Consider the following 56898-nt stretch of genomic DNA (forward strand, 5'->3'; position numbering starts at 1 on the left):
GGCGCTGCTCGGCGCGGTCGCCTTCACCACGGCACTGCTCGTGGCGCTGGACCGGATCGACATGACGACCCTGCTGGTGCTGGCCGCCGTGACCGGCGTCATCGCCACCGTCGACGGGCCGGCCTGTGCGCTGCTCGGCAACGATCTCGTGCCCGTGCCGGACGTGCCGTCGGCGATCGGGGTGGGCGCGCTGGTGCACAGCGCGGGGCGGCTGGCCGGCACCGCGCTGGCCGCAGTGGCCGTCGGCTTCCTCGGCACGGCCTCCGCGTACGCCGCCAACGGGCTGTCGTTCCTGTTCGTGGCCTCGGTGGTGCCGTTCCTGCGCCCGGCTCCCGGGGCCGCCGGGGAACGGGCGGCCGGGCCGCGGGCGACGCCGGAGGGCGCCGGGATGTCCGTGCGGGAGGGTGTGGCCTTCTTCGTGCGCAGGCCCCGGCTGGTCGCTCTCGCGGGCATCACGGGTCTCAGCTCCGTCTTCGGCCGCAACTACGGCCTGACCCTCGCCGTCCTCGTCACCGGTCCGCTCGCCGGCGGCGCCGGGGCGTTCGGCACGGTCTCCACGGTGCTGGCCGTCGGCGGCATCATCGGCGCGGTGCTCGGCGCCCGGCTGCGCAGTCCGTCCGTGCGCACCGTGGGCCTGCTCGCGGCGGCGGGCGGCCTGCTCCAGGTGGTGGCCGGTCTGTCGCCGTCGCTGGTGGTGCTGCTGGTGCTGGTGCTGCCGATGGCGGTCGTGGAGTCCGTCTCCGACACCGCCGGTACGGCGGTGCTCCAGACCGATCCGCCGCCGCATCTGCGCGGCCGGGTGCTCGGGGTGTGGAGCAGCGTCGGCACGGTGTGGAGCCTCGGCGGCCCCCCGCTGCTGGGTCTGCTGATGGAGTGGGCCGGGGCGCGCGGCGCCCTGGTGGCGGGCGGGCTGCTGATCGCCGGCTCGGTCGGCGCGGGCCTGCTGGCGCGCCGCCTCGGCGGCCCGGTGCCGGTGCCGGTGGTTGCCAGGGACGGCGAGGTGACCGGCCGCGAGGCCCTGGGCACGGCCGCCTGACGGGCCCCGCCCGGGGTCAGGCCGCCGTACCGGGCAGGTGGTACACGTGGAAGGCCTGTCCGATCACCGGCTGGGCGACATTGCGCACGCGGACCCCGCCGGTGGTCATGCCGTGCTCGGTGCCGGCGTGGGCATGACCGTGTACGGCGAGATCGGCGCCCGCGGTGTCGATCGCCTCGGCGAGCAGATAGCTGCCGAGGAACGGATAGATCTCCAGCGGCTCCCCGGCCAGCGTGTCGGGCACCGGCGAGAAGTGGGTCAGCGCGATGCGGACGTCGCAGTCCTGCTCCTCCAGCTCCTTCAGGGCGCTGTGCAGGCCGTCGGCGCACCGGCGGGTGTAGCGGACGAACTCCTTCATCAGGGGTTCGCCGAACTCTCCGGCGCAGCGGCCGACGAAACCGCCGCCGAAGCCCTTGGTGCCGGCCACTCCGATCCGGGCGCCGTCGGCGGTGACGACGGCGGCCTGTCCTTCGAGGACGTGGGCGCCGGCGTCCCGGAGGATCGCGGTGACCTCCTCGGGCCGTTCGTCGTGGTGGTCGTGGTTGCCGAGTACGGCGACGACGGGCACCCCGAGGTCCTTGATCTCGCGGGCGACGACCGCGGCCTCCTCCGGTGTGCCGTGCCGGGTGAGGTCGCCGGCGAGCAGCAGCACGTCGGCGCACGCGGGCAGGGTTTCGAAGGAGGAGCGCAGCGTGCCCTGGCTCTCGGGGCCCATGTGAATGTCCCCGACGGCCGCGACGCGGATCATGTCAGGTCCTCTCCGTGGTCGGGCGAGGCCGTCCCGGCGATGAGCAGGTCGCTGTGGACCGGGTGCCCCGCCAGTTCCTCGCGGGCCATGCGCAGGATGTCGTCCCGGCACTGGGTGGACGGCACGGTGCCGGTGAGCAGGACGACGTCGCCGCGCAGTTCGAGTCGTACGCCGAGTTCGCCGAGCTGCCCGGAGGCGAGGTGGTCGGCGAGATGGGCGACGCGGTAGTCGAGGTTCCCGGCCGCCGGCGGGGGCGGCGGGCTCGTGTCGGTCATGGCTGCCCCTCCTGGGCGTCGATCACGTTCAGCCGTTCGAGGAGGAAGAGGAAGGCGGCGGGCATCGGCTCGGTGCCGCAGGCCGTGCGGACCGTGTCCCAGTCGACCTTCTCGCGGACGGCGCGGGCCACCGGCAGCACGGAGCCGAAGTCGCAGTAGTGCTCGGAGAAGGCGCTGATCAGGCTCCGGATCAGGTCGGTCGGGCTGAGCACGGGCATGAGCACCGAGTCGACGGGCAGGACGTGGGCCCGGTCGAGCATCTCCCGGGTGACGGGCTGGTGGGCCAGGGAGAAGATGATGTCGACGTTCTGCCCGTGGCAGGTGGTCTTGATCAGCCAGTCCTCCGGCGGGACCCGTACGTCGAGTCCGGCCTGCCGCAGGCTGGCGGCCACCGCCTCGGCGTCGTCGGGGAGGATGGCGAAGTCGGCGTCGTGCTGGAGGTAGCGGCTGCCGCCGTGGGCGTAGACGGCGACGCTTCCGGCGAGCGCGAAGGGGTGTCCCGCGCGTTTGAGGAGGGCGCCGATCTGCTTGGCGGCCTCCAGGATCGCCTGGCTCCGGTCGTGCGGCAGTTCCGCCGGCTCCGGGCCGGAGGCGACCGCCGGCTCGATCGGCTCCGGGCCGTTCGCGGGCCCGTCCTCGGCGGCCTGGGAAGCGGCAGCGGGCCGGGGCCCGGGCGGCTCGGAAGCGGAAGCGGGCCGTGGCTCGGGCGGCTTGGAAGCGGGGCGTGGCCCGGCCGGACCGGAAGCGGATGCGGGTCGCGGCTCAAGCGAACCGGAAGCGGACGTGAGTGGTGGCTCGGTGGGGGTGGGCGCGTGGCCCGGCTCCTCGGGGGCGAGGCGGAGTTCGGTGAACTCCGGTCGCCGGAGGTGCGTGGTGTCCTCCCCGTCGTGCGTCATGACCTCTCCATTCGGCACCCTTGCGACCCGGGCCGCCTGATCGGCCCGGGGGTCGTACGGGTACCCGGGGCGCCGCCCGCGACACGGCGCCCGGCAAGGGTTCACTCCTCCACGACGAGCGCCGGCGTGCCGGCGGTGAGGATCTCCCCGCGGAAGAAGGCCGGATGGCGGCGTCGCATCACCAGCATGATCACCGCGCCGAGGAGCAGCAGGCCGACCCCGATGACGAAGACGGAGCCGATGCCGAGGACGGCGGAGCCGCTGCCGTAGGCCGGGTCCCACATGTCGTACAGCGTCTTGCCGAACACGGCGGTGAGCAGCAGTCCGCCGAGCACCGGGAAGACGCCCTTGAAGAGGGCGTCGCGGGCGGAGCGGGTGAGGTCGCGGCGGAAGAACCAGGCGCAGGCGAACGCGGTCAGCGCGTAGTAGAAGCAGATCATCAGGCCGAGGGCGTAGATGGTGTCGACCAGGACGTGCTCGCTGAGCAGCGACATCACCGCGTAGAAGACGCCGGTGGCGATGCCGGCGGTGACGGTGGCCCGGCCGGGGGTGCGGAACCGTTCGTGGACGCGGGCGTAGGAGGCGGGCAGGGCCTGGTACGTCGACATGGCGAGCACCGTGCGGGCGACCGGGATGAAGGTGGTCTGGAGGCTGGCGGCGGCCGAGGCGAGGACGGCGGCGAAGAGCAGGATGCCGCAGAGGTGGCCCATGACCGGGCCGGCCAGGGCGGCGAAGACGTTGTCGGAGGTGTCCGGGTTGGCCAGGCCCAGGCCGTGGGTGCCGGAGCCGACGGCCATCTGGGCGGCGACACCGGTGACGAGGTAGGAGCCGACCAGGACGACCATGGCGATCAGGGCGGCCCGGCCCGGGGTCTTCTCGCTGCCGACCGTCTCCTCGTTGGCGGTCAGACAGGTGTCCCAGCCCCAGTACATGAAGATCGACAGGGACAGTCCGGCGCTGAAGGAGGCGAAGGAGTCCACCGCGAAGGGGTTGAGCCAGGACCAGGAGAAGCCGGTGTGTCCGGGGAAGGCGCCGGTGCGGGCCTTGTCCAGGGCCAGGGCGACGAAGAGGACGAGCACCACGAGCTGGAGACCCACCAGCGCGTACTGCACGCCCTTCGTCGTGGTCATGCCCCGGTAGCTGATCGCGGTGGCGGCGGCGATCAGGGCCAGGCAGGTGAGGATGTGCACGGCCTTGTCGCCGTCGAGGCCGGAGACGGCGTCGCTGCCGGTGATCTCTCCGGCGAGCAGCCAGAAGTAGGTGGTGGCGACGCCGGCGAGGTTGGACAGCACGATCACGGTGGCGATGACCAGGCCCCAGCCGCACATCCAGCCGACGTGCGGGCCGAACGCCTTGACCGTCCAGGTGAAGGAGGTGCCGCAGTCGGGCACGGCCTTGTTCAGTTCACGGTAGGCGAAGGCGACCAGCAGCATCGGGAGGAAGCCGGCGAGGAAGACGGCCGGCATGTGCAGGCCGACCTCGCCCGCGGTGGAGCCGAGCGTGGAGGTGAGGCAGTAGACCGGGGCCACGGTGGACAGACCGATGACCGCGCTGCCCAGCAGGCCGATGGAATCGCCGCCGAGGCCCTTGCTCCGTACTCCGTCGCCAGGTGCCGTGTCAGGGGGGTCCGGCGTCATTGCCGTCTGTGTCATGACACAGCACGCTAAATGCTGCGATTTCGGTTGAAGGTGGTTCAGAACACCCGCGAAGTGCCTTTGTTTCGTAGGCCGAATTGGCAAACCAGCCGGTATTTGAATGGAGAATGACGCTAGTCGATCCGCTTGATGAAGGCAAGGCGATCACCGTCCGGTATTCGGGAACCGAAGAGCCACCCGGAATGTCCGATTCCAATTCTTCCGGTGTGACGTGCGTCGCTTCCACCCCGGGCGCACGCTGGGGTCATGGCATCCCGGCCCGGACGCGCACGACCGCGGCAGCCGTGGCAGTCGGCGCGCGCGCTGCCGGCCCTCCCCGTCGCGCTCATCGCGGTGATCACCGTGGTGGACATGCGGGCGCCCTACGACGTCCACCTCGGCCCGGCCCTGGTGATCGCCCCCGCGCTCACTCCTTCCTTCGCCGGCCCCCGCACCACCGCCGGCATCGGTGCCCTCGCGGTCGCCGCGCAGCTGCTCATCGGCGTCACCCACGGCGGGCTCGGCACCACGAACCACATCGTGCAGATCGTCACCCTCGCCGTCCTCGTGGTGCTCACCGTCGTCTACAGCGCCCTGCGCGAGCGGCGGCAGGCGCAGCTGGCCCGGGTCCGCACGGTCGCCGAGGCCGCGCAGCACGTCCTGATGTGGCCGCTGCCCGAGCGCATCGGCACGCTGCGGATCGCCTCGCTGTACCTGGCCGCCGAGGACGAGGCCCAGATCGGCGGCGACCTGTACGCGGCGGCGGCGTGCGACGGCACGGTACGGATGCTGATCGGGGACGTCCGGGGCAAGGGGCTGCCCGCCATCGGGGAGGCGGCGCTGCTGCTCGGCGCCTTCCGGGAGAGCGCGCACCGGCACATCCCGCTGACGGAACTGGCCACCGCCCTGGACCAGAGCATCACCCGCTACGCCGCCGAGCTGGACCCGCCGGAGGAGGAGGGCGAGCGGTTCGCCACCGCGCTGCTCGTGGAGATCCCGGACCGCGACCCGGTGACCCGGATGACCAGCTGCGGCCATCCGCCGCCGCTGCTGCTGGGCCCCGGCCACGTCGTCACGGCCCCGGCCCTGCATCCGTCGCCGCCGCTCGGGGTGCAGTACGGCATCGGGCACACGCTGGACGTGTTCTCCTTCGAGCCGGGCGACACGCTGCTGCTGTACACCGACGGGGTCGTGGAGGCCCGGGACGCGCACGGCCGGTTCTATCCGCTCGCCGACCGGGTCGCGCGGTGGACCGGGGACAGCCCTCAGGCGCTGTTGCACCACCTGCGGCGCGACCTGCTCGCCCACGCCGGCGGCCGGCTCGGCGACGACGCCGCTCTCGTCGCCCTGCACCGCGCTCCCGCCGAGCGCCGCCGCCACCACGGGTGAGGGGCCGCCGGCGGGGCGGCGGGGGCGTTCACCCGTCCGTGTGGCGATGTTCAGCCCGGAGGGTGGCCCGGCACGGCGCGGCATTGCGAGAATCTGCGGCGCCCGACGCCGGACTTCCCCGCCCGCCCGGACCCGAGTGAGGTTCCCGATGTCCGTACGACCCCTGCCCGCGCGACGCCTCCTCGCGCCGCTGCTCGCCGGCCTGGCCCTGCTGCCCGCGCTGCTGTCCCCGGGAGCCGCGCACGCGGCGCCGGACGCACACGCGCCGGTCCGTTTCGACCTCCAGGCGCACCGCGGCGGCCTCGGCATGACCACCGAGGAGTCACTGGAGGGCTTCGGCAAGGCGCTGCGGCTCGGGGTGTCCACACTGGAGCTGGACACCCAGGTCACCCGGGACCTGAAGGTGGTCGTCAACCACGACCGGCAGATCAGCGGCGTGAAGTGCCGGGACACCGGCCCGGTCACGCCCGGCGACCCGGTGTACCCGTACGTCGGCAAGTACATCAAGGATCTGACGCTGGCTCAGATCAGGACACTGGACTGCGGCTACCGGCAACTGCCCGGCTTCCCCGAGCAGGAGGTCGTCGTGGGCTTCCGGATGGTGGAGCTGAGGGACGTCCTGAACCTGGTCGAGCGCTACCGCGCACGGAGCGTGAAGCTCAACATCGAGACCAAGGTGGAGGCGGGCGCGCCCGAACAGACCGCGCCGCGCGAGGTGTTCGTCCGCCGGGTGTACGAGGAGATCCACCGCTCGGGCGTCGAGCGGCAGGTCACCATCCAGTCGTTCGACTGGGGCGCGCTGAAGGTGATGCACCGGCTCGCGCCGGCCTGGCCGCTGGTGGCGCTGACGAACCACGACTTCCTCCAGGTCGGCCGGCCGGGCGCGTCCCCGTGGCTCGGCGGGATCGACGCCGACGACTACGGCGGCGACTTCGTCCGGGCGGCGGCGACCCTGCCCGGCGTGACGACCCTCTCCCCCAACTACGGCTTCCCGCAGAGCGGCAAGGTCGGCGATGCGGGTTTCCGGTTCTACTCCGACGCGGCGATGGTCGCCGAGGCGCACGCCCGGGGACTGAAGGTGGTGCCGTGGACCTGTGACGACCCGGCGACCGTCGAGGCGCTGATGGACCTCGGCGTCGACGGGATCATCACCGACTACCCCGACCGGGTACGGCGGATCATGGCCGACCGGGGTATGCGGCTGCCGCGTTCCTACCACCCGCACGGCCGCGCCTGACCGGTGTCCCGGGGGCACGGGTGCGGGTCCCGCCCCGAATGGGGCGGAGCGGGACCCGCACCCGGGTCAGCGGGCCGGCTTCAGGCCGGTGATCTTCCGGGTCTTCAGGTCGGACTGCACGTCGATCCGGCTGACCTGCGGGTGCCGGCCGTCGCTCCAGGTGAGCGTGACCCTGCATGTGGCGTGCCCGGCGCCGGAACCGGTGTAGGCCACCTTCCACTTCACCGGCACGTTCTGCGCGAACAGGATGCCGTCGGCGTGCTCGCGCCGCTCGTAGGCGGCGACCGTCTTGCGGGCGCCGGCGGAGAGGTAGAAGCCGCGCAGGGCCTTGGCGCTCGCCGCGGCCGAGGGGTCCTCGGCGGCCCAGACGGCGTCGATGTAGGCGCCGTAGAAGTCGGCCACGTGCTGGGTGACGTCCCGCGGATCGCCCTGGGCGGACGAGGACACGGCGGCGGCGCGGGGGGTGTGGCTCGTGGTGCCGCCCGCGAGGGCCGGGGTGACGGCGGCCAGGGTGAGGCCGGCCGCGAGGGCCGTGGCGGTGAGGAGGGTCTTGCGGGTGCGGTCGGACATGCGTCTCATTCCCCCGGATTCTCCGCGACCGGGCCATCCCGGCCGTCGACGGTCCTTAAGACCGCTTTCCGGGCCCTCCGGTTCCGTGTTCCGGGAGGCGGTTTCCTCGGTCCCGCCGGGGCGGGCGCTTCCGGTCGTTGCAGGGGCTGTCTTCCGGCCGCCGCGGGTGCGGCGACCGCCCGGCCCGTCGTACGGCTCGTCGTACGCGTCGTACGACGAGGGACGGGGCCGGGGTCCGGGAGGTGGGTCGGACCCCGGCCCCGGGTCTGTCAGGGCTTGCGGGCCACCGCGCCGTACATCGCGATGTCCTCGTCCCGGATGCCCTGCTCGCCGCTGCCGTCGGGATGCCACTTGTGGACCTGGACGATGCCGGGTCCGACCAGGTCGAGGCCGTCGAAGAACTCGTGGGCCTCGGCCAGGGTGCGCAGCCGCATCGGCATGTCGCGGGCCGCGTACTCGCCGGCGACCCGGCCCACCTGCTCGGGGGCGAAGTCGGCGGTGCCGATGGACATCGCGAGGTGGCTGCCGGAGGGCAGCGGCTCCAGCAGCCGGCGCACCACGCCGACCGCGTCGTCCGCGTCCAGCATGAAGTGCACGATCGCGATGACGGTGAGGGCGACGGGCCTGCTCAGATCCAGCGTCTCGCGCAGCTCGGGCGCGCTCAGGATGGCCGCCGGATCACGGAAGTCGGCCTCCAGGTACCCGGTCCGGCCCTCGGGCGCGCTGGTCAGCAGGCCCTGGGAGAGGGTGAGCACGATCGGGTCGTTGTCGACGTAGACGACCCGCGACTCGGGAGCCACGGCCTGGGCGATCTCGTGCAGGTTGGGAGAGGTCGGGATGCCGGTGCCGATGTCCAGGAACTGCCGTATGCCCGCCTCCTCGGCGAGCCTGCGCACCACACGGTTCATGAAGTCGCGGTTGGCGCGCATGTGCACCGGCAGCGCGGGCCACTCCCGCACCATCGCCTCGCCCGCCTCCTTGTCGGCGGGGTAGTAGTCCTTGCCGCCGAGTATGTAGTCGTAGATGCGGGCGGAGTGGGCGTTCTCGGTGTCGATCCGGTCGGCCGGCCATCCGTTCTCGGGCAACGCCGTGTCTCCCATTCGGGTCGTGGTCGGGCCCTCGCGTCGACGTGCGGGGGCGGATGCGCGGGGTGGTGCGAGAAGGCGGACGGGATCGGCGGCTCACCACTCCTTGCGCAGCGCGGCGAGCAGGGTCTCGGTCGTGCGGGCGGACGGCGCCTGGGCGCTCAGCCGGTCCAGGGCCTCGCGGTAGACCACCACCTCGTCGGGCTTGTCCAGGTACTGCGCACTGGCCAGTCCGCTGAGGTAGGCGATATCGGGCAGTTCACGGGCCCGGAACCGGAAGAGGTGGAAGGCGCCGGCCCACAGCGCGGGATGCGGTCCGTTGGCGAACGGCATGATCTGCACGGTGACATGGGGCAGCCGGCCCACCTCGATGAGGTGGTCGATCTGCGCACGCATCACCTCCGCGCCGCCGAGCGGCCGGCGCAGCACGGTCTCGTCCATCACCACCCACAGCCGCGGCGGTTCCGCTCCGGTCAGCAGCTGCTGGCGGCGGGTGCGCAGCGCGACCCGGCGTTCGGTGATGTCGGCGGGCGCGTGCGGGTAGGACGCGGCCAGCAGGGCGCGGGCGTAGTCCTCGGTCTGGAGCAGGCCGTGCACGAACTGGTTCTCGTAGCCGCGCAGTTGCAGGGCCGCCTGCTCCAGGCTGAGGTAGGCGGGCAGCCAGTGGGGCAGGATGTCGCGGTAGGTGTGCCACCAGCCGCGTTTGTTGGCCTCGCGCACGGACTGCAGGAAGGTGTCGATCTCCTCCCGGTCCACGACGCCGTAGACTTGGAGGAGTTTCTCGGCGTCCGCGAGCCGCAGCCGGGCCACCTTGGCGGCCTCCATGCGGCGGATCGTGGAGTGGCTGACCCCGATGGCCGCGCCCGCCTCGGCATAGCTGAGCCCGGCCCGGGTGCGCAGTTCCTCCAGGCGTCTGCCGAGGATCATGCGCAGCACGGAGGGCGCGCCGCCCCACGTGGTCTCCACGGTCACGCCCACCCCCCTCGTCAGCCTCCGGTCGTCCGCGCAGGCGGACCGGTCCGGCCCATTCGATCACGTTCCGTCGGATGCAGCATGCACTTCGCCACTTGCAAATTTCAACTTGCCGGTTGCGTGGCTCGGTTGGCAGGTGCCAGAGTGGACCCGCCGCCCGGCCCGGCCCACGGGGCAGGCGGCGGGTCCGGCTCGGCGGGCGAACAGGCCGCCACCAAAGCTTTCGGGCAGGTGGCAAAGGCGTCCGCCACCCGAGCGGCCGGTCCCGCCGACCGCGCTCACGAGGCCGGACGAAAGACGCACGGCGACGACTCCGTCCCGTCCCCGACGGCTCCCCCGCCCGGCCGCCGGCCACCGACCGCAGCGGACCGCTCCCGCGCGGCGGGGGTCGCGGCGCCGCCGGGCGGGGCGAGCGTCACGCCGCTGCGTGCGCACATCGCGGCGCCGCCGGGACTCCTGCGGCACCGGCCGCCGGGCTGCGAGCAGTCTCCGCACCGGCCGCCGGTCCCGATCCGCGCCGCTGAACCATCCGGAGGCGAGCGTCCCGGCCGGCTCGCCTTGGGCGATCACCCGTGATCACCCCTTGGGCCGCCTTCTCCTACGGCGTCCGGCCCGGCCGGGGACGGAGGAGCGGGCGGTATCGGCCGTGCTCGACCGCCATAGCGGACATATGCTGCGAAATGCCGCACCGAAGGGAGTGCTCATGGCCGACACGCCCACCGACCCCGCCGCCGCGCCGGTCCCGCAGGATCCGCCCGTCCCGCAGGACCCCTCCGCGTCGACGGCGCCGCCCGGCCCTCCCGCCGGCGAGCTGACGCTGCGCCCGCTCGGCTTCGAGCACCTCGCCGCCGTACTCGACCTCGGCCACCGGGTCTACGACACCGACGCGATGCCCTACACCGGCTGGTCGCTGTCGGCCGTCGCCGGCCACCTGGACGCACCGGACCCGGCCTGCTTCGTGCTGCTCGACGGGGACCGGGTCGCCGGGTTCGTGCTCGGTTCGCTGTCCTTCGAGCAGCGCGCCGACTGGGGGTACCTGGAGTGGATCGCCGTCGACCCCGGCTACCAGGGGCGCGGGGCGGCCTCCCGGCTGGTGCGGGAGTGCTGCGCGCGGCTGGCGGAGGCCGGCGCGGTGTGCGTGGTCACGGACGTGGAGCGGCGCAACACCGCCTCCGCCGAGCTGATGCGCCGCAACGACTTCGTGGAGGAGGCCAGCGTCAGCCTGTTCGTCCGGCCGCTCACCGACGCGCCCGCGCCGGGCACGGGCCGGGCCCGGGGCACCGCGGGGCCGCGCCGCCACCTCACCCGCGCGGCGGCCGAACGGGTCCGCTGACCCCGGCCGGGCTGTCGCCGTCCGGTTTGCGCCGGGCGATGCGGCGTCGGTCCGGCCAGCGCACGTCGTAGGCCCAGCCGAGGCGTTCGAACCAGCGGATCAGCCGGGCACCGGCGTCGAGCTGGCCGGTGAGCACGCCGTGCCGGGCGCTGGTGGGGTCGGCGTGGTGCAGGTTGTGCCAGGACTCGCCGAAGGACAGCGGGGCCAGCCACCACACGTTGCCCGAGCGGTCCCGGCTGCGGAAGGGGCGGGAACCGGTCACGTGGCAGATGGAGTTGATGGACCAGGTGACGTGGTGGACCAGGCAGATCCGGACCAGTCCGGCCCAGAACAGGGCGGTGAGCGCGCCCTGCCAGGACCGGGTGAGCGCCCCGCCGAGCAGGGCGGGCAGGGCGAGGGAGACGAGCACCAGCAGGCCGAAGCGGCGGGAGATCAGCATCAGGGCGCGGTCGCGGACGAGGTCGGGCGCGTAGGCGCAGGGCGAGGCGTGCTCGGTCTCGAACAGCCAGCCGAGGTGGGCGTAGAGCATGCCCTTGGCGAGGGCGCGGGGCGAGCGGCCGTACCGCCAGGGCGAGTGCGGGTCGCCGTCCCGGTCGGAGTACCTGTGGTGCTTGCGGTGATCGGCCACCCAGATGATCAGCGGGCCCTGTACGGCGAGGCTGCCGGCCAGCGCCAGGGCGATCCGCAGCGGACGGCGGGCCTTGAACGAGCCGTGCGTGAAGTGCCGGTGGAAGCCGACCGTGATGCCGAGCCCGCTGACCAGGTAGAAGGCGACGGCGAGCGCGAGGTCGACGGGGCTGAGCCCGTGCCGCCAGGCCAGCGGCACGGCGGCGAGCAGGGCGAGGAACGGTACGGCGACGAAGACGCCGATCATCAGCTGCTCACCGGTGGGCCAGGACCGGCCGCCGGCCGCCGGCGGGACGGTGTCGGAGATCTCCGCGGACATGCAGGTCCTTTCTCGGCCCCGGTGGACTAGTCGACGGCGGTGAAGGCGAGGACGGCGTTCTGGCCGCCGAAGCCGAAGGAGTTGCTGACCGCCGCCCGGGTCCGGTGCGGGCGGGGCACCTTGGTGACGATGTCCAGGTCCATCGCCGGATCGAGGGTGTCCAGGTTGGCGGTGGGCGGGATCAGCTGGTGGCGCAGGGTGAGCACGGTGCAGGCCGCCTCGATGGCCCCGGCGCCGCCGATGGCGTGCCCGATGGTGCCCTTGACCGCGGTGACCGGCGGGGGACGGCGGCGGAAGACGCGGTGCAGCGCGTTGTGTTCGGCGGCATCCCCTTGAGGGGTGGCGGTGCCGTGCGCGTTGACGTGGTCGATGTCCTCGGGGGCCAGGCCGGCATCGGCGAGGGCGGCGCCGAGGGCACGGGCGGCGCCGTCGCCGTCGGGGCGCGGGGCGGCGAAGTGGTGGGCGTCGCAGGAGGCGCCGAACCCGGCGAGCAGCGCCTCGGGCCGTGCGCCCCGGGCGCGGGCGTCCTCGGTGCGTTCCAGGACGAGGACGGCGGCGCCCTCGCCGAGGACGAAGCCGTCGCGGTCCCGGTCGAAGGGGCGGGAGGCGGCGTCGGGGCTGTCCGCGCGGCGGGACAGGGCGCGCATCTGGGCGAAGCAGGCGGCGGTCATCCGCAGCCGGGCCGACTCGCTGCCGCCGGCCAGGACCAGATCGCAGCGGCCGGACAGCAGCCAGTCCCGGGCCAGGCCGAGCGCGCTGGTGCCGGAGGCGCAGGCGGTGCTGACGACCATGTTGGGGCCGAGCGCGCCGAGGTCGAGGGCGATCTCGGCGGCGGCCATGTTGGGCACGCTGCGGGGCAGCGCGAGCGGGGAGACGCGCTCGGGGGCGGCGTCGGCGAGCCGGTCGAACTCGGCCTGCCAGCTCTGCATGGACCCGGTGCCGACACCCATCACCACGCCGACGCGGGCGCCGTCCCAGCCGGCCGGTGCGAGGCCCGCGTCGGCGACGGCCTCGCGGGCGGCGAGCAGCGCGAAGGTGGTGAACCGGTCGAGCCGGCGGGCCAGCCGGTGCCCGAGCGCACCGGCCGCGTCCAGGCCGGGCACCTGGCAGGAGAAGGCCACGGGCAGTCCGGCCAGGGCGGGGTCGGGGGCGGCGGTGGACTGCCCCGCGCACAGTCCCGCCCAGGCCGCGTCCCGGCCGATGCCCGCCGGAGTGATCAGACCGAGTCCGGTGACGGCGACGGGGGCCCGGGACGGACCTGCTTTCACCTGCTGCATGAGCCGTGATTATCCGGACCGCGGGGGCCGGTCACGCGCCGCGACAGCTCGACCGACGCGGGATGACACCCACTACCACCCGGATGCGCGAACCTGCCGCACCGCGCGGCCACCGGGCCCTTTGGGGGTGGCCGGGACGGGCGGGGCCGGCGGGGACGGACGAGGGCGGCGGGGACGGGGTGGGCCGGGCGGAACCGGCGGGGCCGGCCGGGGAAGCGACCAGACGAGACCGGCGAGGCCGGCCGGCGGGGGGCGACCAGACGAGGGCGGCGCGGCTGCCCGGGACGGGGGTGGCCGGCGGGACGGGTCGACCGCCACGGACGGGGTCGGCGGGGACGGGGCCGGCCGGGACGGGCGGGGTCAGCCGATGTCGGCGGGACCAGTCACCGCCGGTGCGTCTCATCGGCGCCGGCGGCGGCCGGTGGGGCGTCGTCGTGTCCCTCGGATGCGCCGTCGCCGCCGGGCCGCGCCCATGCCGGGGCCGCGCGTCGGCACGGCGGCGCGCACTCCCGTTCTTTCAGCCATGGCGTTCCATACGCCGGTTCCGCCGGACACGCCCCGGCCGTCCGGTGCCCGATCCGCCGACCCGGCAAGCGGCGTCCGCTCGCAGCGGCATGGCCCCCGCGCCCGCCCGGCGGCCCGGTTCCCGCCGACGCCGCGGATCTTCGGCACCGCCCTGGTGGACGTCGCACGACGACACACGCCTGAGGTCCTCCCGGCACGCGCGGCCACTCGGACCCACCCTCCGTCCGCCGGAGTCAGTGGTCCGCTCCGCCTGCGTCCGGCGCCTCCGCCAGGGCCCGGACCGCGTTCGTCCAGGCGTCGGCGAGGGCGGTTTCCAGGGTGTCCAGGGGGTGGTCGGAGGTGTCCAGGCGGACGGCGGGGCCGATGTGGACGTGGACGTGCGGGCGGCGCAGGGGCGCGGTGGCCCAGCCGGCGAGTTGCTTGGCGCGGCTGCCGGAGGAGACGCGGCGGGCGCCGGCGTGTCCGACCGGTATCACCGGTGCGCCGGTGGACAGGGCGAGCCGGACCACCCCGGACTTCAGGCGGCCGGGCGGACGGTCGTGGGAGGCGCGGTAGCGGGGCAGGCCGCCCTCGGGGTAGACGAGCACGTGCCGACCGGCGGCCAGGGCGTCGGCGGCGTGCCGGAGGGCGTCCGGGGCGCGGCGGCTGCCCCGGTGCACGGGAACGTAACCCTCCCGGGTGAGGGCCCGGCCCAGCAGCGGCACCCGCCACAGTCCGGCCGTGGCCAGCACGGCGGGACGCAGGCCGAGCCGGTGCAGGGTGCCGATGAGCAGGACCGGGTCGAAGAACGAGGTGTGGTTGGCGGCGAGGACGCATCCGGTGCCGCGCGGCCCCGTCAGATTGCCGGCACCGGTCACGCTCGTGTCGCTGAAAACGGGCACCAGGGCCCCGGCCCACGCCGCCAGCATCGGGCCCTCCTCTCCGCCGCGTCCGGACGCCCATCGTCACCCGTGCGCCGCCCGCCCGCACACCTCCTGCCCCGAATGCCCGTCCGACGTGCGAGGACCGTGGGCCGGTGGCTGAATGACCGGCATGGACTTTCTCGCCGCGTACGACGCGGTCCCGCGGGACGACGTCCCGCAGCGGGTGGCCCTGCTGCGGCGGGCCATGGCGACCGGCAGGGCGGCCCTGTTCGCCGAGCTGCGCGCGCACCGGCCGGTGTTCCGCACGCCCGTCGGTGTGTTCGTCACCCGGCACCCCGATGTGCTGGAGGTGCTGTCGGCGCCGGAGACGTTCACCGTGGGGGTGTTCGGCCCGGTGCTGGAGGACGTGCTCGGCGGGCCGTTCGTCCTCGCCCGGGACGGCGCGGACCTGCACTGGCGGGAGCGCGGTTACGGGCAGCTGATGCTCGCCGCCGAGGACGCGCCCCGGGTACGGGAACTCACCGCGCGGATCGCCGACGAGGTGCTGGACGAGGCGACCGGCCGGGGCGCGGACACCTTCGACCTCGTCCAGGACTACGCCCGGCTGGCCGCCGCCCGGGTCGCCGTCGCCTATCTCGGCTTCACCGGCATCGAGGAGGAGACGCTGCACTCCTGCACGCGCCGGATGCAGTGGGCGTTCGCCGTCAACCCCGACCGCGACCCCGGGATCCACGCGGCGGGCGTGGCCGCCGGCCGGGAACTGCGCGACCGGGTCGCCGAGGTGATCGCCCGCCGCCGGACCGCGCCGCGCGGTGACGGTCCGGACGACGTGCTGGGCCGGATGCTGGACACCCGGCTGCCCGCCGGATACGGCTTCGACGACGAGCGGGTCAACGCCAACCTGGTCGGCTACCTGACGGGCTATCAGCAGAACGCCACCCAGTGCACGGCCACCGCGCTCAAGGAACTCGCCGTGCGCCCCGAGGTGTTGGCGGAGGCGGAACGCGCGGCGGGCGAGAGCGACCCGTCCCGCTTCGACGCCTATGTGTGGGAGGCGCTGCGCTTCCATCCGTTCGTGCCGGTCACACCCCGGCTGTGCGTACGCGACCACCTGCTGGCCGCGGGCACCGGCCGGCAGACCCTCATCCCGGCCAAGAGCGTGGTGCTGGCCTGCTTCGCGTCGGCGATGTTCGACGAGGACGTGCTCGACGCACCCGGCGAGTTCCGGCCCGGACGTCCGCCCGCGCACAACCTCGTCCTCGGCTACGGCGCCCACGACTGCGTCGGCCGGTACGCGGCCCGGGTCATCGTGCCCGAGCTGGTGCGGCGGGTGCTGCTGCGCCCCGGCGTGCGTCCGCTGCCCGGCGCCGAACGCGCCCTGGACTACGCGGGCACCCCGTTCCCGCAGCACTACACCGTGCGCTCCGGCCGCAGCGCCGTGGCCGCGCCCTGACCCGGGATCCGAGCGATCCGCGAACCGACCGGAGGACCGATGACCGTCACCTCCCGCCCGCCCCAGCCGGGGGCACCGCCCTGGACCGGGGCCAGGGACCGGTCCCGGGACGGGCTGCGCAACCGCTTCGAGACGCATGTGCTGACCCACTACGGACCGGCCTGGCAGACGGCCCAGCGCAGCCGGTGGCTGCGGCGCAGGCTCAACTCCAAGCTGACCGACCTGGCGGTGCTGAAGGCGCCGCCGCGCCCCAACCCGCTGAGCACGAAGGCCCCGTACACCACCTGGGACTCGCTGACCGACCGGTCCTGGGTCGGCCGGCACCTGCCGCCGGTGACCGGTTCGCGCGGGGTTCTGCCCGCGCCGGAGCGGGTGGCGGAGCTGTTCCGCCGTGAGGGCGAGGGCCGTTCCTGCGCCCGGTCCACCGCGCTGCTGCCGGCGTTCGCGCAGTGGTTCACCGACGGCTTCCTGCGCGGTCACGCGGCCACCGGCGACCCGCGCCGCACCGACTCGCCGCACACCCTGGACATGTGCCAGCTCTACGGCGACCGGCCGGAGGTCACCGCCTGTCTGCGCGCCTTCCGCGGCGGCCGGCTGAAGAGCCGGATCGTCGACGGCGGCGAGTTCCCGCCCGCCCTGTGCGAGAACGGGCGGATCAGGCAGGAGTTCCGGGCGATCCGGCCGGTGCGGTTCGACGAGGTGCCCGAGGAGTTCGTGGACACGCTGTTCGCGTGGGGCGGGGAGCGCGCGCACGCGCACATCGGGCCGATGGCGCTGAACGTGCTGTTCCTGCGCGAGCACAACCGGGTCGCCGGCGTCCTCGCCGCCGCGCACCCGGACTGGGACGACGAACGGGTCTTCCAGACCACCCGCAACACGCTGATCGTGCTGATGATCCGGGTGATGCTGGAGGAGTACATCAACCACATCACGCCGTACCACTTCGGTTTCGTCCTCGATCCGGTGCGCACCGACCGCGGGGTGTGGCACCGGGAGAACCGGGCGACGATCGAGTTCAGCCTCGTCTACCGCTGGCACAGCCTGATCCCGTCGACGTACGCCATCGCCGGCCGGCCGGTGCCGCTCGCGCACACCATCGCCAACGGACAGCTCGTCCTGGACCGGGGCCTCGGCCCGCTGTTCCAGGACCTCTCCCGGCAACCCGCCGGTCTGTCCGGGCTGTTCAACACCGACCCGCTGCTGCTGCCCATCGAGGAGCGCAGCGTCGCCGTCGGCCGGGAGCTGCGGCTGGCCTCGTACAACGACTACCGGGCCCACTACGGCTTCCCCCGGGTCACCGACGCGCGGCAGATCTCCGGCGACCCCCGCGTCCAGCAGGCGCTGCTGGACGTGTACGACGGTGACGTGGACGCGATCGACCTGCACGTCGGGCTGTTCGCGGAGGAGCCGGAGCCCGGGGCGATCTTCGGGCGGCTGCTCGAGCGGATCATCTCCGTCGACGCGTTCTCCGAGGCGCTGAACAACCCCCTGCTCGCGCCCCGTCTGTTCGGGCCCGCCACCTTCTCCCCGGAGGGCTGGGAGATCATCCGGCGCACCCACGGCTTCTCCGACCTGGTGCACCGCAACCTGCCCGAGGACAAGGGGCGTTACGTCGTCTCGCTCGGCCGGAGCGCGACCGAGGCCCGGGCCGCGCTGGACTGAGACCGGGCTCAGTCCCCGGCTCGCGCGTGGAGGCGCAACGCCTCGGCTGCGGCGCGCAGTTGCCCCGCAGCCGTGGCGCAGGCGGCGGCCTGCCGGGCCAGGGTCGGGCGGCTCCACTCCGGGGCCGCCGGAGCGCCGGCGAGCGTGTCCGCGGTGGCCCGCAGCCGCCGGGCGTACTCCTCCATCAGCTCGGCGTCCGACCGCAACGCCTCGGCGCGGTCCAGGAGTTCGGTGTCGGAGGACGTGACTTCGGGGGACTCGGTCACCATGGCGGACTCCCGTGGGGGTGTGGGTGCGTCAGCGCGGCAGGACGGCGCCGGCGCTGCGGTGGAGCATGAACTGCGGGGAGGCCAGGACCAGTCGGGGGCTGGCCGTGGCGATGCCGAGCCGGCGCAGGGGCCCGGCGAGGGGTTCGGCCGCGCCGGTGTCCAGCCGCAGTCGGATGCCGCCGCCGCTGTGCAGCCGCAGCCCGCCGTGGGCCCGGACCAGGGTGCGGACGGTGCTCTCGCCCCGGCGGCCGTAGAGGATCCAGTCGGCCTCGGGGCAGCGTGCGCCGGGCCCGAGGCGGCCTTCGACGGCGAGGCCGAGGTCCGGGGCGCGGACGGCGAGGTCCCGGCCCGTCAGCCTGGCCTCGGCAGGCGCCCGGAACGCGGGCTGGCCCCAGACCTCCCGGGCGACGGTCCGGGCCTCCTCGGTGGTGACGGCGAGGGAGAGGACGTAGCGGCCGGTGCGCCTCAGGTCGGCCCGGCGCAGCAGGTCGAGGACGACGTCGTAGGGGCGCGGCCGCCACAGGTCGTCCACCAGCACGGAGAGGGCGATCTCGGTGTACGGGCCGATGGTGGTGCAGCGGTGCTCGTACAGCGACAGCACCGCCAGCGCGTGCCGGCCGAGCCGGCTCGGTGTCATCCAGGTGACGCCGGGCAGCAGGGCGCGGGCGGTGTCGGCGTCGACGGGGAAGCAGAGGTGGGCGGCGGAGGAGTCGTAGTAGCGCACGGGCACGTCGACCGGGCCGGCCGTGGTGGGCACCGAGGTGGTGGGCAGGGTGAGGAAGGGATAGCCCTCGGGCGGGTTGGCGCGGTCCTTGAGCTGGTATGCCTGGGTGCGCACGACGGGGCCGCGATAGGGGGTGAGGGCCTCGTCGACGCGCTCGCGGGCCTCGGGAACGACGGTCCGCAGGTGCTCGATGTACTCGTGGAGCATGTGGCAGAGCGGGAACTCGTGGGTGGGTCCGGTGTAGTCGACCTCGTACCAGTTCGGATGCGGGTCGAACGCGGAGCCCGCGCCGCGGCCGTCGAGGACGGGCACGATGTCGTGCTGGTTGGTGATGCTGGCGACCCAGGTGCGCGGGTCGGCGGGTTTCTTGGTGTCGACCGGGGAGCCGACGGCGACGACGTGGGTGACGCGGTAGGTGCGGCAGAACTCCTCGCTCTGGGCGAGGTTCATCACGGCGATCCCGCCCTCGCTGTGCCCGATCAGCGCGAGGTCGGCGCCGCGCGGGATGCCGTAGTCCCGCAGCGCGAGCAGGATCGCGCGGGTGTACGGCGAGTCGGGCATGAACAGGTTGCGCCAGGCGCCGATGAAGTCCTGCGGGGAGTCGGTGCGGGGGCGGCCGGGGGCCATGCCGGGCGCCTGGAGGACGTAGCGGACGACACCGTCCGGGCCGCGCACGTTCTGCAGCAGGATCCGTCCGTCGGTGGAGAGCATCTCGATGTTGCGCAGGAAACCGAGGAAGGACCCCTTGGTGGCGATGACCTGCCGTTCCTGGTCGGTGAGGCCGACGGGTTCGGCGGCACCCTCGCCGCGGTCCAGGCCCGCGAGGTGGGCGGCGCTGACGCCGTGCAGCGGGTCGGCGGACAGTTCGCGGCCGGTGGCCAGCGCCCAGCCGGTCTCGTCGTTCTTCGGGTCCTCGTCCAGCAGGGCACGGATGGCGAGGAGTTCGGCCATCAGCGGGGCCAGCCCGGACAGCGCGCGCTGCGCTCCCTGGTCGCGGAACAGGGCGCGCAGGGCCCGTACGGCCGCCAGGTCCTTGTCGGCGGTGACGGCCTCGGTCAGCCGGCGCATCCCGGGATCGCGCACGAACTCGGGGTGGTCGACCAGGACGGCGGCGATCCGCAGCCGCAGCGAGGTGACCGCGACCAGCGCGGCCAGGCTCTCCCGGCCGAGTGCCTCGCCGGCGGCGCCGAGGACGTGGCCGACGCCCTTCGGCGCGGTGATCGCGGAACCGCCGAGGCCCTGTTTGCTGGTCAGGGCGCGCAGCATCGCCCACCGGGCGGCCAGGCCGGTGCGGGGGCGGCGGCGCGCGGAGGCGGTCAGTGCGGGCCCGAACAGCGTGGTGCTGGTGCGCTCGGACACCGCGCGGATGCCCTCGGCCACCTCCACGACGTCCCGCGCGCAACCGCGCAGCAGGTCCCTGGCGTCCCGGCCGTCCGGCGCGGGCCGTCCGGGCGCGGTGCCGTCCGCTCGCATCCGACGCTCCCTCGGCTAGACGACATGGGGAGGTACCGGGGCCGGACCGGCGGGCACGGCCCCGCTCCCATGGTCGGCCCGCAGGACCGCGTCCGCACCTTCATCCATCCAGGTAGAGGATGCCGCCGGGTGCCGTACTGCCCGCCGAGCCTGGGCTCGACGGGCATACGGCTGCCACATAATCCCCGCACATGACCCCCTGTACTCCCCCGCCTCTCCTCGCGGGAGGCGCGCCGTGACCCTGTCCCCCGAACGCCCCGAGGGCCTGGGCGTCCCGCTCCCGGACACCGTCCCGGTCGGGCTGCCGCTGCGCGCCAACACGCTGCTCCTGATCGTGGTGGCCCCGCTGGCCGTGCTGGCGCTGGCCCTGCCCGTCGCCCTGGCCGGCGGCTGGGGGCCGCGCTGGTACGACGCGGTCCTCGGCGCCGGGATGTACGCGCTGTCCATCATGGGCATCACCGCCGGCTACCACCGGCACTTCACCCATCTGTCGTTCAAGGCGAAACGGCCGCTGCGGATCGCCCTCGGCATCGCGGGCGGCCTCGCCATGGAGGGCCCGGTGACCCTGTGGGTGGCCGAGCACCGGCGCCACCACCAGTACGCGGACCGGGCGGGCGACCCGCACTCGCCGTGGAAGTACGGCACCACCCGGCGGGCGCTGCTCAGAGGGCTGTGGCACGCCCAGGTCGGCTGGTTCTCCTCGCCGATCCGCTCCCACTACCCGCGCTACGCCCCGGACCTGCTCGCCGACCCGGACGTGCGCCGCCTGGACCGCTGCTATCCGCTGACCATCGCCGTCTCGCTGGCGCTTCCGCCGGCTCTGGTCCTGGCGGCCACCCAGGACGGGCGGTCGGCGCTGGTCACGTTCTTCTGGGCGAGCCTGGTGCGGTACGCCGTCGTGCACCATGTCACCTGGTCGGTCAACTCCGTGGCGCACGCCTTCGGTCCGCGCCACTACAGCACCCGTGACCAGTCCCGGGACGTGCCCTGGGTGGCCATGCTGACCTTCGGCGAGGGCTGGCACAACCTCCACCACGCCGATCCCAACAGCGCCCGGCACGGCGGGCTGCGCGGCCAGCCGGACCTCACGGCGTGGCTGATCGCCCGCTTCGAGCGGTGGGGCTGGGCGTACGACGTGCGCTGGCCGGACGGACGGCGGATCACCGCACGGCTGCGCGCGGAGGCGGCCGGGCGCCGGGTGCCGCACCGTCAGCTGCCGGTGAAGTAACGGGAGAACGGCGTCGAGTCCACGGCGAACAAGCCGTTGAAGGGCTGGTTCAGCTCGAAGACCAGCAGCACGGTGAAGGTGATGAGCGCCGTCAGGCCCATCACCATCACCACGTGGGTGACGCTGCGCTGTACGCCGAACAGGAACATGAAGGCCACGGTCAGCAGGCCGCCGACGATCAGCCCGAACCACAGCACGGGTGACAGGGACTCACCGACGTCCGCCTCCCGGCCGCGCCGGGCGTCGTCCAGGGCACTGAGCTGGGCCAGTGCCTCCTGGAGCGTGGCCTGCTGGGCGAGAGTGGCGCCGGCCGGGACCTGGCCGGCCGCTCTCAGGTCTTCCAGCAGGTCCCAGCCGCGCCGGCCCGGCGGCTGTCCGACGGTCATGGCGGGCCACTCCTCGGACACGACGTGGTGCGCGTACGCGTCCACGGCGTCCCTGGCACGTTCGCCCGCCGGCGCCGGCAGCCCGGCGGAGAGCAGCCGGATCTGGTGGGCGGCGCTCGCCTCCGCCTGCACATGCTCCTCCGCGGCGGACCGGGCCTCCCACACGGCCACCAGCGACAGACCGAGCACGAGCGCGTAGAGCACGCTGACCATCATGGCGATGTACTCGGCGACGTCCTCCCTGGGTTCGTCGTCCGGGGCCGGGGGCCAGAAGCGGTGTTTGATCACCACGACGCCCGCGGCGACCACGGCGATCCCCAGAACGATGGCGAAGGTCTCGATCATCGGCGTGGTCTCCTGTCGTCTGGAGGTGCTCGGTCCGGGAACGGGGGCGGGAGTGCGGGCGGACGGGCGAGGTCGGCGATCACTTGCCGATGCGCCGGGAGCCGAGCAGCGCGGCGGCGAGGGCGGCGGGGATCAGCAGCAGGAACAGCACGGCGAGCAGACCGAGCCCGGTCGGCCGCCCGCCGGGCCGGAGGAACCGGGACATGATGGACGGGGCGCGGGGGGCCGCGGTGGGACGCCGGGTCGGGGGGTGGGGCCGGGGGTTGGCGGGGGTGGTGGACTGGCCGCCGGTGGTTTGACCTCCGGTGGACTGGCCGCCGGTGGACTGGCCTCCTGTTGCCTGACTGCCGGTGGATTGGCCTCCCGTTCCCTGGCCGCCGGTTGCCTGGCCTCCCGTTGCCTGGCCGCCGGTGGACTGGCCGCCGGCTGCTTCGCCTCCGGTGGATTGACCGCCTGGTGCCTGGCCGCCGGTGCCTTGACCTCCCGTTGCCTGGCCGCCGGCTGCTTCGCCTCCGGTGGTCTGGCCCTGGCCTGCGGTGGCGCCGCCTTGACCGGCCGTGGCTCCGCCTTGACCGGCCGTCGTGCCGGCGACCGCTCCCGCTGTGCCGCCACCGGCCGCCGTTCCGGCGCCACCGGCAGCGGTCCCGCCGCCACCGGCCGCCGCCGCGCCTGCTCCGCCGACCGCCGCCGCACCGGCCGCCGCTGCTCCCCCGCCGGCAGCCGCCGCCCCGCCAGCCGCCGCGCCCGCTCCTGCGGCTGCGCCGCCGCTGCCCCGGCACCCGCAGCGGCACCGGCACCAGCACCAGCACCAGCACCAGCACCAGCGGCGGCTGCCCCGGCGGCGGCACCCCCACCGGCTCCCGCACCCGCGCCAGCCGCCACGCCTGCTCCCGCCCCGGCACCTGCGGCAGCACCGGCTCCTGCTCCTCCGGCACCGGCACCGGCACCGGCACCGGCGGCAACACCAGCACCCGCACCCGCGGCGACACCAGCACCGACACCGGCCGCGCCCGCACCGGCAGCCGCACCAGCTCCCGCCCCGGCCACTGCTCCACCACCCGCTCCCGCCACCGCACCGGCGGCAGCACCCGCACCCGCAGCAGCACCAGCACCAGCACCAGCCCCGGCCACTGCTCCACCACCCGCCCCCGCCGCGCCGCGGCACCGGCGGCGGCACCCGGACCCGCGCCGGCGACCGCACCAGCACCGGCCGCCGCGCCGCCCCCGCGGCTGCGCCGCCGCCCGCCCCCGCGCCGCCGGCACCGGCACCGGCGACCGCGCCGGGCACGGGCACGCCGGGCGCGGGCACGCCCGGGGCCGGCGCACCGGGCAGTGGCAGCGGTGGGGGCGGCGGGAAGACCACTCCCGGTGGAATCGGCAGCACCGGGGGGGCGGGAGGCGGCACCGGGGCGGGCGGCGGCGGGGGTGGAGCGGGGAAGGGCGGGGGTGGGGGTACGGGGACGAAGGTCGGGGGCGGCGGCGGTACGGGGACGGGGGTCGGCGTCGGCGGTTCGGGGAGCGGGGGCGGAGGAGGCGGAGGGGGCGGGTACAGGGTGAAACCGCCTGGTCCCCAGGCCTTGAGCTTCGGTGGCCACTCGGGGCAGCCGTCGGGCCGGAGCGTGGTGAGCCGGTCGGTTCCCTTGACGTGTCCCTCGCTGACGTACTCCCCCGGGGGCCGCTCGACGATCGCCACGCACCGCGCCGTCACGCCCGGTTCCAGGCTCGGGACGGTGTTGTCGCCCGTCGCGCAGACGATGGCGGGCGGCTGGAGGACCGGGTCGGTGAGCCGCAGGTCGTACACCGTGCGGTTGCCGGTGTTGGTGACGTCGTAGAAGACGGTGGCCCGGCCGAGGAGCAGGGCGCCGTCGGGGATCTCGCCGCCGGTCGTCACGGTCTCGGTCAGCGACAGCCGTCCGCCGACGCCGGTGTATCCGGAGCGGGCCGCCGCCCGGGACTCGTAGCCGAGCGAGGGGACGCTGCCGACGGCGGTGACGTCCGCGATCCAGGTGCCCTCGCGCGCGGTGGACCACGCGGTGCAGGTCGCCGTGTCCAGGCCGCGGAGCATGGGGAGGTGATCGCCGCCGCCGGGGCAGCGGATGACGGCGCCGGGCAGGCCGGGGTCGCTCACCCGGACGTCGTAGAGGTCGGCCCCGGTGCGGTTGATCAGGCGGTACGTCTTCACGAGCGGGTGTCCGACGCGGATGCCGGGCCGGGTCGCCGCCGTACCGGCCCGGGTGTTGACGGTGACCTCCAAGGCGAGGCCGTGGGTGCCCGCGCCGTCGGCGACGGCGCGGTCCACCGCTCCGGCCGACACGGCCATGATGAGCGGCAGCACCGCGGGGAGACGGGTCCCGACGGCCCGTCCGCATCCCCCTAGGACTCCCATGAACACGTAAATAGGATTAACAGGGCGGTAAGGGAGGCGAGATTCGCTCCACGCCGATCACGGGGTGTAATTGTATGAAGATCACTCCGGTGGCCGCGCGCCAGGCGCCGGGCCGCCGTTCAGTCGCCGGGCATCAGGCCCGCCGCGACCGTCGCGCCCAGTTCCCAGCACGCCTCGGTGTCGGCCTTGCCCGGCTCGCCGGTGACGGTCACCGGGTCGGCCGCCCGGCGCCAGCCGAGGCCCGTGGTGATGGTCTCGACGGCACGGACGGCGCCGGTGACGTCGTTGCCGCCGTGGACGTAGTAACCGAAGGGACGGCCCCTGGTCCCGTCCAGGCAGGGGTAGTAGACCTGATCGAAGAAGTGCTTGAGCGCACCGGACATGTAACCGAGGTTGGCGGGCGTGCCGAGCAGGTACCCGTCGGCCTCCAGCACGTCGGAGGCGGTGGCCGACAGGGCCGCCCGGCGGACGACGCGGACGCCCTCGATCTCCGGTGTCGTGGCGCCCGACACGGCGGCTTCGAACAGCGCCTGGCAGTTCGGCGACGGCGTGTGATGGACGATCAGCAGGGTAGGCACACCCGGCACCTTGCCGTGCGTCCGCCGTCGGCGCAAACGACGGACGGCGCCGGGCGGCGCGAGGAGTCGCGATGACCGAGGGAAACCACCGGGCGCCGGATGCCGCGAACCGGACGCCGGCCGCCGTGATGTCCGACGCGCTGGGCCTCGGCGTCTCGCCGGTCATGGTCGAGCCGGCCGCCCGGCAGGTCCCCGGGGCCGGGTTCCGGCTCGCCGGCATCCGCGGCACGGCACTCGCGGAAGCCTCCGTCGACGCCGTGTGCGCGTGCTTCTCGCTGCTCCAGATGTCACGCGCCGAACAGGCGGCCGTCATCGCGCAGCCGGCGCGCGCGGTACGGCCCGGCGGCCTCGTCGCGCTGGCCACCGTGCCCCTGGACGCGGAGGACCCGACGGCCTCTTCAGGGGACAGCCGGCCCGGCTGGCCGGCTTCGGTACGCGGGCGTTCGGCGACCTGGTGACCTGGTGACCGGCGCCGGTCTGACGGTGCCGGCCGAGGAGTGCGCCCGCTTCACCCCGGACTTCCCCGAGGCCATGCCCGAACCGCAGCTGTTCCCGCGCGCCCGGCGTCCCGCGGACCGGTGAGCCGCATCCCGTCCGGCGTTGTCGGCGGCCTCGGCTAGAGTTGCGGCTCCGCAGCGAACGGGAGACGACAGTGCAGGTCAGGGTGGGGACAGTGGGCGGCCGCGTGGCCGTCGCGGCGGCGGTCGCGGTGATGCTCGGCGGCTGCGCGGGGACGGCCGACGACGGGAAGAAGTCCGCGGGCGCGTCGGCGAGCGCCAAGGGCGCGGCGGCCGGGGAGACGGGGACGAAGGCCACGTCGGCGGCCCGCGGCGGCACTCTCGGCCCGGCCGGTTCGGCCTGTGAACTGCCCGTCGGCTTCGCTATCGCCAAGGGCTGGAAGCCGAAGTCCGTCGACGCCGAGAAGGAGCTGGCCAAGGCGGCGGACGGCGAGGACGGCGACCTGGCCGGCCAGCTCGCCGCGGCCCTGCTCCGGCAGGGTCCCGTCACCGCGGCCTGCGAGATAGACGCCAAGCCGTCCGGGAACATCGGCTTCCTGCGCGTGTGGAAGGGCAAGCCCGGGAACGCCGACGCGGGCGGCGTGCTGCGCGCGTTCCTCGCCGCGGAGAAGGACGTCAGCGAGGCGAAGTACCACTCCTTCACGACCGGCGGCGGTGTCGCCGCCGTGGAGGTGGAGTACCTGAAGACCAACAAGCTCATGGAGGAGACCAAGAAGGAGAGCGCCTTCGCCGTCGGCACGCCCGACGGTCCGGTCGTCCTGCACCTCGGCGGCATGGACACCCAGGAGCACGACGAGATGCGGCCCGCGTACGACCTCGCCAAGCAGACGCTCAAGCTCTCCTGAGGGCCGCCGCCCCCGCCTCGCTCAGTCCCTGGCCGTGGCCCGGCCGAGGTAGGTGAGGGGGCCCGCGTCCGGTACCGGTACCGGATGGAAGCCGACCCGGTCGTAGAAGGCGCGGGCGGCCGTGTTGGCGGTGACCATGCCCAGGTGCACCGCCTGGACGCCCTGTCCGCGCAGGGCGTCCAGGAAGGTGTGCAGCAGGCGACGGCCGTGTCCCCGCCCCTGCCAGCGCGGCAGCAGGTCGATGTGCAGATGGGCCGGGTAGTCGGCGAGTCCGGGTACCAGCATCCGCTCCGGGCGGTGCAGCAGGCGGATCATCTCCTCGGTGGGCGTGCGCGGCGGCCCGGCGGGCTCGGGGTAGCGGCCGGCCAGCCGGGGTATCCAGGTCTGCCGGAAATCGGCGACGAAACGCTCGGTGTCCGCAGTGCCGAGGATGTATCCCACGGCCCGGCCGGTGCCGTCGTCCAGGACGAAGGCGAGATCCGGGTCGAAGTGACAGTAGGGGTCGGCGAAGAGGGACGGCATCAGGTCCGGGTCGGGGTAGATCGCCCGGGAGTCGCCGCCGAGGTGCGCGGTGCGGACGCAGACGTCGGCGACGGCGTCGCGGTCCGCGGGGCGGTAGGGCCGGATCACGGGGGCCTGGTCCTGCTCGGACGGGTCCTGTTCGGAAAGTGCCATGGCTTCATACTGATCTTTTGGGAGCGCTCCCACAAGGGCTGACCGCCAGGTCGGACGCGTGCGGTCAGTGGCGCAGGCCTCTGGCGCGGAGCAGCATGAACACTCCGGAGAGGGCGAGCAGGGTGCCGATGACGGCGGGCACGACACGGGCTCCCGTCGCCCTCCACTTGCCCTGCGCCGAGCCGGATGGGGCGCGCGGTGACGGCGACGCGGCCGTGACGCTCGCGCCGTCGTCCGCGCCGTCGTCCGAGGCGCCGAGCGGGGCGGTGCCGGCGGGTGCCGTGGCCGGTCGCGCGGGCGTCGGTATCGCACCGGGGCCACCGGAAGGCCCGCAGTCGCGGCCGGAGTTGACGCAGTCGACCATCTCGCGCATCAGGTCCTCGTCGAAGAGGCTGATGAAGTCGCCGTGGTCGGTGACGGGTTTGTGCAGCTGCTCGGGGAAGGAGTCCACCGCGAACAGCGGGACGGTGCGGCCGCCGTCCGCGACGCTCGGCGCCGGGACGTCGTAGACGATGCGCTGCACCAACTGCGGAATGGCCCTGAAGCCCGGCGGGCAGGAGCCGTCCCCGGCGGTGAAGGCCACGTGCGTACGGTGGTTGGCGCTGTCGGTGTCGCGGCCGTCCCAGCAGCTCTGGAAGCGGAAGGTGCGCACCACGTCGCTGCCCGGCGGGCACAGCGGGTACTTGTCCCTCAGTTGCCTCGACTCGTAACCGGTGCAGCTCCAGGAGGCGTTGGCGTTGCCGGGACCGTTGACGAGGGCCTTGGCGTCGCCGGTGACGATGCGCAGCAGGCGCGGCATGGCGGTGACCTTGCCCCGCGGGTTGCCCAAGAAGGTCAGCGTCACCTCCCTCGGCGTGAGGATCTGCCCGGTGTTGCCCTCCCTGCCGCCGCCCGGTGCCTCGGCATCGCCTTCCCGCACGCCGTTCCGCACGCGCAGCACCGGCCAGTAGTACGAGGACTTGTCGCCCCGGTCCGCGCAGCTCGTGCCGGCGCGCGCCAGGTCCTCGTCGCTCGCGAAGGCGTCGGCCGACTGGTTCCCGACGTAGTCGTGGACGTGGTGGGCGCCGTTGGAGACGCCGGGGGCGACGATCAGGTTGTCGGAGTTGTACCGGCGATTGCCGTTGACGCCGCAGTCGGAGGTGAAGGAGCCGCGCGAGGCGCCGGCTTGCGGGGGCGGGGCGGGTGCCTCGGGCGGTACGGCGGTGATGTCCGCGTAGTCGGAGGCGACGGGGCCGTTGCCGGCCGGGGGAACGCCGCCGGCGCGGGTCTCGGCGGCCGAGGCGTGGACGCCGGCGGCGACGAGCCCCGCTCCGCCCAGCATCAGTGCGAGTGCCGCGACGGTCGCACGTCGTGCACGGAGCGGGCGTCGGCGCCTGTCGCGTACCAAGGTCGTCCTCTGTGCGTGCGGAACGGTCCGGCAGGGGTCACCGGACTCCACAGGAAACCACGGTTCGCGTTCCTTCACCCCTCGAACGCCGCCGCGAGCACCACACCTACGTATCCGACATTCCACGTCCCAACCTTCACACCAGGTACACATGTTGGCTAGGTTGACGCGAGGCCGCCGCCCGGGCTCCGCTCCGGCGAGCCGCCCGACTGCCCCGCGGGGCAAGGAAGGAGCACCTCTTCCATGGCGCCGGAGAGCCACGACGAGGTTCGGCAGCGGATCGACTCCCTGTACGACCAGGCCGAGAACGTCACCGGTCGTTTCAACGCGACCCGGGCCATGGCCCGGCGGACGCGCTCACGGGACGTTCCGCAGGCCGAGCGGCCGGGGCCGCCGCGCCGGGAGCCGGCACTCGACGCGCTCACCCGCCAGTGGTTCGACACGGCACGCGCCGCGCTCGGCCCGACCGTTCCCGCGGTACTGCCCGCCGACCGCCGGCCGGACCGGACACCCGCGGCGCCTTTCCCGGAGGAGAGCGGTGCCGTGTCGGGGGGTGGGCCGGCGGCCTTGGAGCCGGGGCCGTCCGCCGGGGCGGTCCGGGGGCTGGAGCGAGGAGTTGGCGAGACGGCGGGCGCGTTGGCTCCTGGGAACGTGGTGCCTGGGACGCTTCTCGGGGGACCGTCCACGGGCGGTGCGGTGGCCGCACCGCTGGCCGGGAGTGCGGGAGCCGCGCCGTCCGCTGAGGGCGGGATGGGCGCGGCGGCTGCGGGAGGTCCGATTACGGGGCCGCTTGCGGAGGGTCCCGTGACCATGCCGTCGGCTGGGAGCGCGAGCGCCGTGGTGGGACCGGCCGGCGTGCGCGGCACCGGGAGTCCGGTGACGGGTCGGCTCGGGGGGCGTGCCGCCGAGAGCCGGGCGGCGGAACCACTCGTGGTGCGCGCGGTCGGAAGCTCGGCGCGGGAACTGCTCGCCGCGCCGGTGTCCGAGCCGGTGGCGGCCGGTGGTACGGCGGAGCCAACGGGCTTCGGGGAACGGGGAGCGGTCGGCGGTGCCTCGGCGGAGACGGTCGGTCTGCCGGACGTCGTCGGGCCGTCCGCCGCGCAAGGGAGCCGTGCCCGGGGGCCCAGGCCGCTGCCGGGTGCCGACGGCTCCGGCCGCCCCTCCCCCGCCGTCGCCAAGGCGACCGGCCGGCGCAAGCTCGCCCTCGCGGGCGGTCTGCTCACCCGTCACACCACCGAACCACCCGTGCCGGACGAGGCCGTCCCGCCGGCACCGGCCACGGACTTCCCGTCCACCGCCACGGAAACGGGGCCCGGCACCAACACCTTCCCGCACCCGATGCCCTCCGCGCCGCTCACCGGCGCCACCACCGCCGCCCCGCACCTCGCACCCCCCGAACCCGCACCTCACACCGGCGCCACCCCCTGTCTCACGCCCTCCGCACCGCTCACCGGCGCCACCACCGCCGCCCCGCACGCGGCGCCCCATACGACCGCCGCCGACACCCGCGCCACCCCGGACCAGGCCGCTCCACCACTCACCACCGAAACCGACACCCTCCCGCACCCGGCGTCCTCCGCACCGCTCATCCCCGCCACCCCGTACCCCGCACCCCCCGCGCCCAGCCTCCACCCCGGCGCCGCCCCGGCCCCGGCCGTCCCCGGCGGCGCGCAGGTGCACGGTCCTGTGATCCCTCTCACCGCCACCGCCTCTCCACCGCCGGAGTCACCTCGTGCCCGGCGGGCCGCCAAGGCGGTGGCGTTCGCCCGGGCGCAGGTGGGCAAGCCGTGCGTGTCGGGGGCGACGGGGCCGGGCTCGTACGACGGTGCCGGGCTCACGCAGGCCGCCTGGCGGGCCGCCGGGGTGGCGCTGCCGCGCGCCGCGCACGCCCAGGCGCTGGCCGGCACGCCGGTCACGGCGGACGCGATGGAACCGGGTGACCTGGTCGTCTTCTTCGACGACGACCGGCATGTGGGCCTCCACACCGGCGGCGGCATGATGGTGCACGCCCCTGGGCCGGGGTCGGTCATCCGCGAGGAGCCGGTCTACGGCGCCGGCGAGACGGCGATCCGTCGCGTCGTCCGCCCGGCCTGAGCGGTCGGCGCCGCGCGGTGCGGCAAGCGCATAAGCCGACCCTGGGACAGGCATAAGAGCGGCTTATGAGGTCATAGACCAGACCCGCGTACCAGGTTAGGTCTGCCTTAGTTTAGGCTTCCTGATCAAGCCGCCGTTCACGCTCGAAGGGAACCTGATCATGCCGCGCCCCCTGCGGGTAGCCATCGTCGGAGCCGGCCCCGCCGGGATCTACGCCGCCGACGCCCTGCTCAAGTCCGAGGTGGCCGCCGACCCCGGTGTGTCCATCGACCTCTTCGAGCGGATGCCCGCCCCGTTCGGCCTGATCCGGTACGGCGTCGCGCCCGACCACCCGCGTATCAAGGGCATCGTCACCGCCCTGCACCAGGTGCTCGACAAGCCGCAGATCCGCCTGTTCGGCAACGTCGACTACCCGACGGACCTCAGCCTGGACGACCTCCGCGCCTTCTACGACGCGGTGATCTTCTCCACCGGCGCCATGGCCGACCGCGCGCTGTCCATACCCGGCATCGACCTGGACGGCTCCTACGGCGCCGCCGACTTCGTGTCCTGGTACGACGGCCACCCGGACGTGCCGCGCACCTGGCCGCTGGAGGCCGAGAAGGTCGCCGTGCTCGGCGTCGGCAACGTGGCGCTGGACGTGGCCCGCATCCTGGCCAAGACCGCCGACGAGCTGCTGCCGACCGAGATCCCGCCGAACGTCTACGACGGTCTGAAGGCCAACAAGGCCGTGGAGATCCACGTCTTCGGCCGCCGCGGCCCGGCCCAGGCGAAGTTCAGCCCGATGGAGCTGCGCGAGCTGGACCACTCCCCGAACATCGAGGTCATCGTCGACCCCGAGGACATCGACTACGACGAGGGCTCGATCGAGACCCGGCGCGGCAACAAGCAGGCCGACATGGTCGCCAAGACGCTGGAGAACTGGGCGATCCGGGACGTCGGCGACCGTCCGCACAAGCTCTACCTGCACTTCTTCGAGTCCCCGGCGGAGATCCTCGGCGAGGACGGCAAGGTCGTCGGCCTGCGCACCGAGCGCACCGCCCTGGACGGCACCGGCAACGTCAAGGGCACCGGCGTCTTCAAGGACTGGGACGTCACGGCGGTCTACCGCGCGGTCGGCTACCTCTCCGAGAAGCTGCCCAAGCTGCCCTGGGACGAGGACTCCGGGACCGTGCCGGACGAGGGCGGCCGGGTCGTCGAGGACGGCGGCACCCCGCTGCAGTCCGCCTACGTCACCGGCTGGATCCGGCGCGGCCCGGTCGGTCTCATCGGCCACACCAAGGGCGACGCCAACGAGACCGTGGCCAACCTGCTGGACGACTACGCGAACGGCCGGCTGCACACGCCGTCCGCGCCCGAGCCGGAGGCGGTGGACGCCTTCCTCGCCGAGCGGAACGTCCGCTTCACCACCTGGGAGGGCTGGTACAAGCTGGACGCCGCCGAGCGCGCTCTGGGCGAGCCGCAGGGCCGCGACCGGGTGAAGATCGTCGAGCGTGAGGACATGCTGCGGGAGAGCGGGGCGTAAGGTCCCGGTTCCACCGACGGGGCGGCGGGGCCGGCGCGGGTGCGCCGGCCCCGCCGTCGTTCAGACTTCCGCCGCCCGCGCGAACAGCTCGTGCAGCGGCACCGGAGGCAGCAGCCGGGTGAACGGGCCGTACACGGTCTTGCCCGCGAGGACCGCGCCGTGGGTGACGAGCTTGCCGCTCTCCACCGGCAGATGGGGCGCGTCCAGGTTCTCCCAGGTGTCGTGAGCGAAGGCCGTGCGTCCGGCGCGGGCCCGCCGCCCGGTCCGCACCGCGCCGGCCGCCACCAGTTCCGCCTGCGCCGCCTTGTGCCGGGCGGCCGTCCAGCCGTTCCAGCGGCGGACGTCACGATCCGTCGGCCGGGCCAGGGCGCGCAGCTGGAGATACAGCGCGGCGGCGTCCGCGCCGACACCGAGCCGCCCGGCGACCTCGGCGACCAGGGCGGGGACGCCGAGCGCGGGATTGGCCTCGTAGCCGCCGACGGGCACGGGACTGTCGGCCGCGCGGGCCGCCATCCGGGCCACGCCGTCGAGCAGCGCCCGGATGCGGGTCACCTCCCGCCTGAGCCGGGGCAGGTCCAGCCGGTCGGCCAGGTCCAGTGCCCGGGCCGACCGCTCCGGGTCCGCGAGGGCGGCCGTGCGCAGGAACACGTGCCCGCCGGGCACGGCGACCACGAACGTCCCGTCGTCGACCGCCGTGGGCGCCGGTGTGGCGGTGTCCGGCAGCGGATCGGGCCACGGGAGCACGCGGCCGGTGTAGGGCCGGAAGGCGGGGTCTTCGGCGATCGTGCTTGCCGGTGCCGGGAGCGCCGGCAGTTCGACCAGGGTGTCCGGCGCGGCGAACCGGGCCCGCAGGCGCTCGTGCAGCTTCAGGGCCCCTTCGGCCGCCGGGTCGCCGACCGGCCGCTCGGTCAGGGCCCAGGCGATCACGGACAGCGCCTCGGTGTGCGGGGCGCGGTCGGACCGTATCCCCTCCTCGGCCGTGCCGTCCGGCCCGGACCGGTGCAGGCGCAGCCGGCCGGGGCTGTCGGCGGCCGGCACCCGGCCGTCCCAGGCGACCGGGGGACGGCCGGCGGGCAGGGTGCGGGCCCAGTCGGCGTTCAGGCCCAGGTCCGTCTCCAGGGCGTCGGCCAGTTCCTCGTCGACGTAGGGACGGGTGCCGAGCCGCTGCGCCCAGACCTGCGCCATGCGCTCGGCGGCCCGGACCGAGCCGTCCGCCGTCCACAGGTCGGCCGGGTCCTCGGGGAGCCCGGCGGCGAGCAGGGCGCGCCGGCCGTCGGGCCCGAGCCGGTGGCAGAAGGCGTCGTACTCCGTGGCCGTGGTCTTGTTCGCCTTGTACGGCTTGGAGCGCAGCATCCTGGTGTGCTCGCCGTATGCCGCGCGCCGGGGCAGGCCGGCGAGGGCCAGCGTGGCGACGGGGCGTCGTACGCCGGTGCGCCAGGAGAAGACGGCGAGCGCCTCCGGGGTCAGCGGGACCGGTCCGTTCTGTTCGACCAGTTCCAGGAGGCGGGTGAGGCGGGCGGCGTCGTCCCGGGTGATCGTGACCGTGCGCTCCTCCTCGGTGCGGGCGGGGGCGGGGCCGGCTGCGGGCTGCACGAAGCGGCGCAGTCCGCCGCGGTCGGGGCCGGCCGCCGCGTCGGGTGCGGCGGCCAGTGCCTCCTGCGGGGCCCGGCCGGTGCGCCAGGTGCCGCCGGGCCCGGCGAAGGGCTGCTCGCTCCAGGTCCGCAGCAGGGCGTTCAGCGCGGTGCGTTCGTCCGCGGGTGTGGTCTCGACGGCGGCCCGCCAGGCGACGGCGTCGATGTCGCCGAGCAGCACCTGCCATTCGGCGGGGCGTGCGGGCGGAGCGAGACTGCGGGTCTCGTCGTCGATCTCGCCGCGCAGGAAGCGGCCGTCGGCGGCGAGGGCGGTGAGGGTGCCGCAGTGCCGTTCGGGTGCGTGGGTCTCGTAGGCGCGCAGGTCGGGCAGCAGGCCCGCCAGGGCGGGGACGAGCGCGGTGTCCGGACTGTCGGCGGGCAGGGTGACGACCGGGCCGGAGCGCATGATGCCGACGCGGCGGGACAGTTCCTCGCGGCGGCGCAGGATGCCGGCGGCGAGCCGGGCCGCGCGCACCACGCCGTCGCGCACCCGGGGGTCGCCGACGTCGGGCAGCAGCCGGGTGACCCGGTCGCGGAGCGTGCCGTCGTCCGGGGTGGCGAGGGCGGCGTCGAGGAGGGCGCGCACGGCCGGCGCGGAGACGGTGCGCAGCGCCTTGGAGGAGCGTTCGTCGCGGGCGGTGAGGAAGTGCCAGAACGCGGGCGGCGGCACGGGGCCGGCCTGCTCGCCGAGGGTGGGCGGACGGTCGCGGTCGCGGGCGGCGGGCGGGACGAAGCCGTGCACCTGCCACAGCAGGGAGTTGTCCGTGGCGGCGTGGCAGCGGATGGTGGTCTCGCCGACGGTGACGGCGTCCTCGCCGCCCTCGGGCAGGGCGAGGACGCCCCAGGGGTGGCGGCCGAAGCGGCGGCTGCGGAAGCGTGCGGTGCGGCCGTCGACGGACTCCAGCAGGAATTCGGTCGGCGACGGGCCCTGGTAGGGCGTGCGGTTCAGGACGCGGCAGCCGACGAGCCGTCCGTCCTGGCCGAGCGGGGAGGGCGGGGCGTCCTCGGGGAGCGCCGCGAGGTACTGGCCGCCCTCGAACTCCTCCATGCCGGGCGGCACGTCCCGGTCGCGGTGGAAGTCCGGCAGGGCGCGGTCGGCCGCGGGCGCGCCGGTCACGGGGTCGTACGGGGTCCAGTTGCCGCGGGTGTGGAACACCTGGGCGCCGTAGAGGCGGCGGCCGTCGCTCAGCTGGAAGTCGTGGTGGCCGATACCCTCGCGTCCGCCCGGCCGCAGCACCCGCTGCCCGTCGAACCGGCCGCCGCGGTCCGGGGTCTCGAATTGATAGCCGAATCCGCCCTGGACCAGTCCGCCGTACGGCCGCAGACCGTAGCCGTCCTCCGGAGTGAACACCTCCTGCGGCCGGCCGGACCAGTACGCCCGGGCACCGGTGTGGCGGTCGCCGGAGTGCCAGCTGACGAGGAACTGGCCGCCGGCGAAGTGGACGGTGTGCTCGGTCGCCTCGTCCGGCAGCCGGAAGGCGCAGGCCGCACGGGTGCCGGTGGGGTCGACGGCCACGGCGCGGTCGGCGCCGTAGACGGTCAGGACGGGCCAGGTGCAGGTCACGCGGAGGGAGTCGGCCGGGTCGAAGCCGGCGAGGGCCGACTCCAGGGCGGGCCAGCCCAGTTCCTCGGGCAGCCCGGCGCGCAGGGCGCGGGCCAGCGGGCCGGTGAGGTCCAGGGCCGCCAGTGCCTCCTCGATGCCGTCCAGGGCGGTGGCGGTGGGCCGGTCGAGCAGGCCGGCCAGTTCGGTGACCGCCTCGTCGGCCGCGGCGAGCCCGCCACCGCGCAGTTCGCCGAGCAGGCCCTCGACACGGGCGTGCACCTCGGTGGCGATGCCGGCGTTCTCCGGGAGCCGGGTGATCGCCGTGCCGGTGCCGCGCAGCCCCTCGTGCACGGTGCCCTCCAGACGGCGGCCGAAGACGGGGTGGGCGGCCAGGGCCTTCAGGTCGCGGCGCGAACGGTCGCCCCAGAACGTCAGCTTCACCGCGTCGCCGGGGTCCGCCACCTCGATGCCCTCGGCGAGGCACGCGTCCAGCAGGTCGGCGTCCAGGGCCGGCCAGCGGTACTTGTCCTCGTGGATCACCACGGGAGTGCCGGCGGCGCGCAGGCGGGGGGCGAACCGGGTGACGATCTCGAAGAGTTCGGCGGGCACGGGCTGGCTCGCCACACCGCCGTAGGCCACCTTCTGGTGGCGGTACGTGCGCGTGTACCGGTTCAGCCAGCCGGCCGGGCCGCCCTCCGGTTCGAGGTGCCCGGCCGCCGCCGCGTCCACGATGCCGCCGCGCAGCAGCAACCGGAGCCAGGCCGCCGCGTCCTTGCGGGAGTCGGGGAACAGGTCGAGCAACGCGGCTTGGACGTCCGGGCCTTGGGGGTGGTCGCCGAGCGGTCCGGCGGCGGCCTCCAGCAGGGCGTCCGGGACCACCTTGCCGCGCGCGGCGCCGAGGACGCGGCCGAGGACCCGGGCGTCCTCGTCGGTGCCGAGGCCGGCGGCGCGGGCCGAGGCGGCGACGCGGCGGGCGAGGTCGGCGGGAAGGTCCCCTGGGGAGGCGGCCCAGGCGGTGAGCACGCGCACGTACTCCTCGTGCGCCTCGGCCGGGGCCAGGTGCCCGGCCAGCCAGCGCTGATGCTCGCTCAGTTCCTTCACCGGCAAGCCGCCGCGGGCCGCGAAGAGCAGCGCGTTGGCCCGGCGCCAGCGCGGGTCGACGGGCAGCGCGTGTTCCTGCTCCGCCTTGCGGGCCAGGGTGTAGGCCTTGGCGGCGGCACCGCCGGGGTAGCCCAGCAGGCGGTGCGCCACCGTGTCCCAGAACCAGGGCAGATGGGCCGGTGGCAGCCGGCTCGCCGAGCGCCGCAGCCGCTCCAGGCAGCGCCCCATCTTCGGGTACGCCGCCGACACCGCCGCCGACATCTCGTCGAGCAGCGCGACGGCGGCGCTCCCGGCGTCCGGGTCGTGGGCCGCGGCCCAGAGCGCGTAGGTCGCGGACCGGTGGGATTCGGCGGGCAGCAGGTCGTGAGTGAGCATGCGGCGATCTTGGCACGGGGGTCCGACAGCCGTCCGGGCCTGTGGACAACCGCCGGGAACGACCGGCCCGGCCCTGTGGACAATCGGGGTCCGTCTCCGGGGCCGTACCGGGAGAACCCCCGGCCGGGCCCGGGGACGGGCCCGTTCGACGGCTCGATGGACCGCCGTACCTCTCCGGCGGCCCCCGCCCCCTCCCGGCGCCGAGGTCCATCGGCACGCCGGACGGGCCGGGCCGGGCACCCGGTCGGCCGGTCAGCGGCGGACGAGGTCGCGGCCCGCGGTCACGGCCAGCGCCACGGTCAGCAGGACGAGGGCCGCCGTCTGGCCGAGGCCGCCGCCGCGCACCGCTTCGGCTCCCGGCACGTCCAGCCAGGGACCGAGGGCCGCGACCCGCGCCGCGAGGACGAGCAGGCCGAGCGCGGTCAGGGCGAGCGCGGCGCCGGGCGGCGTACGGTCCGTGCGCCGGGCGTGCCACAGCAGCCAGCCCAGCGCGCCCACGACGAAGCAGGTGGCGGGCGCCCACACCGTGTCCGCCGCGGCCGGCAGCAGCACGACGGACCCGCCGGTCACCACGCACCCGGCCAGGAACACCAGGCCCGGGGAGCCGGCGGGCAGGCGGGCCGGCGGCGCGTCCCGGTGGTGGGCGGCGCACAGGGCGAGCGCCGGCAGCCAGGCCAGCAGCGCCGCCGCCGTCTCGTACCAGTGCGCCCGGGGCGCCATGTCTCCCGTCAGCGGATCGAGCAGCGGCCACAGGGTGGGCAGGGCCGCGCCGAGCGCGCCGTACCGGGCCGGGCGGCGGCGGTCGTGCAGCAGCGCGAAGTAGGCCACCGTCCACAGCAGGGGCAGCACCCAGGTCAGCACGGCGACGGCCGTGCGGGCCGGGTCCGCGCCGGTGAACCCGATGAGGAACAGGTGCCGTCCCTCGGCGCCCCGGGTGAGCGCCCAGGTCAGTGCCAGGGCGCGGTCCACGACCGCCGAGGTCGCCTGGAGCCCCACGGCGAACAGGGCGAAGAGGCGGACCGCGGAGCCGAGGAGCGCGTACGGGCGGGGCGCGCCGGGCGCGCCGAGGCGGCAGCGCACGGCGAGCGCCGCGATGCCGGCCACCTCGCCGAGCGTGGGCCGGCTCTGGTCCTGGGTGTCGCGGTCGAGGCCCCAGAGGTAGGTGTCGAGCATCTCCTCCTCCCGTTCGCGCCGGTAGTAGGCGGGAAGGAGGCGCAGGACGGTGCGGTAGCGGGCTTCGAGCAGCGTGGTCATGCGCAGCCTCCCGCGAATCCGGGCGCGGCGGGGGGTTCGAGGCCGGCCGGGCCCTCGGCGGCGGGACGGGCCGGGGCGGCGGCGCCGCGGCCCTCGGCGATGCGCCGCTTGGCTGCTCCGGCCCCGGCGGCCATCCGCTCGGCCTCGGCGTCGAGGGCCGTCACGCCCTCCTCGGTGAGCCGGTAGTAGCGCCGCAGCCGGCCCTGCCGGACCTCTTCCCGGTCCAGCACGATCAGGCCGTCCGCGGTGAGCCGGTCCAGCACGCCGTACAGCGTGCCGACCCGCAGCCGCACCTCCCCGGCGGACAGTTCCTCCACCTCTCGCAGGATGCCGTAGCCGTGCCGGGGCCGGTCGGCGAGTGCCGTGAGGACGAAGAACGCCGCGCGGGTCATGCTCTTCCCTGTCATGGAGCCAAGATATATCGGAAACCGATATATCTCGCGTGGACGCGCCGGAAAAGGGTCGGAAGCTGCCCGTACGGGCGTACCGTCGCGCCGTGCCGGCTCGGGCGTACGCCGTACCGCGCCCGGGCGTACGGCGCGCGCCGGTACGCCCGGCGTGCTTCCTGGCGACGCGCGGGGCACGGCCCCCGCGGCCGCGCCGCCCCGCCGAACGGTGATACTGGGAGGCGCACCCGCCCCCATCAGCAGATTGGCTTATGTCGAACTCCGCCACCGACCACGCCACCGTCCCGCAGACCGTCTGGGCGGTGCGCGGCCGTCACACCGGTCCCGCCCCCGAAGAGGTCGTCCGCCGCGCCCTGCGCCGGCACAAGGAGAGCGGGGACATCGACGACTTCGCCGAGTCGCCGCCCGCGTCCGGGGATCCCGGCCGCCGGGTCTTCGAGGCCCGTTGGCGGGCCGGAGGCGCGGTGACCGTGCGGGCCCGGCTGACCCTCGTACCGCGCGAGGGCCGTCCGCGGGGGCACGAATGGCGGCTGGTCGCCGAGGCGGAGCGGCCGTGGGACGACGCATGGCCCTCGCCCGCGACCCTGTTCTGGCCCGACGGCGGCTCCGGCGAGGGCGACGACGGCTCCTGGGACCATCACCCGACGGTCCCGGGACTGCGCTTCCGGCACGTCAACGCGCTGCCCGAGGACGACAAGGAGATGCGCCGCCGGCTGCGGGACGCGGCCCGGGAGGCGTGGTGCGTCCACGTCGTCGTGCACGAGGCGATGACGCCGGACGAGCGGGGCCGGCTGCCGCTGACCGGACTGCTCCCGCCCGGGCTGCGGCACCGCGTGATCGAGCACCGGGCCGCGCCGCAGCAGCTGCGCGGGGTCAACTGGGCGCTGAAGGACCTCGGCGTCGAGGTGCCCCGCGGCGGCGCGGTGCTGCTGCCCCCGGACCCGGCCCCGCAGGACTACGACGGCCGCGAGCACAGCGTGCGCACCGTCTTCCTGGACGGTTCGGAGCCGGCCGGGCTCATCGCGGTGCTGCGGCACTTCCTCGCCCTGCCCCGCCCGCTGTCCCCGGACGCCGCCGAGGCGCTGACCGACCTGCGCGAGAACTGGACCCTGATGACCCTCCAGGAGCAGCTGGAACGCGAGCGGCGGCTGGTCGCGATGTACGCCGACGCGCTGGAAGCGATGACGAAGTCCCGGGACCTGTACAAGCAGGCCGCCGAGCAGGCGCTGGAGGCGCTGGCCGCCTACCGCGACGTCCCTTCGCCCGCCCTGCCGCAGCAGCGGCCCGGCTCGCGGGCACCGGGCGCGCTGCAGCAGCTGACGCGGACCTTCGAGCGGCTGAAACTCACCGCGTGGAGCCGGCCGCAGCCGGAACCCGCCACGGTGACCGAGACGAACGCGGCCGCGGCCGACGGCACCCGCGCGCCGGACGACACCGCGGCGCCGGAGGACGAGAAGCCGTCCTAGCCGTTCCGGCGGCCGGACAAGGAGCCCCCATGGACACGACCACCGCCCTGCTGCTGATCGCGGCCTGCGTCGGCGCGGCGCTGCTCGCCGTCGCCGTCGGCCTGCTGGTGCGGCTGGTACGGACCCGGCGGACGCTGCGGCGGGCGGGGCTGCCGACGGGGCCCCGGTGGGTGTTCTGGGGCGCGGTCGCCTATCTGCTGCTGCCCACCGACCTGCTGCCCGACCCGGTCTACCTGGACGACATCGGCGTCCTGCTCCTCGCCCTGCGCAGCCTGCCGCTGCCGCGCCGGACACCCGAGATCTGACGCGCCGCCGACCGCGCCCGCGTGCGGCCGGGGCCACGCCTCCCCGCCCCCAGCGCGTGTTCTCGCCGTGTCGTCCGGCGCGGGCCCACGGGAGGAGGCCGGGGCCGGTGGCCGGACGTGGCGAGCGGGCGGTCCCTGCCCGGGCCCGTCCGGCCGCACTGCCGGCCGGGCCCGGTCCGGCGCCCACGACCGCCACCGCGCACCGCACCGGCGTACGGCTCGTCACCACCCGGCCACCACGACCCGCCGCCCCCCCTACAACCCGCGACCGCCCCGGCCGCTACCTCGTACGTCCTACGCCCCGCGACCGCCCTCGGCGCCCCGCCCGGCGCTCTCCTACAGCCGCAACCACTTCCAGCCGCCCCGCCGTCCGGCACTCCCCCCACAGCCCCAACCCCTTACGGCCGCCCAGCCACCCGGTACTCTCCTGCGGCGCCACAACCACTTTCGGCCACTCGCTCGGCGCCCCCGTGCTCCTCCGCCCGCCGGACCCCGGCTCCTCCGGTCGGGCGTCGGCGGCACGGGTGACGCTCTCGCCTCACGGCGCCCGGCAGTGTAGACATGGGCACATGGTGCGACTGCCCGGCCGGCCCGCTCCCCGGCCGCCCCGAACGTCCGGGCACCCGCGCGCACCGCACAGCCCGCCGCACCCGGCGCACGGCGCGGGCGGCAGCCGGCCCGGAGTGCTCCGGTCGGCGGTGACCGGACGCAGCGTGGCCGGCCAGGTGTTCGTCCTGCAAGTGGTGATCGTGCTGCTGCTGGTCGTCTCGGCGGTGGTGGCCCAGGTGCTCCAGGTACGGCACGACACCGACACCGAGGCCGCGAACCGTTCCCTCGCCGTGGCCGAGACCTTCGCCAACGCGCCGGGCACGGCCGAGGCCCTGCGCTCCCCCGATCCCACGGCCGTGCTCCAGCCGCGCGCGGAGGCCGCCCGCACGGCCACCGGTGTGGACTTCGTCGTGGTGATGGACACGCACGGCATCCGCTACACCCATCCCAAGACCGACCGCATCGGCAAGAAGTTCGTCGGCACGACCGCCCCCGCCCTGGCCGGTCACACCGTCACCGAGCACATCACCGGCACCATCGGCCCGCTGGTGCAGGTCGTGGTGCCGGTGCGGGACCCCGCGGGCAAGGTGGTGGGGCTCGTGTCCGCCGGGATCACCACCGCGCACGTGGGCGGCACCGCGGACCAGCAGCTGCCGCTGCTGCTCGCCGCGGCCGGCGCCGCGCTGGTGCTGGCGACGGCGGGCACGGCCCTGGTCAGCAGACGGCTGCTGCGCCAGACACACGGCCTCGGACCGTACGAGATGACCCGGATGTACGAGCACCACGACGCGGTGCTGCACGCGGTCCGCGAGGGCGTGCTGATCGTCGGCGGCGACGGCCGGCTGCTGCTCGCCAACGACGAGGCCCACCGGCTGCTGGGCCTGCCCTCCGACGCCGAGCGGCGGCATGTGCTGGAGCTGGGCCTGGACGACGAGACGGCGGGACTGCTGGCTTCCGGACGGGTCGCCACGGACGAGGTGCACCTGGTCAAGGACCGCCTGCTGGCGATCAACCAGCGGCCGACGGACCTGCGCGGCGGCCCGGCCGGCAGCGTCACCACGCTGCGCGACTCCACCGAGCTGCGCGCCCTGTCGGGCCGCGCGGAGGTGGCCCGGGAGCGGCTGAACATGCTCTACGACGCCGGAGTGGGCATCGGCACCAGCCTGGACGTGTCGCGGACCGCCGAGGAGCTGGCGGGGCTGGCGGTGCCCCGGTTCGCGGACTTCGCCACCGTGGACCTGTTCGACGCGGTGCTGAGCGGGGAGGAGCCCCGGCCGGGCACGGCACTGCGCCGCACGGCCTGCGCCGGTGTGCGCGAGGACTCCCCGCTGTACCCGCTCGGCGAGCGGATCCGGTTCGTGCCCACCTCGCCCCAGGCCCGCGCGCTGGCCACCGGGCAGTCGGTCGTGGCGGAGCGGCTGCGCGAGGCGCCCGGCTGGCGGGCGCAGGACCTGGAGCGCACCGACCAGGTGCTGGACTACGGCATCCACTCACTGATCACCGTGCCGCTGCGGGCCGGCAGCCTGGTGCTCGGTGTGGCGAACTTCTGGCGGGCGGAGAAGCCGCAGCCGTTCGACGCCGAGGAGGTGTCCTTGGCGGAGGAGCTGGTGGCGCGGGCCGCGGTGTCCATCGACAACGCCCGCCGGTACACCCGTGAGCACAGCATGGCCGTCACCCTCCAGCGCAGTCTGCTGCCGCGCTCCCTGCCCGAGCAGGGCGCCCTGGAGATCGCCTACCGCTATCTGCCGGCCCAGGCGGGCGTCGGCGGCGACTGGTTCGACGTACTGCCGCTGTCGGGGGCCCGGGTGGCGCTCGTCGTCGGGGACGTGGTGGGGCACGGGCTGCACGCGGCGGCGACGATGGGCCGGCTGCGGACGGCCGTGCACAACTTCTCGGCGCTCGACCTGCCGCCGGACGAACTCCTCGGCCTGCTGGACGAGCTGGTGGGACGGCTGGACCAGGACGAGACCGCGGCGGCGGGCGGGGCCGTGGTGACGGGCGCGACCTGCCTGTACGCGATCTACGACCCGGTGTCCCGGCGGTGCACCCTGGCCCGGGCCGGCCATCCGCCGCCCGCGCTGGTGCGCCCGGACGGCACGGTGGAGTTCCCGGACGTGCCCGCGGGTCCGCCGCTGGGGCTGGGCGGGCTGCCCTTCGAGACGGCGGAACTGGAACTGGCGGAGGGCAGCCGGCTGGTGCTGTACACCGACGGCCTGGTGGAGGACCGGGAACGGGACATCGACGAGGGGCTCGGCATGCTGGACGACGCCCTGCGCCGGACGCCGGAAGCCTCCCCGGAGGAGACCTGCCGCGCGGTGCTGGACCGGCTGCCGGCCCGGCCGAGCGACGACGTGGCGCTGATCGTGGCCCGCACCCGGGTGCTGGGCGGGGACCGGGTCGCGCAGTGGCAGGTGCCGTCCGACCCGGCGGCGGTGTCGGAGGTACGGTCCTCGGTGACCCGGCGGCTGGCCGACTGGGGCCTGGAGGAGCTGGCGTTCACCACGGAACTGATCCTCAGCGAGCTGGTCACCAACGCCATCCGCTACGGGCGCGGCCCGATCGGAGTGCGGCTGCTGCGCGACCGCACGCTGATCTGCGAGGTCTCCGACCGCAGCACGACCTCGCCGCACCTGCGGTACGCGGCGAGCACCGACGAGGGCGGCCGGGGCCTGTTCCTGGTCGCCCAGCTCGCCGAGCGCTGGGGTACCCGGTACACCCCCCACGGCAAGGTGATCTGGGCGGAACAGCCGCTGCCGTGAGCGTGCGGGACGGGGAACCCCGGGGACGGCGACGGCCCGGCGGACGACGGCACCGGGATCACCGCCTTCGTCACGGCCGTGGCCGGCACATGACTGCGCGGTGACCGGGTGCGGTCCGCCGGGCCGCCCGTCCCTCGTTTCCGGTTCGCCCGGGCGCCGGCGGCGTCAGCCGCCGCCGAGGCGGGAGCGCAGGAGCTGCTTGCCCAGTTCGGCGCCCTTGCGACTGTCGGACTGGGCCTTGCGGAACAGCTCCGCGACCTCCTCGTCCTTGTCCCGCTCGGCGTCCTGGACGTACTGCTCCAGGCGCAGGGCGTTGCTCAGGCACGCCTCGACGTACCAGATGAGGTTGTAGTCCTTGTCGCGGGTGCCGGTGACGTCGCCGGTCTCACTGGTGCTGGTCATCCGGGGTCTCCTCCCTCTGCCGAGGCTTGGGTCGATTCCGCTGTGGGAGCCCCCGGGTACCCGTGCGACCTGCGGACACACCGGCCGGTCCGGCCGGCGTGCCGCTACTCGTCGATCACGGCGCCGAAGCGGGCCGCGTGCGCGGCGGCGCCCAGGTCGGCCGCGCCGTAGGACCAGGAGCCCTCGGCGAGCGGCCCGCCGCCGCTCGCGGGAAGCAGCCAGACGACGCCGTCGCCGGCGTTCTCGCCGGGCGCGGCGGCCAGCAGTTCGGCGCGGCCGTCGCCGTCGGTGTCGGCGAGGCGGACCTGCGCGCCCCAGGCGTCGTCGGCCTCGGCGGTACCGGGGATGTGGGCGGTGTTCTGGTCGAAGGAGCGGGCGCCGCCGCCGGTGAGGCCGGTGCGGGAGCCGCGCAGCAGCCAGACCGCGCCGGCGTCGGCGACGGTGCCGATGTCCTCGCCGGGCGCGCCGACCGCCACGTCCGCGTAGCCGTCGCCGTCCGCGTCGGCGACGGACAGGTCGGCACCCCACGCGTCGCCCTGTTCGGCGGTGCCGGGGACGCCCGGGGAGTTCTGCGACCACCACTGCGGGGCGGTGCCGGGGCCCTGGGTGCCGGCCGGGCCGTCCGCGCCGCCGTAGTACACGCCGACCAGTCCGCCGGGGGCGTTCGCGTCGCCGGTGGCCTCGTCGGCGGCGCTGAGCTGGCCGAGGACGAGGTCGTCGTAGCCGTCGCCGTCGATGTCGCCGGAGGCGGAGCCGAGGCCGCCGTGCAGGTCGCGCCGGTAGGCGAGGCCCTCGGCGCCGCCCGCGTAGTACGCCGACCAGCCCTTGGTGTAGTCGTCGTCGGGGCTGTAGCCGGAGACGACCAGGTCGGCGAAACCGTCGCGGTCGTAGTCGCCGGTGGTGACGTAGCCGGGCTGGAGCCGGTGGCCGGTGGAGTGCGGGGCGCCGACCCGGCGCAGGACGCCCGCGTGCCAGGTGAAGGCGGTGAGGCCGACGTTCTGGTCGACGGCGACCAGCTGGTCGGAGTCGACGTCGCCGGTGAACCGGGCGGCGGCCACCGCCAGGCCGAAGCGGGCGCCGGCGGTGGGCCGGGCCGCGGTGACCGAGGCGTTCGGTCCGGTGCCGAGGCCCTGCTTCGAGCCGTACAGGACGGTGACCCGGCCGGCGTCGGCGACGGTGCCCTCGTCCTCGCCGGGCGCGCCGATCACCGCGTCGTCGTAGCCGTCGCCGTCCAGGTCGCCGGTGGCGACGGCCTGGCCGAAGTCGTCCCAGGACTCGGAGGTGCCGGGCACGCCCCGGGTGGACTGGCTGACGACCTGGACCCGGCCCCTGGGGACGGTGGTGGTGCTGCCGATGCCGTTCGGGGCGCCGTACTGCACGGTGACGTAGCCGGCGCCCTCCTTGCCGTCGACGGTGCCCTCGGGAACGCCGGTGAGCAGGTCGGCGTAGCCGTCGCCGTCGAAGTCGCTGTTGCGGTCGGCGGCCGAGGTGCCGCCGGGGACGCCCGCGAACGCGGCCGGCGCGGCGAGGATGCCGGCCGAGGCCAGCAGCAGGAAGGAGGCCGCCGCGACGGCGGCGGAGCCCGCGGTGCGACGAGTGTTGGTGGTCATGTCCCTTACCCCCGAGGTTCGGTGATGGACCGTCAGCCGAGTGGTCGGTGCCGGTGCAGGGTTCGACCCGGCGGGGGCCGGGGTGGTTGTGGGGCGCGGACCGGCTGTGACACGGCGGTGACAGCCGTTGCCGGGCCGGGACGCGGCGCTCGGCTCAGCCGAGGGCGCGGTCCAGGTTGAACGCGGCGCTGATCAGGGACAGATGGGTGAACGCCTGCGGGAAGTTGCCCTGTTGCTCGCCGGTGCGGCCGATCTCCTCGGCGTACAGGCCGAGATGGTTGGCGTAGGTGAGCATCTTCTCGAAGGCCAGCCGCGCCTCGTCGAGCCGGCCGGCCCGGACCAGCGCCTCGACGTACCAGAACGAGCAGATGGAGAAGGTGCCCTCGTCGCCGCGGAGGCCGTCGGGGCTGACCTTCGGGTCGTAGCGGTAGACGAGGGAGTCGGAGACGAGGTCCTCGGTGAGGGCGTCCAGGGTGGACAGCCACTTGGGGTCGGTGGGGGCGATGAACTTGGCGAGGGGCATCATCAGCACGGAGGCGTCGAGGACGTCGGCGCCCTCGTACTGGACGAAGGCGCCCCGGCGTTCCGACCAGCCGCGGTCCATGATCCGCCGGTAGACGGCGTCCCGGGCCTGGCGCCAGCGGCGGTGGTCGGCGGGCAGTCCGCGGTGGTTGGCGAGGCGGATGGCCCGCTCGATCGCGACCCAGCACATCAGCCGCGAGTACAGGAAGGTCTTGCGTCCGCCGCGGGTCTCCCAGACGCCCTCGTCGGGCTGGTCCCAGTGGTCGCACAGCCAGTCGACGAGGTGGCACAGGTCGTCCCACTGCCCGCTGGAGATGGGCTGGGCCCACTTGTCGTAGAGGTAGACGGAGTCGATCAGCGCGCCGTAGATGTCCAGCTGGAGCTGGTCGGCGGCGGCGTTGCCGACCCGGACCGGCGCGGAGCCGAGGTGTCCCTCCAGGTGGGGCAGCTCGCGTTCGGGCAGGTCGGCGCGGCCGTCGATGCCGTACATGACCTGTAGCGGTCCGGAGGCGGCGCCGTCGCCGGGACTGATGTGCGTGGTCAGGAACCCCATGAACGCCTCGGCCTCGCCGCTGAAGCCGAGGCGGAGCAGGGCGTAGACGGCGAAGGCGGCGTCGCGGACCCACACATAGCGGTAGTCCCAGTTGCGCTCGCCGCCGAGCTGCTCGGGCAGGCTGGTGGTGGGGGCGGCGACGATGGCGCCGGTGGGGGCGTAGGTGAGCAGTTTCAGGGTGAGGGCCGAGCGGTGCACCATCTCGCGCCAGCGGCCCCGGTAGCGGGACTGGTGCAGCCACCGGCGCCAGTAGGCGACGGTGGCGTTGAACTCGTGTTCCGCCTCGGCGTGGGCGCAGCCGCGGGGCGGCACCGCCGCGCCGAGCTGGTCGAGGGCGAACACCGCCGTCTCGCCCTCGCCGAGTTTGAACTCCGCCCACGCGTCGCGGCCGTCGCTCTCCACGGTGACGGTCGAGGTGAGCGCCAGGGACAGGGCCGGTGACTCGAAGAAGACCATGCCGTCCACGGTGCGCAGGGTGTGCGGGGCGGCGCCGTAGTCGAAGCGCGGGGCGATCAGGGCCCGGAAGGGGACGGTGCCGCGGACGCACACCACGCGCCGGATCAGCCGGTGCCGGCTCACCTCCCGGGACTCGTCGCAGCCGACCGGCATGAAGTCCTGTACCTCGCCGACTCCGTCGTCGGTGAAGAAGCGGGTGATCAGCACGTTGGTGTCGGGGAAGTAGAACTGCTTGGTGCGCGCGGGTACGGCGGCGGCCAGTTCGTAGCGTCCGCCGCGCTCTGCGTCGAGGATCGCCGCGAAGACGCTCGGGGAGTCGAAGGAGGGGCAGCAGTACCAGTCGATCGTGCCGTCGGTGCCGACCAGGGCGACGCTGCGCAGATCGCCGATGAGGCCGTGGTCGGCGATGGGCAGGTAGCGCGGGCGGGGGCTGGGGGCGTCCTCGGCGAACGGCGTCGCGGCCATCGGCGGCCTCCCGGTGAGCGATTGCGATCCGTACGGGATTTCTCCAGCTTAGGAGCGAGTGGTTCCGCGTGGCGCGGGAAGGCGCTTCGCACCCGCTCCCGGCGTCCTCCGGATGCAGGGTGCGCCGGGGCGGGCAATGGTGAGAGTGTGCCCCGTTCGGAGGCACCGGCACGGATGCGGTCATCCGGACCGAGGAGGAGGCATCATGTCGGCATCCACACCCGAAGAGTCCCGTGCGTCGGACGACGTCTGCACCCCGGACGCCCTGCTCCACTCCGCGCCCCCCGGGGACGTCTCCCCGGAGGATCTGGTGATGGCGGCGGGCAGGGACGTCACACCGAGGAACCTCGACTGGGCGCGTCGCAAGCTGGAGTCGGAGGGCCCGGCGGCCATCGAGAAGATGCTGCCCTAGGGCGTCCGGGGATTCGGCGCGAGAGGAAACGGGCCGGCGGGGCCGGGCGCGAGTCGCGCCCGGCCCCGCGCTGTCCGGCGCACCACCGCAGCGGCACACGATCGTTCACGAGAACCTGTGGACGCTCAAGGCCGACGGCGAACTCACCGCGCGGAAGCTGCCCCGGCGGACGATGGCGTCCTGGGAGGTCGTCGCCGTCGAAAGACCCGGGGTGCAGGACCGGTGCGCCGGGACGCAGGGCGCGGGCCGGGGCGGTGGCGTCCGTGTGGTCCCGGTGCAGGTGTGTGCCGAGCCCGGCGAGCACCGCGCCCTCCGTGCGCGGGCGGTTCACCTTCGGCAGCGGCGCCGAGAGCCCGGTGCCCTCCAGGACCCCCACGGGCCAGACGACCACCACCGGGCCGTTCACCACCGCCGCCGTGCCCGCCGTCGACGGCATCGGCGACCCGCAGGTGTCCTGGGCCGTCGAGGCCGGCGGCAAGCGAGTGATCCACCTGGGCGACAGCGTGTTCCACGGCTATTGGTGGCGCGCCGCCCACCGGTACGGCCCCTTCGACGCCGTGCTGCCCCCGTCAACGGACCGGCCCTGTGCTTTCCGCACCGCACGCCGCCGAGCCCCTAACCCGGCGCCCTGGACGTCCGGCAGGCGGCCGTGACCGCACGGCTGCTCGGGGCGAGGGCCGTGCGGCCGATTCCACTACGACGGCTTCCACATCGACGGCGTCCACCACACCCGGCCCGACGAGCTGCCCCGCTTCCTCGACGCGGCGGCCCCGGAGCCGTACACGGTCCTCACCCCGGCCCCGGGCGAGGACCCGGCCCTCTGAAGCGCCTCGTCCCCTTTTCCCCACCGCGCCCCGGCGCCGTCCCGCTCGTGCCACAGTGCGGTGGGGATCGTCGGCCAGGGGGGCATGGTGGGATCACGCGGGTTGCTGTCGTTCTCGGACGCGCTGACGCTGCTGGGCTGCGACCCGCCCGCCGTCGCCGCGCTGGACCGGGCGCTCGGCGGGGCGCTGAACCTCGCGACGGGCGGCGTCGGCGACGGGCTGGTACGCATCGCGGACGCCCGCGGCAGCGTGCTGGCGCTGGGCCGGGGCGCGGTGCACGGGCTCGGCCGGCGGCTGGGCCGGGCGCGGGGCCGGGCCGAGCGCACCGACGTGCTGCACGCGGCGCACACGGTGATCGTCGTCCTGGCCTGGTTCCAGGCGTTGCAGGAGCGGCGGCCGCCGGTCGGGCCGGCGGAGGCGGGGCTGACCCGCCGAGAGCAGCTCGCCCTCGCCGGCGCGCCCGGCGCGGTAGAGCGCGGAGCCGCCTTCGCCCGCTCGCTGGCGGCCGTCGACGCGCCGTTTCCCGCGCCGCACCGGCCCTTCGAGGCCGTCACGGAGGAGCTGCTGCGCTGGTACGAGGGCCTGTCGGGCCGGTTTCTCGACTTCCTCGACGGGCTGCGCGTCTGGGAGGCGCTGACGGAGACGGAACGCGCGGAGGCCCGGCGGGTGTTCCGCGCCGAGCTGCCCGGCGAGGCGGTCCGGCAGTACGAGTCCCTGTATGCCCGGCTCGCCCAGGAGGCCCCGGAGTTCGGGTACTGGACGACGCGGATCGAGCACCGGGCGACCCGGGCCGAGGTGCGCCGCTCCCTCGGCGGAGTGACCGAGCTGCTGGCCGGCCTGGTCCGCACGAGCGGCCCTCCGGTGGACGTCGCCGCCTCCCTCGCCCGCGCGGCGGAAGCGGTGCTGTCCCGTCCGGTGCTGGACGCCGCGTCCGGGCCGGCGGGCATCCGTGTGCCGACGCTCGGGGAGATGTACCTCGACCCGGACTTCCGGGTGCGCGAGGCGGCCGGCGCGAGCGGGCCCGCCCTCGAGTCGTGGTGGGAGGAGGTGCCGGTGCGCCGTGACCTCACCGGCTATCTCGCCGGGGCCCTGACGTCCGTGGCGGCGGCCGGTGCGCCGCTGCTGGTGCTCGGGCAGCCGGGGGCCGGGAAGTCCGTGCTCACCCGCGTCCTCGCCGCCCGGCTGCCGTCGGCCGGTTTCCTGCCCGTGCGGGTGCCGCTGCGGGACGTGCGGGCCGAGGACGACCTGCAGGACCAGATCGAGCAGGCGGTGCGCACCGCGACCGGGGAGCGGACGTCCTGGCCGGAGCTGGTCCGCTCCCTGGGCGGTGCCATGCCCGTGCTGCTCCTGGACGGGTTCGACGAGCTGTTACAGACCACCGGGGTGCACCACAGCGACTTCCTGACCCGGGTCGCGCGGTTCCAGCAGCGGGAGGCGGACCAGGGCCGGCCCCTGCGCGCCCTCGTCACCAGCCGGATCGCGGTCGCCGACCGGGCCCGCCACCCCGAGGGCCTGGTCGCCCTGCGTCTGGAGCCGTTCCGCCCCGAGCAGATCCGGCGCTGGCTGGCGCTGTGGAACGCGGCCAACACCGACGGTCTCGCCGCCCGCGGGCTGCGCCCGCTGGACTGGGAGGCGGTCGTCCGCCACCGGGCGCTCGCCGCCCAGCCGCTGCTGCTGACGATGCTGGCCCTGTACGACGCCGCCGGCAACGCCCTGCCGCGCGACGGCGGCGGCCCGCTGGACGAAGCCGAGCTGTACGAGGAACTGCTCACCTCCTTCGCCCGCCGCGAGGTCGACAAGACCGCGCCCGCCGCCGTACCGGACGACGAGGCGCGGGCCGGTGCCGAACGGGAGCTGCAACGGCTGTCGCTGGTCGCGTTCTCGCTGCACAACCGGCGCCGCCAGTGGGTGTCGGCCGCGGAACTGGACGAGGACCTGACGGCGCTGCTGGGCCGCGGCTTCGCCGAGACGTCCGGCTTCCGCACCCCGCTCGGGGCCGCCGACGCCGCTCTGGGCCGGTTCTTCTTCGTCCAGCGCGCCCAGTCCCTGCGGGACGGACGGGTGCTGGCGACGTACGAGTTCCTGCACGCCACCTTCGGCGAGTACCTGGTCGTACGCCTCGCGCTGCACGTGCTCACCGGTCTGCTGGCGCACCGCCCGGCGCTGTCCGTGGCCGAGAGCAGCGTCGACGACGACCTCGCCTACACGCTGCTGTCGTACGCGCCGCTGTCCTCCCGGCAGATGCTGCGATTCGCCCAGTCGATGGTGCGCCGGATCCCGGACGCCGAACGCGACCGGCTGGCGGGCCTGCTCATCACCGTGCTGCACCAGCACGGGCAGCGCACGCACGAGCCGCACCGCGCCTACCGGCCGGCCCGCTCCCCCGACGCCCCGGGCCTGCGCACCTCGGCCCGGCACGGCGTCTACGGAGCCAACCTGGTCCTGGTGATCCTGCTGCTGAAGGGCCGGGTCACGGCCACGGAACTGTTCCCGGCGTGGAAGGAGCGCGCCGGGGCGTGGCACCGCCATGTCCTGCTGTGGCGTTCCTCGTTCGACGAGGAGCAGTGGACCGACTTCGCGCTCTCCGTGTCCGTCAAACGGACCTGGACGGAGCACGGCAGGGAGCTGGTGGTGTCGCTGCGGGACGGCTCGCCGGGCGCGCCGGAGCCGATGGACATGAACTGGCTGTACCGCTATCCGCGGGGCAACGACGGACCGGTCTGGTCCCGCACGTACTGGGACGACATACGCCACAAGATGGATGTGTCCGACGGCACCAACGACGGCATCGTGCGGCACGCCATGGACCCGGTCTTCACCTGGCTCGGGCCGGCCGTCACCACCTTCGTCGCCTCACCGGGCGGTCCGGCCACCTCCCTGGCGCACGACGTGCTCCGCCTGCTGCTCGGCGCCGGGGAGCTGACGCGCGCCGAGGAGGACGCCCTGCGCGCCCGGATCGCACGCGGGCTGGACGCGGTCCCGCCCGGCGTGCGGGCCCGGGTGCTGCGGCTGCTCGACGGACGGTGACGCCCCTGTCCGCCGGCCGGCCGGCGGGTTCAGGGTTCCTCCTCCACCACGTGCATCGCCGCCTCCTCGGCGCCCGCCGCTCCGCCGTCGATGCCGACGTCGCGGGCGACCTCTTCCTTGGTGGTGTCGGTGTGGGTGCCCTCGTCGGGTGCGACCAGGCGGCCCGCGCGGGCGGTGCCGGCCTCGGGGTCGAGGGGTTCGCCCTCGCCGCCGGGCAGGTCGCCGATCTCGTCGCCGGGCGGCACGGCGACGTCCGGGACCTCCTGGCCGAGCCGTTCGTCCAGGGTCTCCCCCTCGTGCTGCTCGGCGGCGGTGGTGCCGTGCTTGGTGACGCCCAGGGGCCGCTCGGGCGGTGAGTAGCCCTCGTCGAGCATGTCGTCGTAGGTGCGCTCGCCGACCGCGTCCTGCAGGTCCAGCGGTCCGGCGTCCTCCTGTTCCTCGTTGCCGCCGGTCGGCTGGTAGGCGTCGTCCGCCATGGGGGTCTGCTCGGACTGCTGGTCGCTCATGGTCGCCTCCTGGGGATTCACGGACTGTCCCGGTCCGCGTTTCCCCCGGCCGGAGCCTTAATCCCATGGACGTCCCGTCGACCGTCGTCGATCCCGCCGGCCCTGATCCGCTCCTGCCGCGTCGGGAGCCGCGGACGCGGTGCCGGGGCCGGGCGGGTGGGCCCGGTCCGAGCGGGGAGGGGGCGGAGCGGGATCAGGGACGGCCGTCGGGATGGAGGTTCCTGCGTGCGCTCTCCACCCTGCTGCCATCCTTCCGCACGTGCAATTCATGCGCAGTAAAGGGCGCCACCGGCCTTTCCCATGGGGAGGGAAAGGAGACCGGAGACGGAGGTTCCGCTCGGGTTCCCTCAGTCCGCCGTGGCGTGCGGACCGTCCGGGCGGGTGGCGCGCTGGCGGACCGTCTCGCGGGCGAGTTCCTCCGTCTCGGGTCCGGGAAGCCGCTCGTAGCCGTCCTCGGTGATGGCCGAGAGAACGGGATAGATGCGGCGGTGCAGGTCGGGGCCGCCGGTGGCCGAGTCGTCGTCCGCCGCGTCGTAGAGCGCCTGGAGCGCGGCGAGGGCGGCCTCGCGGCGGGTCAGGGACGGCCGGTACAGCTTCTTCAGCGCGCCCCGGGCGTACGGGGAGCCGCTGCCCTCGACGTGGAAGTCCTGTTTCTCGTACAGCCCGCCGGCCGCGTCGAAGCCGAAGATCCGGCCGCGCCCGCCACCGGGCCCGGTGAGGTCGTAACCGACCAGCAGCGGGACGACGACGAGCCCCCGCATCGCCTGGGCGAGGTTCTGCCGGATCATGGCCGCGAGCCGGGTCGCCTTGGCGCCGAGGGTCATCGGGACGCCCTCGATCTTCTCGAAGTGGGCCAGCTCCACCTGGTAGAGCCGCACCATGTCCAGGGCGAGGCCGACGGTGCCCGCGAACGCGACGGCCGTGTGCTCGTCGGCCGGATGCACCTTCTCCAGATCCCGCTGGGCGATGAGGTTGCCCATCGTGGCCCGCCGGTCGCCGGCGATCAGCACGCCGTCGCGGAAGGTCAGCGCGAGCACGGTGGTGCCGTGCGGAAACCGGCCGGGCGCCACGGGGACGCCGGGCGGCAGGGCGGGCGCGGTGGGCAGCAGCCCGGGGCGGTGCGCGGCCAGGAACTCGGTGAAGGACGAGGTCCCCGGTGTGAAGAAGGCCTCGTCCGGCAGGCCCGCGCTGTCGTTCCCCGGCATGGCTCCCCCTCCAGTCGGATGGCATGTACCCGACTCCTACCTGCCGGGAGGACGCGGGAAACTTCCGGCCGTCACAGGGCTTTGCGCCGCACCAGCACCCCGAGCACCAGCAGACCGGGCAGCAGCGGCAGCCAGACCGTCAGCAGCCGGTAGCCGAGCACCGCGGACGCCGCGCCGGCGCCGGAGGTGCCGGCGGCGGTCAGGGCGAGGGCCAGCGCGGCGTCCAGCGAGCCGAGCCCGCCCGGAGTGGGCAGCAGGGCGGCGGCGCTGCTCGCGGCGAGGTACAGCAGCGCCACCTGGAGCGGGGCGAGCGCCACCCCGACGGCCCGGATGACGGCGATGAGGACCAGCGCGTGCAGCACGGCGAAGGCCAGGGAGCCGCCCCACAGGGCCGCCGCGCGGGCCGGGCGGGCGTGCAGGGCGCGGACGTCGGCGAGGACGGTGGCGAGCGCAGGCCGGCACCGCGACCACCAGGGTGTGAGCGGCAGCAGCGCGAGCAGGACGGCCACGCCCGAGGCGGCGGCGACCACCGGCGGGGACGGCCGGGGCAGGCGCAGCAGCCCGGGACAGGCCGGGGCGAGCAGGGCGATCAGCACCAGGCGGACGACAGCGCCCGCGGCGGCCTTGACGGCGAGCGCGCCGGCCGCGCGCCCGGCGGGCAGCCCGCAGCGCATCAGATAACGCAGGTTCACCGCGCCCGCGCCGATCCCCGCGGGCAGCAGGTGACCCGCGGCGGAGGCGGCGAACTGGGCGGCGAACAGCCGGGGGCCGGGCAGCCGCCGGACGACGGCGCCCTGCTGGGCGAGCGCGGAGGCCGCCCAGGTGCCCGCGGCCGCCACCGCGCCGGTCAGCAGCCAGCCGTGGTCGGCGACCGCCAGCCGTCCGGCCCCGCTCTCCACCGCGGGCCAGTGCCGGCGGGCCAGGTACAGCGCGCCGAGGAGTACGGCTAGGCAGCCGCCGGCGTGCCAGTAGACGCGCCGGCGGCCGAGGGAGGCGGCGAGGCCGGCCGGCGAGGTCATGAGCCGGCGCCCGGGACGACGTAGTACAGCCGGACCGCGCCGACGGCCGCGGGCGTCCAGCCGCGGGCGTAGCCGGGCGGCGCGGCGCCCGGCGGCACCAGCGCGGCGACCGGGATCCGCCGGGCTGCGCGGGCGAGGGCGGCGCGGGTGGTGTTGGCGTTGTGCCCGGCGGTCGCGGCGGAGGCGCAGCCGGCGGCGTACGCGACCGGGATGGCCTCGTGACCGGTGAGCAGGCAGGGCGGGCGGACGCCCCGGCGGTGCAGCTCGGCCGCGGTCCGGGCCCAGGCCTCGCGCGCCCGGATGTGGGTGCCGGCCACCCGGTGGGCGAGGGTGAGCTGCGCTCCGAGGTGCACGGCGAGCCCGGCGCAGAGCAGCACCCGGGCGCGCGGTCGGCGGGCGGTCGGCAGGCGGGCGAGGACGTCGGCGACCGGAACGGCCAGGAGGGCGTAGGCGGGCAGCAGGAAGCGGGGTGCGGCGTAGCCGATCAGGAACAGGTAGGGGAAGGCGGCGGTCGCCGCGCAGGCCAGCGGCAGGAGGGTGGGCGCGGGACGGCGGGCGCGGACGGCGACGGCCGCCGCGAGCACGGCCAGCGGCGGCAGCGCGCACCACCAGAAGGCGTACAGCGGGTGCGGCAGGGCGTCCGCGCACGGCCGGCACAGGGTCCGCCCGCCCAGGCTGCGCAGCTGGTCCACCACGGCGAGGTGCCAGCCGAGGCCGCCCTGGATCGCCGAGCCGTCGGCCAGCCGCCGGGCCAGGCCGCCGTAGCGCGCGTACGCCTCGGCCACCCACTCGACGGCACCGGCGGCGAGCCCGGCCGACAGCACGAGCACCGGCCTCCACTGACGGCGCGCCAGACCGGCGGCGCACAGCGGCAGGGCCGCCCACACCGCGTCCACCGGCCGCATCCAGGCCATCAGCGCCGCGCCGCCCGCCAGACCCCACAGGGCCGCCGTGCCACCGGTGCGGGCGCGCAGGAAGCAGCCGACGGCGGCCAGGGCGCCGAGGGCGACCCAGAGGTTGGGCATGGCCTGCGGGCCGTAGAAGAGGGTCACCCACAGGGACGCGAACAGGCCGCCGGCCAGGGCCAGCACGCGGACGGGGAACAGTCCGCGCCAGGCGCGCAGGGCCCAGAACAGGGCGAGGCCGGACAGCAGGGCGAGGTAGAGCCGCAGCAGCGCGGTGGACGACGTCCAGGACGCGACGGGCGCCACCAGCAGCGACACGCCGCGGGCGCGGGGCGCGCTGAAGAAGGCGGCGGGGGCGTGGTGGCCGACCTGGCTGACGTACACCGTCTCGTCCCAGCCGAGGCCCAGGCCGGTGCCGACGACGAGGAGTTGGGCCAGGGTGAAGGCCGCGGCGACGGCGGCGAGCGGCCGGGCGGCGGGCACGGGGCGGGAGCGCGCGGGCCTCACCGCGTCGAGTGTCGCGTGCGCGCTGCCGGCCATGACCACCCCTCACGTCCCCACGGGTCGTGGTTCCACTGTCCCCCGCCGCCCCGTCAGTGCCGGGAGGCGGGCTGCGAAAACGCGGCCGGACCGACGCGGATCACCCGGCCGTGCCCGGCGGGCAGGGCCATCCGGCCGACGGCCCTACGCGCTGTAAGGTGGAGGGCATGGTCGGCACAGGGCCCCGTGGCGGTCGGCGGCGCGGGGCGGGGGAACTGGAGAGCGAGGTACTCGCCGTCCTCTGGTCCGCCGGCCGTCCGCTGACCCCGGCGGAGATCCAGCAGTCGATCGGCGGCGGGCTCGCGTACAACACGGTCCATACGATCCTCACCCGCCTGTACGACAAGGAACTGGTGCTGCGCGACGCCGGCGGGCGGCGCGGCGCGTACCGTCCGGCCAAGGACGCGGCGGAGCTGACGGCCCGGGCGATGCACGAGGCCCTGGACCGGGCGCCGGACCCGCCGGCCGCGCTGAGGCACTTCGTGACGGGGCTGGGCGCCGAGGAGGAACGGGTGCTGCGGGGGTTGCTCGGCGGCTAGGTCGCGCCGTAGGAACGCGGTTGCATCCGCCGGAGCGCGGACAACCCCCACGCGCCTGCCTACCGCGGCCCCTGATTCACCGCGCCCCGCCCGCGGTCGGCGCCCGGTGCCGGGGCTGTGCGGGCGTGGCCCGGCGCACCACCGGTGGTACGGGGCGGACCGCCGGCTCGTCGGTGGTGACCGTCAGCG

Annotated in this window: 45 protein-coding genes and 1 pseudogene (2 of these 46 cut by a window edge); 18 read left to right on the forward strand and 28 right to left on the reverse strand. The window is 75.0% G+C overall.

Annotation, left to right across the window (positions count from 1 at the left end):
* A protein-coding gene (locus SCK26_RS04060) for an MFS transporter (protein ID WP_412080832.1) crosses the window boundary here: on the forward strand, positions 1-1036 show its 3' portion. 212 nt of this gene lie to the left of the window's left edge; only the last 1036 of its 1248 coding nucleotides appear in the window; its start codon lies beyond the left edge, outside the window; it ends in the stop codon at positions 1034-1036.
* A 16-nt stretch (positions 1037-1052) separates the two neighbouring features.
* Here the strand turns inward: SCK26_RS04060 and SCK26_RS04065 are convergent, their stop codons facing one another.
* From SCK26_RS04065 to SCK26_RS04080, 4 genes are all read right to left on the reverse strand, one after another.
* Positions 1053-1784 (reverse strand): metallophosphoesterase family protein, encoded by a 732-nt coding sequence (locus tag SCK26_RS04065; protein ID WP_318199863.1) that lies wholly within the window; start codon positions 1782-1784, stop codon positions 1053-1055.
* Positions 1781-2059: a BON domain-containing protein gene (locus SCK26_RS04070; protein WP_318199864.1), complete on the reverse strand. Its 279-nt coding sequence runs from the start codon at positions 2057-2059 to the stop codon at positions 1781-1783. Before SCK26_RS04070 ends, SCK26_RS04065 begins: the two co-directional genes overlap by 4 nt.
* Positions 2056-2667, reverse strand: coding sequence for a hypothetical protein (locus tag SCK26_RS04075; RefSeq protein ID WP_318205905.1), 612 nt, complete (start codon positions 2665-2667; stop codon positions 2056-2058). The genes SCK26_RS04070 and SCK26_RS04075 overlap by 4 nt, the downstream gene beginning before the upstream one ends.
* Before the next feature lie 389 nt (positions 2668-3056).
* Positions 3057-4607, reverse strand: a complete 1551-nt coding sequence (locus SCK26_RS04080) for an APC family permease (RefSeq protein ID WP_318199865.1) — start codon at positions 4605-4607, stop codon at positions 3057-3059.
* Between the two features lie 249 nt (positions 4608-4856).
* Here SCK26_RS04080 and SCK26_RS04085 point away from each other — a divergent pair, with 249 nt between their 5' ends.
* The gene (locus SCK26_RS04085) at positions 4857-5978 is read left to right on the forward strand and encodes a PP2C family protein-serine/threonine phosphatase (RefSeq protein WP_318199866.1); all 1122 of its coding nucleotides are present in this window, start codon (positions 4857-4859) and stop codon (positions 5976-5978) included.
* A gap of 148 nt (positions 5979-6126) precedes the next feature.
* Positions 6127-7215 carry a glycerophosphodiester phosphodiesterase family protein gene (locus SCK26_RS04090; RefSeq protein WP_318199867.1) on the forward strand — a complete coding sequence of 363 codons (1089 nt, stop codon included), beginning with the start codon at positions 6127-6129 and terminating at the stop codon, positions 7213-7215.
* 66 nt (positions 7216-7281) lie between these two features.
* Here the strand turns inward: SCK26_RS04090 and SCK26_RS04095 are convergent, their stop codons facing one another.
* From SCK26_RS04095 to SCK26_RS04105, 3 genes are all read right to left on the reverse strand, one after another.
* Entirely contained in the window at positions 7282-7785 is a 504-nt protein-coding gene (locus tag SCK26_RS04095; protein WP_318199868.1) for a hypothetical protein, read from the reverse strand.
* Positions 7786-8054: 269 nt separating this feature from the next.
* Positions 8055-8870 carry an SAM-dependent methyltransferase gene (locus tag SCK26_RS04100; RefSeq protein ID WP_318199869.1) on the reverse strand — a complete coding sequence of 272 codons (816 nt, stop codon included), beginning with the start codon at positions 8868-8870 and terminating at the stop codon, positions 8055-8057.
* A gap of 96 nt (positions 8871-8966) precedes the next feature.
* Entirely contained in the window at positions 8967-9842 is an 876-nt protein-coding gene (locus tag SCK26_RS04105) for a helix-turn-helix domain-containing protein (protein ID WP_318199870.1), read from the reverse strand.
* A 703-nt stretch (positions 9843-10545) separates the two neighbouring features.
* Between SCK26_RS04105 and SCK26_RS04110 the strand changes: the two genes are divergently transcribed.
* Complete coding sequence (locus tag SCK26_RS04110) at positions 10546-11175, forward strand: GNAT family N-acetyltransferase (protein ID WP_318199871.1); 630 nt, start codon at positions 10546-10548, stop codon at positions 11173-11175.
* Here the strand turns inward: SCK26_RS04110 and SCK26_RS04115 are convergent.
* The 3 genes from SCK26_RS04115 to SCK26_RS04125 all read right to left on the reverse strand — a co-directional run bounded on the left by SCK26_RS04115 (position 11144) and on the right by SCK26_RS04125 (position 14831).
* Positions 11144-12121 (reverse strand): acyl-CoA desaturase, encoded by a 978-nt coding sequence (locus tag SCK26_RS04115; protein WP_318199872.1) that lies wholly within the window; start codon positions 12119-12121, stop codon positions 11144-11146. The two genes, SCK26_RS04110 and SCK26_RS04115, sit on opposite strands and share 32 nt — an antisense overlap.
* Before the next feature lie 26 nt (positions 12122-12147).
* The gene (locus SCK26_RS04120) at positions 12148-13398 is read right to left on the reverse strand and encodes a beta-ketoacyl-[acyl-carrier-protein] synthase family protein (protein WP_318199873.1); all 1251 of its coding nucleotides are present in this window, start codon (positions 13396-13398) and stop codon (positions 12148-12150) included.
* A 758-nt stretch (positions 13399-14156) separates the two neighbouring features.
* Positions 14157-14831: a lysophospholipid acyltransferase family protein gene (locus SCK26_RS04125; RefSeq protein ID WP_318199874.1), complete on the reverse strand. Its 675-nt coding sequence runs from the start codon at positions 14829-14831 to the stop codon at positions 14157-14159.
* A gap of 124 nt (positions 14832-14955) precedes the next feature.
* On the opposite strand from SCK26_RS04125, the gene SCK26_RS04130 reads away from it, so the two are divergent.
* Together SCK26_RS04130 and SCK26_RS04135 are read left to right on the forward strand one after the other, a co-directional pair.
* Positions 14956-16239 carry a cytochrome P450 gene (locus tag SCK26_RS04130; protein WP_318199875.1) on the forward strand — a complete coding sequence of 428 codons (1284 nt, stop codon included), beginning with the start codon at positions 14956-14958 and terminating at the stop codon, positions 16237-16239.
* A 39-nt stretch (positions 16240-16278) separates the two neighbouring features.
* Positions 16279-17901, forward strand: coding sequence for a peroxidase family protein (locus SCK26_RS04135; protein WP_318199876.1), 1623 nt, complete (start codon positions 16279-16281; stop codon positions 17899-17901).
* 8 nt (positions 17902-17909) lie between these two features.
* Here SCK26_RS04135 and SCK26_RS04140 read toward each other — a convergent pair whose 3' ends face one another.
* Positions 17910-18170: a hypothetical protein gene (locus SCK26_RS04140; RefSeq protein WP_318199877.1), complete on the reverse strand. Its 261-nt coding sequence runs from the start codon at positions 18168-18170 to the stop codon at positions 17910-17912.
* 28 nt (positions 18171-18198) lie between these two features.
* Positions 18199-20367: an acetoacetate decarboxylase family protein gene (locus SCK26_RS04145; protein ID WP_318199878.1), complete on the reverse strand. Its 2169-nt coding sequence runs from the start codon at positions 20365-20367 to the stop codon at positions 18199-18201.
* Between the two features lie 235 nt (positions 20368-20602).
* Between SCK26_RS04145 and SCK26_RS04150 the strand changes: the two genes are divergently transcribed.
* Entirely contained in the window at positions 20603-21595 is a 993-nt protein-coding gene (locus SCK26_RS04150) for an acyl-CoA desaturase (protein WP_318199879.1), read from the forward strand.
* Here the strand turns inward: SCK26_RS04150 and SCK26_RS04155 are convergent.
* From SCK26_RS04155 to SCK26_RS04165, 3 genes are all read right to left on the reverse strand, one after another.
* Positions 21577-22326, reverse strand: coding sequence for a DUF4239 domain-containing protein (locus SCK26_RS04155; protein WP_318199880.1), 750 nt, complete (start codon positions 22324-22326; stop codon positions 21577-21579). The two genes, SCK26_RS04150 and SCK26_RS04155, sit on opposite strands and share 19 nt — an antisense overlap.
* Before the next feature lie 79 nt (positions 22327-22405).
* On the reverse strand, positions 22406-22531 hold the full coding sequence (locus tag SCK26_RS04160) for a hypothetical protein (protein WP_318199881.1): 126 nt from the start codon (positions 22529-22531) through the stop codon (positions 22406-22408).
* Between the two features lie 2300 nt (positions 22532-24831).
* Positions 24832-25290 carry a flavodoxin family protein gene (locus SCK26_RS04165; RefSeq protein WP_318199882.1) on the reverse strand — a complete coding sequence of 153 codons (459 nt, stop codon included), beginning with the start codon at positions 25288-25290 and terminating at the stop codon, positions 24832-24834.
* A gap of 71 nt (positions 25291-25361) precedes the next feature.
* Between SCK26_RS04165 and SCK26_RS04170 the strand changes: the two genes are divergently transcribed.
* Together SCK26_RS04170 and SCK26_RS04175 are read left to right on the forward strand one after the other, a co-directional pair.
* Positions 25362-25748 (forward strand): class I SAM-dependent methyltransferase, encoded by a 387-nt coding sequence (locus SCK26_RS04170; protein ID WP_318199883.1) that lies wholly within the window; start codon positions 25362-25364, stop codon positions 25746-25748.
* Between the two features lie 194 nt (positions 25749-25942).
* Positions 25943-26653 (forward strand): lipoprotein, encoded by a 711-nt coding sequence (locus SCK26_RS04175; protein ID WP_318199884.1) that lies wholly within the window; start codon positions 25943-25945, stop codon positions 26651-26653.
* A gap of 21 nt (positions 26654-26674) precedes the next feature.
* Here the strand turns inward: SCK26_RS04175 and SCK26_RS04180 are convergent, their stop codons facing one another.
* A complete protein-coding gene (locus SCK26_RS04180; protein ID WP_318199885.1) occupies positions 26675-27328 on the reverse strand; it encodes a GNAT family N-acetyltransferase in 654 nt (217 codons plus the stop codon).
* A gap of 64 nt (positions 27329-27392) precedes the next feature.
* Positions 27393-28577 (reverse strand): annotated as a pseudogene (locus SCK26_RS04185) (DUF1996 domain-containing protein); the annotation flags it as partial.
* A 1068-nt stretch (positions 28578-29645) separates the two neighbouring features.
* Between SCK26_RS04185 and SCK26_RS04190 the strand changes: the two are divergent.
* Together SCK26_RS04190 and SCK26_RS04195 are read left to right on the forward strand one after the other, a co-directional pair.
* Positions 29646-30809: a C40 family peptidase gene (locus SCK26_RS04190; RefSeq protein ID WP_318199886.1), complete on the forward strand. Its 1164-nt coding sequence runs from the start codon at positions 29646-29648 to the stop codon at positions 30807-30809.
* 160 nt (positions 30810-30969) lie between these two features.
* Positions 30970-32334: an FAD-dependent oxidoreductase gene (locus tag SCK26_RS04195; RefSeq protein ID WP_318199887.1), complete on the forward strand. Its 1365-nt coding sequence runs from the start codon at positions 30970-30972 to the stop codon at positions 32332-32334.
* Between the two features lie 60 nt (positions 32335-32394).
* Here SCK26_RS04195 and SCK26_RS04200 read toward each other — a convergent pair whose 3' ends face one another.
* The 3 genes from SCK26_RS04200 to SCK26_RS04210 all read right to left on the reverse strand — a co-directional run bounded on the left by SCK26_RS04200 (position 32395) and on the right by SCK26_RS04210 (position 38630).
* The gene (locus SCK26_RS04200; protein WP_318199888.1) at positions 32395-36984 is read right to left on the reverse strand and encodes a hypothetical protein; all 4590 of its coding nucleotides are present in this window, start codon (positions 36982-36984) and stop codon (positions 32395-32397) included.
* A 252-nt stretch (positions 36985-37236) separates the two neighbouring features.
* The gene (locus SCK26_RS04205; RefSeq protein ID WP_318199889.1) at positions 37237-38238 is read right to left on the reverse strand and encodes a hypothetical protein; all 1002 of its coding nucleotides are present in this window, start codon (positions 38236-38238) and stop codon (positions 37237-37239) included.
* Entirely contained in the window at positions 38235-38630 is a 396-nt protein-coding gene (locus tag SCK26_RS04210; RefSeq protein WP_318205906.1) for a PadR family transcriptional regulator, read from the reverse strand. The genes SCK26_RS04205 and SCK26_RS04210 overlap by 4 nt, the downstream gene beginning before the upstream one ends.
* A 266-nt stretch (positions 38631-38896) precedes the next feature.
* On the opposite strand from SCK26_RS04210, the gene SCK26_RS04215 reads away from it, so the two are divergent.
* The 3 genes from SCK26_RS04215 (at position 38897) to SCK26_RS04225 (ending at position 43724) form a co-directional block, all read left to right on the forward strand.
* Positions 38897-40111, forward strand: coding sequence for a hypothetical protein (locus tag SCK26_RS04215; protein ID WP_318199890.1), 1215 nt, complete (start codon positions 38897-38899; stop codon positions 40109-40111).
* A 29-nt stretch (positions 40112-40140) separates the two neighbouring features.
* On the forward strand, positions 40141-40416 hold the full coding sequence (locus SCK26_RS04220) for a DUF1232 domain-containing protein (protein ID WP_318199891.1): 276 nt from the start codon (positions 40141-40143) through the stop codon (positions 40414-40416).
* A gap of 569 nt (positions 40417-40985) precedes the next feature.
* Positions 40986-43724, forward strand: a complete 2739-nt coding sequence (locus tag SCK26_RS04225; protein ID WP_318199892.1) for a SpoIIE family protein phosphatase — start codon at positions 40986-40988, stop codon at positions 43722-43724.
* A gap of 165 nt (positions 43725-43889) precedes the next feature.
* Here the strand turns inward: SCK26_RS04225 and SCK26_RS04230 are convergent, their stop codons facing one another.
* The 3 genes from SCK26_RS04230 to SCK26_RS04240 all read right to left on the reverse strand — a co-directional run bounded on the left by SCK26_RS04230 (position 43890) and on the right by SCK26_RS04240 (position 47732).
* On the reverse strand, positions 43890-44126 hold the full coding sequence (locus tag SCK26_RS04230; protein ID WP_318199893.1) for a hypothetical protein: 237 nt from the start codon (positions 44124-44126) through the stop codon (positions 43890-43892).
* A gap of 104 nt (positions 44127-44230) precedes the next feature.
* A complete protein-coding gene (locus SCK26_RS04235; RefSeq protein WP_318199894.1) occupies positions 44231-45736 on the reverse strand; it encodes an FG-GAP repeat protein in 1506 nt (501 codons plus the stop codon).
* A gap of 154 nt (positions 45737-45890) precedes the next feature.
* Positions 45891-47732 (reverse strand): glycoside hydrolase family 15 protein, encoded by a 1842-nt coding sequence (locus tag SCK26_RS04240; RefSeq protein ID WP_318199895.1) that lies wholly within the window; start codon positions 47730-47732, stop codon positions 45891-45893.
* 205 nt (positions 47733-47937) lie between these two features.
* Between SCK26_RS04240 and SCK26_RS04245 the strand changes: the two genes are divergently transcribed.
* From SCK26_RS04245 to SCK26_RS04255, 3 genes are all read left to right on the forward strand, one after another.
* Positions 47938-48144 (forward strand): hypothetical protein, encoded by a 207-nt coding sequence (locus SCK26_RS04245; protein ID WP_318199896.1) that lies wholly within the window; start codon positions 47938-47940, stop codon positions 48142-48144.
* Positions 48145-48428: 284 nt separating this feature from the next.
* Positions 48429-48797 carry a hypothetical protein gene (locus SCK26_RS04250; RefSeq protein ID WP_318199897.1) on the forward strand — a complete coding sequence of 123 codons (369 nt, stop codon included), beginning with the start codon at positions 48429-48431 and terminating at the stop codon, positions 48795-48797.
* 255 nt (positions 48798-49052) lie between these two features.
* Positions 49053-51995 (forward strand): hypothetical protein, encoded by a 2943-nt coding sequence (locus tag SCK26_RS04255; protein WP_318199898.1) that lies wholly within the window; start codon positions 49053-49055, stop codon positions 51993-51995.
* Positions 51996-52024: 29 nt separating this feature from the next.
* On the opposite strand, the gene SCK26_RS04260 is transcribed toward SCK26_RS04255, so the two are convergent.
* The 4 genes from SCK26_RS04260 to SCK26_RS04275 all read right to left on the reverse strand — a co-directional run bounded on the left by SCK26_RS04260 (position 52025) and on the right by SCK26_RS04275 (position 56170).
* Entirely contained in the window at positions 52025-52501 is a 477-nt protein-coding gene (locus SCK26_RS04260; protein WP_318199899.1) for a DUF5709 domain-containing protein, read from the reverse strand.
* Between the two features lie 347 nt (positions 52502-52848).
* On the reverse strand, positions 52849-53706 hold the full coding sequence (prcB, locus tag SCK26_RS04265) for a proteasome subunit beta (protein ID WP_318199900.1): 858 nt from the start codon (positions 53704-53706) through the stop codon (positions 52849-52851).
* Between the two features lie 71 nt (positions 53707-53777).
* A complete protein-coding gene (locus tag SCK26_RS04270) occupies positions 53778-54725 on the reverse strand; it encodes a lysylphosphatidylglycerol synthase domain-containing protein (protein ID WP_318199901.1) in 948 nt (315 codons plus the stop codon).
* A complete protein-coding gene (locus SCK26_RS04275; protein WP_318199902.1) occupies positions 54722-56170 on the reverse strand; it encodes a hypothetical protein in 1449 nt (482 codons plus the stop codon). The genes SCK26_RS04270 and SCK26_RS04275 overlap by 4 nt, the downstream gene beginning before the upstream one ends.
* Before the next feature lie 167 nt (positions 56171-56337).
* Between SCK26_RS04275 and SCK26_RS04280 the strand changes: the two genes are divergently transcribed.
* Positions 56338-56709, forward strand: coding sequence for a BlaI/MecI/CopY family transcriptional regulator (locus SCK26_RS04280; RefSeq protein ID WP_318199903.1), 372 nt, complete (start codon positions 56338-56340; stop codon positions 56707-56709).
* A gap of 76 nt (positions 56710-56785) precedes the next feature.
* Here the strand turns inward: SCK26_RS04280 and SCK26_RS04285 are convergent, their stop codons facing one another.
* Positions 56786-56898 carry the end of a glycoside hydrolase family 65 protein gene (locus tag SCK26_RS04285; RefSeq protein ID WP_318199904.1) on the reverse strand. Its footprint extends 2248 nt past the window's final position, so only the last 113 of its 2361 coding nucleotides appear in the window; its start codon lies beyond the right edge, outside the window; its stop codon occupies positions 56786-56788.

Source organism: Streptomyces sp. SCL15-4, assembly GCF_033366695.1.
GTDB lineage: Bacteria > Actinomycetota > Actinomycetes > Streptomycetales > Streptomycetaceae > Streptomyces.

Excerpts from the sequence above, each read along its gene's own strand:
- SCK26_RS04065 (WP_318199863.1), bottom strand. The coding sequence starts at position 1,784 with ATGATCCGCGTCGCGGCCGTCGGGGACATTCACATGGGCCCCGAGAGC.
- SCK26_RS04070 (WP_318199864.1), bottom strand. The coding sequence starts at position 2,059 with ATGACCGACACGAGCCCGCCGCCCCCGCCGGCGGCCGGGAACCTCGAC.
- SCK26_RS04080 (WP_318199865.1), bottom strand. The coding sequence starts at position 4,607 with ATGACACAGACGGCAATGACGCCGGACCCCCCTGACACGGCACCTGGC.
- SCK26_RS04085 (WP_318199866.1), top strand. The coding sequence starts at position 4,857 with ATGGCATCCCGGCCCGGACGCGCACGACCGCGGCAGCCGTGGCAGTCG.
- SCK26_RS04090 (WP_318199867.1), top strand. The coding sequence starts at position 6,127 with ATGTCCGTACGACCCCTGCCCGCGCGACGCCTCCTCGCGCCGCTGCTC.
- SCK26_RS04095 (WP_318199868.1), bottom strand. The coding sequence starts at position 7,785 with ATGTCCGACCGCACCCGCAAGACCCTCCTCACCGCCACGGCCCTCGCG.
- SCK26_RS04110 (WP_318199871.1), top strand. The coding sequence starts at position 10,546 with ATGGCCGACACGCCCACCGACCCCGCCGCCGCGCCGGTCCCGCAGGAT.
- SCK26_RS04115 (WP_318199872.1), bottom strand. The coding sequence starts at position 12,121 with ATGTCCGCGGAGATCTCCGACACCGTCCCGCCGGCGGCCGGCGGCCGG.
- SCK26_RS04120 (WP_318199873.1), bottom strand. The coding sequence starts at position 13,398 with ATGCAGCAGGTGAAAGCAGGTCCGTCCCGGGCCCCCGTCGCCGTCACC.
- SCK26_RS04125 (WP_318199874.1), bottom strand. The coding sequence starts at position 14,831 with ATGCTGGCGGCGTGGGCCGGGGCCCTGGTGCCCGTTTTCAGCGACACG.
- SCK26_RS04130 (WP_318199875.1), top strand. The coding sequence starts at position 14,956 with ATGGACTTTCTCGCCGCGTACGACGCGGTCCCGCGGGACGACGTCCCG.
- SCK26_RS04135 (WP_318199876.1), top strand. The coding sequence starts at position 16,279 with ATGACCGTCACCTCCCGCCCGCCCCAGCCGGGGGCACCGCCCTGGACC.
- SCK26_RS04140 (WP_318199877.1), bottom strand. The coding sequence starts at position 18,170 with ATGGTGACCGAGTCCCCCGAAGTCACGTCCTCCGACACCGAACTCCTG.
- SCK26_RS04145 (WP_318199878.1), bottom strand. The coding sequence starts at position 20,367 with ATGCGAGCGGACGGCACCGCGCCCGGACGGCCCGCGCCGGACGGCCGG.
- SCK26_RS04155 (WP_318199880.1), bottom strand. The coding sequence starts at position 22,326 with ATGATCGAGACCTTCGCCATCGTTCTGGGGATCGCCGTGGTCGCCGCG.
- SCK26_RS04160 (WP_318199881.1), bottom strand. The coding sequence starts at position 22,531 with ATGTCCCGGTTCCTCCGGCCCGGCGGGCGGCCGACCGGGCTCGGTCTG.
- SCK26_RS04170 (WP_318199883.1), top strand. The coding sequence starts at position 25,362 with ATGACCGAGGGAAACCACCGGGCGCCGGATGCCGCGAACCGGACGCCG.
- SCK26_RS04180 (WP_318199885.1), bottom strand. The coding sequence starts at position 27,328 with ATGGCACTTTCCGAACAGGACCCGTCCGAGCAGGACCAGGCCCCCGTG.
- SCK26_RS04195 (WP_318199887.1), top strand. The coding sequence starts at position 30,970 with ATGCCGCGCCCCCTGCGGGTAGCCATCGTCGGAGCCGGCCCCGCCGGG.
- SCK26_RS04200 (WP_318199888.1), bottom strand. The coding sequence starts at position 36,984 with ATGCTCACTCACGACCTGCTGCCCGCCGAATCCCACCGGTCCGCGACC.
- SCK26_RS04205 (WP_318199889.1), bottom strand. The coding sequence starts at position 38,238 with ATGACCACGCTGCTCGAAGCCCGCTACCGCACCGTCCTGCGCCTCCTT.
- SCK26_RS04210 (WP_318205906.1), bottom strand. The coding sequence starts at position 38,630 with ATGACCCGCGCGGCGTTCTTCGTCCTCACGGCACTCGCCGACCGGCCC.
- SCK26_RS04215 (WP_318199890.1), top strand. The coding sequence starts at position 38,897 with ATGTCGAACTCCGCCACCGACCACGCCACCGTCCCGCAGACCGTCTGG.
- SCK26_RS04220 (WP_318199891.1), top strand. The coding sequence starts at position 40,141 with ATGGACACGACCACCGCCCTGCTGCTGATCGCGGCCTGCGTCGGCGCG.
- SCK26_RS04225 (WP_318199892.1), top strand. The coding sequence starts at position 40,986 with ATGGTGCGACTGCCCGGCCGGCCCGCTCCCCGGCCGCCCCGAACGTCC.
- SCK26_RS04230 (WP_318199893.1), bottom strand. The coding sequence starts at position 44,126 with ATGACCAGCACCAGTGAGACCGGCGACGTCACCGGCACCCGCGACAAG.
- SCK26_RS04235 (WP_318199894.1), bottom strand. The coding sequence starts at position 45,736 with ATGACCACCAACACTCGTCGCACCGCGGGCTCCGCCGCCGTCGCGGCG.
- SCK26_RS04240 (WP_318199895.1), bottom strand. The coding sequence starts at position 47,732 with ATGGCCGCGACGCCGTTCGCCGAGGACGCCCCCAGCCCCCGCCCGCGC.
- SCK26_RS04245 (WP_318199896.1), top strand. The coding sequence starts at position 47,938 with ATGTCGGCATCCACACCCGAAGAGTCCCGTGCGTCGGACGACGTCTGC.
- SCK26_RS04255 (WP_318199898.1), top strand. The coding sequence starts at position 49,053 with ATGGTGGGATCACGCGGGTTGCTGTCGTTCTCGGACGCGCTGACGCTG.
- SCK26_RS04260 (WP_318199899.1), bottom strand. The coding sequence starts at position 52,501 with ATGAGCGACCAGCAGTCCGAGCAGACCCCCATGGCGGACGACGCCTAC.
- prcB (WP_318199900.1), bottom strand. The coding sequence starts at position 53,706 with ATGCCGGGGAACGACAGCGCGGGCCTGCCGGACGAGGCCTTCTTCACA.
- SCK26_RS04270 (WP_318199901.1), bottom strand. The coding sequence starts at position 54,725 with ATGACCTCGCCGGCCGGCCTCGCCGCCTCCCTCGGCCGCCGGCGCGTC.
- SCK26_RS04275 (WP_318199902.1), bottom strand. The coding sequence starts at position 56,170 with ATGGCCGGCAGCGCGCACGCGACACTCGACGCGGTGAGGCCCGCGCGC.
- SCK26_RS04280 (WP_318199903.1), top strand. The coding sequence starts at position 56,338 with ATGGTCGGCACAGGGCCCCGTGGCGGTCGGCGGCGCGGGGCGGGGGAA.